Origin of the sequence: Finegoldia sp. BIOML-A4 (assembly GCF_009679635.1) — a bacterium.
In the GTDB taxonomy this organism is placed as follows: Bacteria; Bacillota; Clostridia; order Tissierellales; family Peptoniphilaceae; genus Finegoldia; species Finegoldia magna.
In genome coordinates, this window is record NZ_WKZC01000009.1 from 1 (window position 1) to 57,671 (window position 57,671).

General features: G+C 32.1%; 54 protein-coding genes, 2 tRNA genes and 1 other RNA gene. 47 read left to right on the forward strand and 10 right to left on the reverse strand.

Features of this window, described 5'->3' with window-relative positions; translation table 11 throughout:
* Positions 1-144 precede the first annotated feature (144 nt).
* Together grdA and trxB are read right to left on the reverse strand one after the other, a co-directional pair.
* Positions 145-621, reverse strand: coding sequence for a glycine/sarcosine/betaine reductase complex selenoprotein A (gene grdA / locus GKG01_RS07065; protein WP_080545250.1), 477 nt, complete (start codon positions 619-621; stop codon positions 145-147).
* 172 nt (positions 622-793) lie between these two features.
* Entirely contained in the window at positions 794-1,726 is a 933-nt protein-coding gene (gene trxB, locus GKG01_RS07070) for a thioredoxin-disulfide reductase (RefSeq protein ID WP_094206891.1), read from the reverse strand.
* Between the two features lie 438 nt (positions 1,727-2,164).
* Here trxB and GKG01_RS07075 point away from each other — a divergent pair, with 438 nt between their 5' ends.
* A complete protein-coding gene (locus tag GKG01_RS07075) occupies positions 2,165-3,565 on the forward strand; it encodes a sodium:alanine symporter family protein (protein WP_154271934.1) in 1,401 nt (466 codons plus the stop codon).
* Between the two features lie 254 nt (positions 3,566-3,819).
* Here the strand turns inward: GKG01_RS07075 and ffs are convergent.
* The 3 genes from ffs to GKG01_RS07090 all read right to left on the reverse strand — a co-directional run bounded on the left by ffs (position 3,820) and on the right by GKG01_RS07090 (position 4,599).
* Positions 3,820-4,083: signal recognition particle sRNA large type (ffs, locus tag GKG01_RS07080), an RNA gene on the reverse strand.
* A tRNA-Ser gene (locus tag GKG01_RS07085) sits at positions 4,083-4,173 on the reverse strand. The genes ffs and GKG01_RS07085 overlap by 1 nt, the downstream gene beginning before the upstream one ends.
* Before the next feature lie 171 nt (positions 4,174-4,344).
* Positions 4,345-4,599, reverse strand: a complete 255-nt coding sequence (locus GKG01_RS07090) for a GlsB/YeaQ/YmgE family stress response membrane protein (RefSeq protein ID WP_094206893.1) — start codon at positions 4,597-4,599, stop codon at positions 4,345-4,347.
* A 189-nt stretch (positions 4,600-4,788) separates the two neighbouring features.
* On the opposite strand from GKG01_RS07090, the gene GKG01_RS07095 reads away from it, so the two are divergent.
* The 4 genes from GKG01_RS07095 to GKG01_RS07110 all read left to right on the forward strand — a co-directional run bounded on the left by GKG01_RS07095 (position 4,789) and on the right by GKG01_RS07110 (position 9,850).
* A complete protein-coding gene (locus GKG01_RS07095) occupies positions 4,789-5,688 on the forward strand; it encodes an ethanolamine ammonia-lyase reactivating factor EutA (RefSeq protein WP_154271935.1) in 900 nt (299 codons plus the stop codon).
* Between the two features lies 1 nt (position 5,689).
* Positions 5,690-7,879, forward strand: a complete 2,190-nt coding sequence (locus GKG01_RS07100; RefSeq protein ID WP_154271936.1) for an RNA degradosome polyphosphate kinase — start codon at positions 5,690-5,692, stop codon at positions 7,877-7,879.
* A 47-nt stretch (positions 7,880-7,926) separates the two neighbouring features.
* Positions 7,927-8,709 (forward strand): Mrp/NBP35 family ATP-binding protein, encoded by a 783-nt coding sequence (locus tag GKG01_RS07105; RefSeq protein WP_154271937.1) that lies wholly within the window; start codon positions 7,927-7,929, stop codon positions 8,707-8,709.
* A gap of 157 nt (positions 8,710-8,866) precedes the next feature.
* Complete coding sequence (locus GKG01_RS07110; RefSeq protein ID WP_154271938.1) at positions 8,867-9,850, forward strand: helix-turn-helix transcriptional regulator; 984 nt, start codon at positions 8,867-8,869, stop codon at positions 9,848-9,850.
* Positions 9,851-9,910: 60 nt separating this feature from the next.
* Here GKG01_RS07110 and ftsH read toward each other — a convergent pair whose 3' ends face one another.
* Positions 9,911-11,797: an ATP-dependent zinc metalloprotease FtsH gene (gene ftsH, locus GKG01_RS07115; protein WP_154271939.1), complete on the reverse strand. Its 1,887-nt coding sequence runs from the start codon at positions 11,795-11,797 to the stop codon at positions 9,911-9,913.
* Between the two features lie 9 nt (positions 11,798-11,806).
* Entirely contained in the window at positions 11,807-12,244 is a 438-nt protein-coding gene (locus GKG01_RS07120) for a MarR family transcriptional regulator (RefSeq protein ID WP_035109253.1), read from the reverse strand.
* Positions 12,245-12,368: 124 nt separating this feature from the next.
* On the opposite strand from GKG01_RS07120, the gene GKG01_RS07125 reads away from it, so the two are divergent.
* The 9 genes from GKG01_RS07125 to GKG01_RS07165 all read left to right on the forward strand — a co-directional run bounded on the left by GKG01_RS07125 (position 12,369) and on the right by GKG01_RS07165 (position 19,037).
* Positions 12,369-13,043 carry a hypothetical protein gene (locus GKG01_RS07125; protein ID WP_154271940.1) on the forward strand — a complete coding sequence of 225 codons (675 nt, stop codon included), beginning with the start codon at positions 12,369-12,371 and terminating at the stop codon, positions 13,041-13,043.
* On the forward strand, positions 13,043-14,581 hold the full coding sequence (locus GKG01_RS07130) for a chloride channel protein (protein ID WP_241684759.1): 1,539 nt from the start codon (positions 13,043-13,045) through the stop codon (positions 14,579-14,581). Before GKG01_RS07125 ends, GKG01_RS07130 begins: the two co-directional genes overlap by 1 nt.
* Positions 14,574-15,536: a hypothetical protein gene (locus GKG01_RS07135; RefSeq protein WP_154271941.1), complete on the forward strand. Its 963-nt coding sequence runs from the start codon at positions 14,574-14,576 to the stop codon at positions 15,534-15,536. Before GKG01_RS07130 ends, GKG01_RS07135 begins: the two co-directional genes overlap by 8 nt.
* A 2-nt stretch (positions 15,537-15,538) precedes the next feature.
* Entirely contained in the window at positions 15,539-16,120 is a 582-nt protein-coding gene (gene yedF, locus GKG01_RS07140; RefSeq protein ID WP_094205400.1) for a sulfurtransferase-like selenium metabolism protein YedF, read from the forward strand.
* A complete protein-coding gene (locus GKG01_RS07145) occupies positions 16,120-16,374 on the forward strand; it encodes a DUF3343 domain-containing protein (RefSeq protein WP_154271942.1) in 255 nt (84 codons plus the stop codon). Before yedF ends, GKG01_RS07145 begins: the two co-directional genes overlap by 1 nt.
* A gap of 3 nt (positions 16,375-16,377) precedes the next feature.
* Positions 16,378-17,217, forward strand: coding sequence for a mechanosensitive ion channel domain-containing protein (locus GKG01_RS07150; protein WP_154271943.1), 840 nt, complete (start codon positions 16,378-16,380; stop codon positions 17,215-17,217).
* Positions 17,201-17,434 (forward strand): DUF951 domain-containing protein, encoded by a 234-nt coding sequence (locus tag GKG01_RS07155; protein WP_154271944.1) that lies wholly within the window; start codon positions 17,201-17,203, stop codon positions 17,432-17,434. Before GKG01_RS07150 ends, GKG01_RS07155 begins: the two co-directional genes overlap by 17 nt.
* A gap of 17 nt (positions 17,435-17,451) precedes the next feature.
* On the forward strand, positions 17,452-18,441 hold the full coding sequence (locus GKG01_RS07160; RefSeq protein ID WP_154271945.1) for a bifunctional glycosyltransferase family 2/GtrA family protein: 990 nt from the start codon (positions 17,452-17,454) through the stop codon (positions 18,439-18,441).
* A 122-nt stretch (positions 18,442-18,563) separates the two neighbouring features.
* The gene (locus GKG01_RS07165) at positions 18,564-19,037 is read left to right on the forward strand and encodes a hypothetical protein (RefSeq protein ID WP_154271946.1); all 474 of its coding nucleotides are present in this window, start codon (positions 18,564-18,566) and stop codon (positions 19,035-19,037) included.
* A gap of 73 nt (positions 19,038-19,110) precedes the next feature.
* Here the strand turns inward: GKG01_RS07165 and GKG01_RS07170 are convergent, their stop codons facing one another.
* Positions 19,111-19,614, reverse strand: coding sequence for a GNAT family N-acetyltransferase (locus tag GKG01_RS07170; RefSeq protein WP_154271947.1), 504 nt, complete (start codon positions 19,612-19,614; stop codon positions 19,111-19,113).
* A 138-nt stretch (positions 19,615-19,752) separates the two neighbouring features.
* Between GKG01_RS07170 and GKG01_RS07175 the strand changes: the two genes are divergently transcribed.
* The 19 genes from GKG01_RS07175 (at position 19,753) to sufU (ending at position 40,865) form a co-directional block, all read left to right on the forward strand.
* On the forward strand, positions 19,753-20,934 hold the full coding sequence (locus GKG01_RS07175; RefSeq protein WP_094203393.1) for an arginine deiminase: 1,182 nt from the start codon (positions 19,753-19,755) through the stop codon (positions 20,932-20,934).
* A gap of 2 nt (positions 20,935-20,936) precedes the next feature.
* Complete coding sequence (gene argF, locus GKG01_RS07180) at positions 20,937-21,926, forward strand: ornithine carbamoyltransferase (protein ID WP_154271948.1); 990 nt, start codon at positions 20,937-20,939, stop codon at positions 21,924-21,926.
* 182 nt (positions 21,927-22,108) lie between these two features.
* Positions 22,109-23,335: an O-antigen ligase family protein gene (locus GKG01_RS07185; protein ID WP_154271949.1), complete on the forward strand. Its 1,227-nt coding sequence runs from the start codon at positions 22,109-22,111 to the stop codon at positions 23,333-23,335.
* Positions 23,336-23,434: 99 nt separating this feature from the next.
* On the forward strand, positions 23,435-24,268 hold the full coding sequence (locus GKG01_RS07190; RefSeq protein ID WP_154271950.1) for an MBL fold metallo-hydrolase: 834 nt from the start codon (positions 23,435-23,437) through the stop codon (positions 24,266-24,268).
* Positions 24,243-25,070, forward strand: a complete 828-nt coding sequence (locus GKG01_RS07195) for an ATP-binding protein (RefSeq protein ID WP_094203397.1) — start codon at positions 24,243-24,245, stop codon at positions 25,068-25,070. The genes GKG01_RS07190 and GKG01_RS07195 overlap by 26 nt, the downstream gene beginning before the upstream one ends.
* Before the next feature lie 22 nt (positions 25,071-25,092).
* On the forward strand, positions 25,093-26,286 hold the full coding sequence (locus tag GKG01_RS07200) for an FprA family A-type flavoprotein (protein ID WP_154271951.1): 1,194 nt from the start codon (positions 25,093-25,095) through the stop codon (positions 26,284-26,286).
* A gap of 182 nt (positions 26,287-26,468) precedes the next feature.
* Entirely contained in the window at positions 26,469-28,133 is a 1,665-nt protein-coding gene (locus GKG01_RS07205; RefSeq protein WP_256369395.1) for a formate--tetrahydrofolate ligase, read from the forward strand.
* A gap of 158 nt (positions 28,134-28,291) precedes the next feature.
* Positions 28,292-29,392 (forward strand): glycine cleavage system aminomethyltransferase GcvT, encoded by a 1,101-nt coding sequence (gene gcvT / locus GKG01_RS07210; protein ID WP_094224482.1) that lies wholly within the window; start codon positions 28,292-28,294, stop codon positions 29,390-29,392.
* Between the two features lie 12 nt (positions 29,393-29,404).
* A complete protein-coding gene (gene gcvH, locus GKG01_RS07215) occupies positions 29,405-29,785 on the forward strand; it encodes a glycine cleavage system protein GcvH (RefSeq protein ID WP_002835405.1) in 381 nt (126 codons plus the stop codon).
* A complete protein-coding gene (gcvPA, locus tag GKG01_RS07220) occupies positions 29,785-31,131 on the forward strand; it encodes an aminomethyl-transferring glycine dehydrogenase subunit GcvPA (RefSeq protein WP_110058517.1) in 1,347 nt (448 codons plus the stop codon). The genes gcvH and gcvPA overlap by 1 nt, the downstream gene beginning before the upstream one ends.
* 1 nt (position 31,132) lies before the next feature.
* On the forward strand, positions 31,133-32,587 hold the full coding sequence (gene gcvPB / locus GKG01_RS07225; protein WP_154271953.1) for an aminomethyl-transferring glycine dehydrogenase subunit GcvPB: 1,455 nt from the start codon (positions 31,133-31,135) through the stop codon (positions 32,585-32,587).
* On the forward strand, positions 32,587-33,996 hold the full coding sequence (lpdA, locus tag GKG01_RS07230) for a dihydrolipoyl dehydrogenase (RefSeq protein WP_094205417.1): 1,410 nt from the start codon (positions 32,587-32,589) through the stop codon (positions 33,994-33,996). Before gcvPB ends, lpdA begins: the two co-directional genes overlap by 1 nt.
* Before the next feature lie 169 nt (positions 33,997-34,165).
* Positions 34,166-35,368: a trypsin-like peptidase domain-containing protein gene (locus tag GKG01_RS07235; RefSeq protein ID WP_154271954.1), complete on the forward strand. Its 1,203-nt coding sequence runs from the start codon at positions 34,166-34,168 to the stop codon at positions 35,366-35,368.
* A 202-nt stretch (positions 35,369-35,570) separates the two neighbouring features.
* Positions 35,571-35,846 (forward strand): hypothetical protein, encoded by a 276-nt coding sequence (locus GKG01_RS07240; RefSeq protein ID WP_102164369.1) that lies wholly within the window; start codon positions 35,571-35,573, stop codon positions 35,844-35,846.
* A 116-nt stretch (positions 35,847-35,962) separates the two neighbouring features.
* The gene (gene sufC, locus GKG01_RS07245; protein ID WP_094205420.1) at positions 35,963-36,712 is read left to right on the forward strand and encodes a Fe-S cluster assembly ATPase SufC; all 750 of its coding nucleotides are present in this window, start codon (positions 35,963-35,965) and stop codon (positions 36,710-36,712) included.
* Positions 36,712-38,124: a Fe-S cluster assembly protein SufB gene (gene sufB, locus GKG01_RS07250; protein ID WP_002835398.1), complete on the forward strand. Its 1,413-nt coding sequence runs from the start codon at positions 36,712-36,714 to the stop codon at positions 38,122-38,124. Before sufC ends, sufB begins: the two co-directional genes overlap by 1 nt.
* A 9-nt stretch (positions 38,125-38,133) precedes the next feature.
* Positions 38,134-39,183: a SufD family Fe-S cluster assembly protein gene (locus GKG01_RS07255; protein WP_154271955.1), complete on the forward strand. Its 1,050-nt coding sequence runs from the start codon at positions 38,134-38,136 to the stop codon at positions 39,181-39,183.
* Positions 39,173-40,423 carry a SufS family cysteine desulfurase gene (locus GKG01_RS07260; RefSeq protein ID WP_154271956.1) on the forward strand — a complete coding sequence of 417 codons (1,251 nt, stop codon included), beginning with the start codon at positions 39,173-39,175 and terminating at the stop codon, positions 40,421-40,423. Before GKG01_RS07255 ends, GKG01_RS07260 begins: the two co-directional genes overlap by 11 nt.
* Positions 40,410-40,865 (forward strand): Fe-S cluster assembly sulfur transfer protein SufU, encoded by a 456-nt coding sequence (sufU, locus tag GKG01_RS07265; protein WP_012290426.1) that lies wholly within the window; start codon positions 40,410-40,412, stop codon positions 40,863-40,865. The genes GKG01_RS07260 and sufU overlap by 14 nt, the downstream gene beginning before the upstream one ends.
* Positions 40,866-40,982: 117 nt before the next feature.
* Here the strand turns inward: sufU and GKG01_RS07270 are convergent, their stop codons facing one another.
* A complete protein-coding gene (locus GKG01_RS07270) occupies positions 40,983-41,483 on the reverse strand; it encodes a hypothetical protein (protein WP_227905520.1) in 501 nt (166 codons plus the stop codon).
* 89 nt (positions 41,484-41,572) lie between these two features.
* Complete coding sequence (locus GKG01_RS07275; protein WP_154271957.1) at positions 41,573-42,694, reverse strand: FAD:protein FMN transferase; 1,122 nt, start codon at positions 42,692-42,694, stop codon at positions 41,573-41,575.
* A 130-nt stretch (positions 42,695-42,824) separates the two neighbouring features.
* Between GKG01_RS07275 and glmU the strand changes: the two genes are divergently transcribed.
* From glmU to rpsL, 14 genes are all read left to right on the forward strand, one after another.
* Positions 42,825-44,189: a bifunctional UDP-N-acetylglucosamine diphosphorylase/glucosamine-1-phosphate N-acetyltransferase GlmU gene (glmU, locus tag GKG01_RS07280; protein WP_094206923.1), complete on the forward strand. Its 1,365-nt coding sequence runs from the start codon at positions 42,825-42,827 to the stop codon at positions 44,187-44,189.
* 15 nt (positions 44,190-44,204) lie between these two features.
* Positions 44,205-44,777 (forward strand): aminoacyl-tRNA hydrolase, encoded by a 573-nt coding sequence (pth, locus tag GKG01_RS07285; protein WP_154271958.1) that lies wholly within the window; start codon positions 44,205-44,207, stop codon positions 44,775-44,777.
* On the forward strand, positions 44,774-48,280 hold the full coding sequence (gene mfd, locus GKG01_RS07290; protein WP_154271959.1) for a transcription-repair coupling factor: 3,507 nt from the start codon (positions 44,774-44,776) through the stop codon (positions 48,278-48,280). Before pth ends, mfd begins: the two co-directional genes overlap by 4 nt.
* An 11-nt stretch (positions 48,281-48,291) precedes the next feature.
* A complete protein-coding gene (locus GKG01_RS07295; RefSeq protein WP_094206926.1) occupies positions 48,292-49,257 on the forward strand; it encodes a peptidylprolyl isomerase in 966 nt (321 codons plus the stop codon).
* A gap of 114 nt (positions 49,258-49,371) precedes the next feature.
* Positions 49,372-49,662: an HU family DNA-binding protein gene (locus tag GKG01_RS07300; RefSeq protein WP_002835383.1), complete on the forward strand. Its 291-nt coding sequence runs from the start codon at positions 49,372-49,374 to the stop codon at positions 49,660-49,662.
* A gap of 67 nt (positions 49,663-49,729) precedes the next feature.
* Positions 49,730-50,224: a hypothetical protein gene (locus tag GKG01_RS07305; protein ID WP_094206927.1), complete on the forward strand. Its 495-nt coding sequence runs from the start codon at positions 49,730-49,732 to the stop codon at positions 50,222-50,224.
* The gene (locus tag GKG01_RS07310; RefSeq protein WP_094206928.1) at positions 50,224-51,105 is read left to right on the forward strand and encodes a YitT family protein; all 882 of its coding nucleotides are present in this window, start codon (positions 50,224-50,226) and stop codon (positions 51,103-51,105) included. Before GKG01_RS07305 ends, GKG01_RS07310 begins: the two co-directional genes overlap by 1 nt.
* A gap of 26 nt (positions 51,106-51,131) precedes the next feature.
* Positions 51,132-52,331 (forward strand): diphosphate--fructose-6-phosphate 1-phosphotransferase, encoded by a 1,200-nt coding sequence (locus tag GKG01_RS07315; RefSeq protein WP_110058751.1) that lies wholly within the window; start codon positions 51,132-51,134, stop codon positions 52,329-52,331.
* A 100-nt stretch (positions 52,332-52,431) separates the two neighbouring features.
* Positions 52,432-52,507, forward strand: a tRNA-Lys gene (locus GKG01_RS07320).
* Between the two features lie 45 nt (positions 52,508-52,552).
* Positions 52,553-53,356, forward strand: coding sequence for a metallophosphoesterase (locus GKG01_RS07325; protein WP_154271961.1), 804 nt, complete (start codon positions 52,553-52,555; stop codon positions 53,354-53,356).
* 102 nt (positions 53,357-53,458) lie between these two features.
* Positions 53,459-53,743, forward strand: a complete 285-nt coding sequence (locus GKG01_RS07330; RefSeq protein WP_154271962.1) for an isoleucyl-tRNA synthetase — start codon at positions 53,459-53,461, stop codon at positions 53,741-53,743.
* A 10-nt stretch (positions 53,744-53,753) separates the two neighbouring features.
* Positions 53,754-56,198 (forward strand): hypothetical protein, encoded by a 2,445-nt coding sequence (locus GKG01_RS07335; RefSeq protein ID WP_154271963.1) that lies wholly within the window; start codon positions 53,754-53,756, stop codon positions 56,196-56,198.
* Entirely contained in the window at positions 56,198-57,046 is an 849-nt protein-coding gene (locus GKG01_RS07340) for an ABC transporter ATP-binding protein (protein WP_002835375.1), read from the forward strand. Before GKG01_RS07335 ends, GKG01_RS07340 begins: the two co-directional genes overlap by 1 nt.
* 131 nt (positions 57,047-57,177) lie before the next feature.
* Positions 57,178-57,591, forward strand: coding sequence for a 30S ribosomal protein S12 (rpsL, locus tag GKG01_RS07345; RefSeq protein ID WP_002835374.1), 414 nt, complete (start codon positions 57,178-57,180; stop codon positions 57,589-57,591).
* Positions 57,592-57,671 lie beyond the last annotated feature (80 nt).

The following is a 57,671-nucleotide window of genomic DNA, read 5'->3' on the forward strand; positions in this document are numbered from 1 at the left end:
CCACCTACAAAGTATAGGTTAGCATCCACTACAACTAATTAATTAAATATTGTGTCCAGTTTTATGGGTACACATCAAATTAAAGGCTGTTTTCTTTTTAAATAATAATAAGAAGAATATTCACTTTAAGTGAAATGTTAGATTTTATAAAAATTTACAATAATCGCTTCTGATATCGTTCATTTCTTCAGCGATTTCATCAACGTCAAGAACCATTTCCATCATACCAACTTGTTCATCATAAACGTCAGCATCGAATTGTTCTTTACATTCTTCTTCAACAACATGGTAAACTAACAATCCAAGTTCAACGCCTGCTAATGGGCCTGCGAATGTTGGGTCACCTGCTGTTACTGTTTCAGCTGCAAGACCTGCAGCTTCAGCTTCTGCGGCACCTAGAAGAACCACTACGTTTTCAGCTCCGTATTGTTCAGCGAAGTCTTTAACTCTCTTTTGGTTTTCTAAGTCCATAGCTCCTGCGCTAGTTCAGACAAAGCATTCAGTACTTGAGAAAATTACTTCTGTATTTTCTACTGTGTTTACACATGTTTCAATTGCAAGACCTGGAATTCCATCACGGTCTCCAATGATTATAACTTTTTTATTTTCTAAAAAACCCATAATACATCCTTTCTGTATTTTAAAATATATTTTTCATTCTAATAAGAATGAAATTACCACAATCGAACGCCTATCGTTCGTTGACATCATTATAATATCATAATAAAAAAAAATTGCAAATTTCACAGCGGAAATCTGCAATTCTTTTATAGAAAATCTCAATAAATGAAATTTAGAATTTATCTACATATTTTTCAGCTTGAGTAGCAGCGATAGCGCCGTCTGCAGCAGCTGTAACTACTTGACGTAGAGTTTTTTGTCTAACATCACCAGCTACATAAACGCCTTCAACGTTAGTGTGCATTTCTTCGTCAGCTAAAACATATCCGTAATCATCTAATTCGATTTTACCTTTGAATACATCAGAGTAAGGGATTGTACCTACGAATACGAAAACACCCATAGTTCCGTCATCTTCGTCACAGTGGTATTCTTCTTCGTTACCTGATTCTTTGTCAACCATAACGATTGATTCCAAGATTCCTTCACCTTTGATTTCTTTAATAGAAGTGTTAAATCTCATAGATAAGTTATCACAAGCTTTTGCTTCGTCTTCAGCAGTTTTATCACATTTCAAGTGATCGCCTCTAACTAATAAAGTAACTTTTCTAGCAAATTTTGTTAAGTAAGTAGCTTCTTCAACTGCAGAGTTACCACTACCAACAACGAATACTTCTAGGTCGGTAAAGAAATCTGCATCACAAGTTGCACAGTAAGATACACCTTTACCAGTGAATTCTTTTTCACCAGGGCATCCTAATTTTCTTGGAGCAGCACCAGTAGCTATAATAACTGATTTAGCTTCTAATACATCTCCATTTTTTAATGTAAGTTTTTTTACTTTGTCAGAAAAATCAACGTCAACAACATCTGCTCTTCTAATTTCAAGACCGAAGTTGTCGATTTGGTCAGCCATTTTTTTGATTAAGCTTGGGCCAGATTCTCCAACAATTCCACCTGGATAGTTTTCAATAGAATCAGTAGTAGTGATTTGACCACCAGTTTTTTCTTTTTCAACTATCAATGTGTTCATTTTAGCACGTGCAGCGTATAAACCAGCTGATAAACCAGCAGGGCCAGCACCAATAATAATTAAATCATACATGTAAATTCACTCCTTAAATTTCTTTTGAGTAAGAACTCTATAAATAATAATATCATAAAAGGTCAAAAAAATCACTATTAAGCGTTTAGTTAATGTTAAAAAATAATTATAACAAAAATGTAACAATTAAGTCGTTAGCATAATATAGCAGTTAGTTTACAATAAAACAATAAATGTCTGTAAAATAATAAAAATTTTAGTAAAGTTATTGCATTTTACTAAAAACATAGTATAATAATAGTAAGAGATATGAAAAGATTTTCATAAGTGATTTGGTTAGATTTACTTAGTCAAGCATTAGCATTAATTTATTGAATAATCCAGGATATAAGATTTTAAATGCTTGACAGAGGCAAATTTGAGAGAAGATTTGTTGTATCATAGTATAATCACAATAAAGGTTTTCAAGTATCTCAAAAAATTTAAGGAGGAAATTTTATGGATCAAAAAGCATTAAACGATACCATAGTGGCCATCAACAGTTTTCTAAGTAACAACATTTTATTGATTGCACTTTTAGGTTGCGGTATATTCTACACAATCTATTCAAAAGGCGTTCAATTTAGAAAATTAGGCGCAGCATTTAAACAAACTTTTGGAGGAGTTTTCTCAAAAGAAAAGAAATCTGAAGATGAAGGAGTATCTTCTTTCCAAGCTTTAGCAGTAGCTATAGCAGCACAAGTAGGTACTGGAAACGTTGCAGGGGTTGCAACAGCAATCATGGCAGGTGGTCCAGGTGCAATATTCTGGATGTGGCTTGCAGCAATATTAGGTATGGCTACAATCTATGCCGAAGCAGTTTTAGCACAAAAATTTAGAGAAAAGGACGATGAAGGTAACTTCGTCGGAGGTCCTGCTTACTACATTAAAAATGGTATTGGACCAACTCATCCTGGATTAGCAAAAGTAATGTCAGTAGCATTTGCAATTTTAATAGTAATTGCATTAGGATTTGTAGGAAATATAGTTCAATCAAACTCAATTGCAACAAGTGTTGTAGCAGCAGTAGAAGGAGCAGGCGGACACCTTAACCCAATAATTGTTGGTATAGTAGTTGCAGTTTTAGCAGGTGGAGTATTCATTGGTGGTATTAAGAGAATTGCAAACTTTGCTCAATTAGTAGTTCCTATCATGGCATTGATTTATATCGTTGCAGCAATAATAATGATGGTTAAGTTCCATGATCAAATTGGACCTGCATTTAAACTTATATTCCAAGCAGCTTTCAATCCAGAAGCAGCTCTTGGTGGTGCATTAGGTATCACAATTAAGGCAGCAGCAGCAAAAGGTGTTGGTAGAGGATTGTTCTCTAACGAAGCTGGTATGGGTTCTACACCACATGCTCACGCTACAGCTCATGTAGCTCACCCTGTATTACAAGGTTACACAGCTATGGTTGGTGTATTCATCGATACAATTGTTATTTGTACAGTAACAGCTTTAATGATTTTAGTAACAGGTGCATGGACAGATACAAGCTTGAACGGAGCATTGGTTACTCAAGAAGCTTTCACAAGAGCATTTGGTACAGGTGGTACAGTTCTACTTGCAGTTGCATTAGGATTCTTCGCATTTACAACAATAGTTGGTTGGTACTACTTTGGTGAAACAAACATCAGATTCTTATTCGGTCATAAAGGTTTGTGGCCATACAGAATTTTAGTATTGTTATGTATCATTGCAGGTTCTTTACAAGAAGTAGACTTAGTATGGAACACAGCAGACTTAACAAACTCATTAATGGTTATACCAAACATTATTGCTATCATTATGCTTCATAAACACGTAAAAAATATGAGCTTGCATTATGAAACAAATGGTAAAGAAGGTTCATTATAAAATAAGTCAAGATTTATTTATAAGAGATAAAAAGCATCACGAAAGTGGTGTTTTTTATTTTCCTAAAATTCTATTGAAGAATAAATGTAGTTTGTTTTGTGTAAAATGATAAGAATTTGATCTGGAATATGAGAAAATAGATGGAAATTAAAAAAAGTAAATATTTAAAATTTTAAAATTAAACAAGAAAATTAAAAAGTGAATTGTATTTAAAAAAATGCAAAAAAATTACCAGATAAATCTGGTAAATATGTAAGCACACCCGAGTCTGTTAGAAAAAGCGGAGGCGATTCTTAATAGTTAGCTCAAAATAGGCACCCTCACATCACACAGAAATAACTGCTTATGGCTGCTACCTTCCGATCCTGACCAGGTTCACAGGTTCCTGTTGCGTGAGACCCACTTCTCAACACCACTTTTTAAGTTCATACCAACACTTTTAATCCCGCGCTCGGGAATTCGATCCTGCTGTAGCGATTGCAGGTTACAGGGCATCGCTAATTCCCCATCTAGTGCATGGCGGAGAGTAAGGGATTTGAACCCTTGAAACACGTTAATGTTTACATGATTTCCAATCATGCTCCTTCGGCCAACTCGGACAACTCTCCAGATATCGTATTGTTAAATTATAATATGATAATTAACATTTGTCAAATTTTTACATAGTTAACAATAATACAAGAATTTTAAAATATCAAGCAGATAATTATAATAATTACCGTATTAGAGGAAACAAAAAAAGTAGTATGCCTTAGTTGACATACTACATAAAATTCAATTTATTTTCTCTTTTTAATAGCATTAATAATAGATAATAATATTACTGAACCTAAAATTGCAACTAGGATGCTGTAAATATTAAATCCATTTACTCCGCTTTTTCCGATAATACTCATTATCCAGCCACCGATTGTAGCTCCGACAATACCGCAAAGAATGTTAGCACCTGCTCCCATGCTTGCATCATTACCAGTTATTTTAGATCCTATCCATCCTGCTAATGCTCCTACTATAATCCATGATAAAATTCCCATATATAATACCTCCTTATTGGTCATAATCTCTTACAGTTTAATTTATACCCTCGGTTTTGCAATTCTAAACATAGATTGTAAAAATAATTGGGAAAATTGTAAAATTAACGTAAACAATTTGATAATTTATTGTAAAACACTTAGAAAAACAGATAATATATAGTAAAATTAAATAAAGAGGTGTTATTAATGATTTATGCAGTCATAGATATAGGTTCAAATACAATAAGATTATCAGTATATAAGGTGATTAAAGATTCTGTCAAAAATCTTTTTAATGAAAAGTCCACAGCATCTTTAGCATCGTTCATTGAAAAAGGAGTCATGAATGAGCACGGCATTCAAAAACTAATCAATACATTAAATGAATTCAAGAATTTAATATCAAATTTCGAAGATATTTCAAAAACCTTTGCAATTGCTACGGCGTCAATTAGAAATTCTTCTAACAGACGTGAAATAATTGAAAGGGTAAGGACAGAGGTTGGAATTGATATTGAGTTGATTAGCGGAGAAGAAGAAGCAAAGTTGTCTTTTTTAGGTGCGGGAATTTATTCAAAAAGTGGAATTCTTACTGATATAGGAGGAGGAAGTAGCGAAATAGTAGTTTTCGAACAAGGAAAAGTTGTTAGAACTTCAAGTTTAAATATCGGATCGCTTGTAGCTTTCGATAATTTTTCAAAAAATTTGTTCATGACAAATGATGAGAAGAAACTGTTAGAAGATGATATCAAATTAATGCTTGCTTCTAATAATCTCAACAGAGTACAACACGATATCTTGTGTGCGGTCGGAGGAACTGCTCGTGCTTGTCTCAAATTATACAATGAAATTTATGACAAAGAGTCTGGTAATGTGATTATTACTATGGATGGACTAAAAAAATTGATTAATACACTCATGAGTATGCCTGATAGAGAAAAAATGAAACTTATTTTAAAGGTAAAGGCGGATAGGGTTCACACATTAATTCCAGGAATGATTATTTTGTATAGAATTTCTAAATATTTTTATGCCGATATTATTAGAATTAGCATGACTGGAGTTAGGGAAGGTTTTGTTTATAATAAAATTTTAGGAAGGGGATAAAATGTACGATATTTCGTTTACGCAAAATAGGGAACTATCGTGGTTGAAATTTAACGAAAGAGTTCTTGAAGAAGCATCAGAAAAGAACGTGGAATTATTTGAAAGATTGAAGTTTTTCTCAATATTTGATACTAACTTTGAAGAGTTTTTCATGGTTAGAGTGGGTAGTCTTACTGATATCAATGATATGAAAAAGAAGGTTATAGACAATAAATCATTGATGAATGCACAAGAGCAATTAGATTGTATTATGGATGAATCTAAAAAGTTATATGAGAAAAAAGATTCTGTTTATGAAGATTTAAAACAAGATTTACAAAAAGAAAATGTAAATATTTGTAAAATAGATGAACTCAATGATAGAGAAAAAAGGATATTGTATTATTATTTCAATTCTACGATTGCCCCTATTCTTAGCTTTCAAATAGTAGACAGGGTTCATCCATTCCCTCAAATTCCTAATTTGGCAATTGTAGTATTGTTTCAATTGACTTCTCAGTCTAAGAGTAAGAAACAATTTATGGGATTGATTCAAGTTCCAGATAAAATTAAAAGATATGTAAAATTATCTGACACAAGAGTTGTACTTATTGAAGATGTTATCAGAGAGTTTGGTCAAGAAATATTTGATAATTACGAATGTGAGTCAAAATACATTTTGTCTGTAACTAGAAATGCAGACATCGAATACGATGACGAGGATTTGGAATTTGATGATGATTACAGATCATATATGAAAAAGATGATAAAACTCAGAAAAAGATTGAGACCTGTAAGACTTGAAATTAACGAATTTCCAAATGATGAAACTAAAGAATTTTTGTTGAAAAACTTAAATTTGACAGAACATCGTATGTTTGTGACAAAAAGTCCGATGAGATGTGGATTTTTGTTTGATTTGGTATACGATATGCCAAAGGATGTAATTCAAAAATATACGTATGAAGAATTTTCTCCACAAGATTCTTCGATGATATCAAAAGAAAAATCGGTTATCGAGCAAGTTTACGATAAAGATTTGTTCCTTTCGTTTCCTTATGAATCCATCGATCCATTTATAAGACTTTTGAATGAGGCTGCTGAAGATGAGTCAGTAGTTTCAATTAAGATAACAATTTACAGATTGGCAAAAAATTCTGAAATCACTAAAGCTCTTATAAAAGCTGCCGAAAATGGCAAGGAAGTTGTGGTTCTTATGGAATTGAGAGCGAGATTTGATGAAGAAAATAATATTTTGTGGTCATCTAGATTAGAAAATGCTGGTTGTAGAATTATTTACGGATTTGACCATTACAAGTGTCATTCTAAGGTTTGTTTGATTACTAAAATTAAAGATGACAAGATTTCGTATATCACACAAATTGGTACAGGAAATTATAACGAAAAAACAGCGAAACTATACACGGATTTTTCGTATATGACAACTAGACATGAAATTGGTGCAGATGCTAAGGCGCTTTTCGATAATTTTTTGTTAGGGAATTTGAATGGTGAGTACAAACATTTGATGGTTAGCCCTCATTCTATGCAGGTTGGACTTGATAAATTAATCGATGAACAAATTGAAAAGGCTAAGTTTTCAGATGATGGTTATATTAGAATCAAAATGAATTCAATTTCAGACAGAAAATTAATAGACAAACTTTCCAAGGCTTCTTGCAAAGGAGTAAAGATTGATTTGATGGTGAGAGGAATTTGTTGTTTGGTTCCAGGTATAAAAGATAAAACTGAGAACATCAATGTTTATCAAGTAGTAGGAAGATTTTTGGAACATCATAGAATTTATCAATTTGGTAAGGCTGAAAATTGCAAAGTATACATTTCATCAGCAGATTTTATGACTAGAAATATTAGAAAAAGAGTGGAAGTTGCAGTTCCAATTTACGATGATTTTATTAAGAGCAGAATATTGAATTTCATGGATATTATGTTTGCTGATGATACTAAAATCAGAAAATTAAATCCTGATAAATCATACTCAAAAGTTGAAAATACTGATAATAAAAATGCTCAAGAAGTATTGATAGAAATTGCAAAAGAGAATGCTGAAAAACAAAAATCAGAATTTAACAATGAGAGTAGAGTTATTAATTCAAAATCTAGTAATTCTATAACTCAAGATAATAATGATAATAAAAGAATGAATTTATTCGATAAAATTAAGAATTTCTTCAAAAACTTGACACATTAATAAATTATGTGAGAATATTTAGGTATAATTTTTAATGGGGTGAAATTATGACAGAAAGAAAAGTTCCTAATTTTTTGATCGAATCAAATACAGGAAGTAATATAAAAAACATCGTTGGAATAGTAAGTGGTAAAGGTGGAGTAGGAAAAAGCCTTGTCACTTGTCTATTGGCAAACGAAATGGCAAAAAAAGGATATAAAGTTGGTATCATGGATGGTGATATTACAGGACCATCTATTCCGAAATATTTTGGATTAACTGAAAAGGCAACAGCTGACTCAGAAGGTCACATCAACCCAGTTACAACATCTAATGGAATCAAAGTTATCTCAATGAATTTGATGCTTCCAAAAGACGATGATGCAGTAATTTGGAGAGGACCTGTAATCGCAGGCGTTGTTAAACAATTTTATCAAGATGTAAATTGGGGAGATTTAGATTATTTGTTTGTGGATATGCCACCAGGAACTGGTGATGTTCCATTGACAGTATTTCAATCAATTCCAATTAAAGGAATTGTTGTGGCGATGTCTCCATCAGGACTTGTTGAAATAATTGTAAAAAAAGCATTGCACATGGCGAAAATGATGGGTAAGAAGGTCATAGGATTGGTTGAAAATATGAGCTACTTGGAATGCCCTGATTGCGGAAAACACATCGAAGTTTTCGGAACAAGCACTGTTGATAAAATTGCCGAAGAAGAAAATATCGATACAGTTTGCAAACTTCCAATTAATCCAGAAATTTCAAAATTAACTGAGATTGGAAAAATAAGTGAAGTCGAAACAAATTATTTGGAAAATATTACAGAAAAAATAGAAACTTTATAAAACTTATTAAACTAGCTCCAAACGAGCTAGTTTTTTTCATAAATGACCGAAATATCAATAATGCAACCGGTGGTTGCGTAATTTCAAATCAAAGTTTGTAGCAATCAACTGCAAGATTTTATAAAATTAAATTAACAAAAATTCAAGGAGGTTTGAAATGATATTAAGTGACAAGATAGTTCTTCTTAGAAAAAAGAATAATCTAACTCAAGAAGAATTGGCAGAAAAATTAGGCGTTAGCAGACAATCTGTATCGAAATGGGAAATGGGAAACTCAATTCCAGATATCAATAAGATTATTCAATTGAGTGATGTTTTTGGAGTAAAAACAGACTACTTATTAAAGGATGAAATTGATGATATTGAATATTCGGATGATACTGTCGAAGAGTTGGAGGCTAAGAAGATAATTAGCGCAGAAGATGCTAATGATTTTATGAGTGCATACGAAGAATATTCAAATAACGTTGCTGAGAGCATAAGCTTATTCATAATATCTCCTGTTGCAGTTTTGGTATCTCAAATCATAGCGTTAACAACAAATGTTAAGAGCGAAGATTTTTTCGCCATAGGAGGAATTGTTGTATTATTTCTTATAATTGCTTTTGGTGTATATAAATTGATAGTGAAGGCGAATTTAATTGAAAAATATGACTTTATTTCAAAAGAATCATTTAATTTATCATATGGCGTAAAAGGATTAGTTGAAAAGAAAAAGGAAGAAAGAGAACAAAAAGATAATAAAGCAATAGCCGCTGCGATAATAATGTATATATTATGTGTGATTCCTGTCATACTCGTATCTATATCAGAAAGCGAAGTATTGCAATTATCGTCTGTAATATTGTTGTTAATTATTGTATCAGTAGCTACTAATATTTTAATCAAAAAGCTTTCTGTGATATCAAGTTATAACATGTTACTTCAAGTAGAAGATTACACTATGAAAAATAAAAAATTGAGAGAAAAGATGAGCGGATATATTACAGCCTTCTGGCTAATAATCACAGCAGTATATCTTGCGGTTAGTTTGTATACGAACAGATGGGAAATCACTTGGGTGATTTTTGCGGCTGGAGCGGTTTTATTTGCGGCATTTTATTTCATCTTAAAATCTCATTTCAACAATAAAATGAAATAATAAATCAAAAAAACATTCTCTAATATTGAGCAAAACTCAAAATAGAGAATGTTTTTGTTTTTATAAATCGCTAACTGTAGTATCATCGACTTCTTCTTTTTTCACTGTGTTTTCATCTATTTCAGATTTCTTTTCATCTTCAAGATTAAGAATTTCCATGAATTCTTCTCCAGTGATAGTTTCTTTTTCTAGTAAGAATTTTGAAATTTCGTGAAGTTTATCGATGTTTTCAGTTAAAATATTTCTAGCTTTTTCGTGAGCAGCTTTTATTATAGATTCTACTTTATTATCTATTTGTCCTGCTTTATGATCGCTTGCAGCTAAAGTATTGCCACCGCCAAGATATTTTGAGTTTGTAGTTTCCAAACTCATCATGTCGAATTCGTCAGTCATACCGTACTGAGTGACCATCGCACGAGCGATTTTTGTAGCTTTTTCTATATCGTTTGAAGCACCAGTAGTTCTTGTGTTAAATACAACTTCTTCTGCACTTCTTCCTCCTGTTAATGTAACTATCATGTTAAATAGTTCTTCTTTGTTCATGAGGAATTTTTCTTCTTGATCTACTTGCATTGTGTAGCCCAACGCACCGCTTGTTCTAGGAATAATTGTAATCTTAGTAACTGGAGCGGAATGTGATTGCATTGCAGCAACTAATGCGTGTCCAACTTCGTGATAAGCTATAAGTTCTTTTTCTTTTGGAGTTATAACTGTGCCTTTTCTTTGTTGACCGGCTATTACAACTTCAACAGATTCTATCAAATCTTCTTGCGTTACGATATTTCTTCCCAGTCTAACAGCTCTTAGTGCAGCTTCATTTACTATATTTGCCAATTGAGCACCACTTGTACCTGCTGTCATCAAAGCGACTGCCTTGTAATCCAAATCTTTTTCGATTTTGATTTTACGTGCGTGAACTTTAAGAATATCGATACGTCCTTGTAAATCTGGAAGTTCAACAGGAATTTGTCTGTCAAATCTACCAGGTCTAGTAAGTGCTGGGTCTAAAATTTCAGGTCTATTAGTAGCAGCTAGTATAACAACTCCTGAATTTCCGCTGAAACCGTCCATTTCATTTAATAATTGGTTAAGAGTTTGTTCTCTTTCGTCGTTACCAGAAATTCCAGCAGTATCACGTCTCTTACCGATAGCATCGATTTCGTCGATGAATACGATACAAGGTGCCTTTTCTGCTGCTTGTTTGAACAAATCACGAACTTTACTAGCTCCTAATCCGACAAACATTTCAACGAATTCTGAACCACTCATTGAAAAGAATGGAACTTTTGCCTCACCAGCAACAGCTTGTGCAAGCAAAGTCTTACCAGTTCCAGGAGGGCCCACTAATAAAACTCCCTTTGGCAAAACTGCACCAATTTCGTTGTATCTTTTTGGATCGTGCAAGAAGTCAACAACTTCCAACAAAGCATCCTTAGCTTCTTCTTGACCAGCAACATCTGTAAATTTCTTGCCAGTTTGACTTTCAACGTAAATTTTTGCATTGCTCTTACCAAATTGTAATGCATTGCCTCCCATTTTTTTAGTAGCTTGGCTCATTGCTAATTGCAAGAAACCAAATATTATTATAAATGGCAAGACAAATTGTAAGAAAATTGATAAAAGTGGTGCATATTTACTAGGAATGTCGCTTGAAAATTGGACTTTGCTTTCCAATAAACGATCGACTAATTTTTCGTCTCTAATCAAACCCGCTTTGTAAATGACGTTGTTTTTATCTTTTGCTTTGAAATTGATATGAGTGTCTAATATTTTTACCTCTTTAACTTCTCCTTTATCGAGCATTTCGATAAATTTATTGTAAGGTACTTCTTCTTCTTTTGTTTTTGAAAAAGTAGGGAAAAGCAAGCCGGCAACCACAGCATAAAGAACTATAGCTATAAGATAATAAATTATTATCTTCTTCTTATTTTGCTTGTTTTCTTTCATATTGTGCCACTACATTAATTCAACATTTAATTTTTCGTTTAATAAATTCAAACTTTTGATAATACTATTGTATTCTTCGTTAGTTAATTTAATTTGTTTTTTGTATTTTTCAGAAATTTCTTCAACGATATTGTTGATGATTTTCTTACCTTTTTCTGTCAAGCGAACAGTAACAATTCTTTCATCTTTTTCAGATCTTTTTCTTGAAACATATCCTTCTTTTTCTAATGCTTTACACAAGTTAGAGATGTTTCCACCAGCCATACCAACTAAAACTCCGATATCACCGATAGTCAAATCATCATTTTTGCCTAATTCAAATAAAGTTTTAACTTTCATAATAGTTAATCCGTATTTATCTGAAATTGGTGCCAATAAAGCGTCTGTTTTACGATAAGTTTCTCTCAACAATTGAGACAATTCTGTGTTAATTAAATTGTAATCCATATTTTCCTCCATTTAATTTTTAAAATATTATGTGTTTTGATATAATAAAATACACATAAGTGGTTATCCACTAATTACAGTATATATGTTAATTATATAGAAATTATGGAGATAAATGTAAAATATGGAAAATTTTAATAAAAAAGACTATAAAAAATTGTGGGTGAATTTTGAATCTAGTACACAAGCTATGGATTTACTCGTAATTTTATATAATATAGAAATTTTTGAAATATCTTTAATTACAATAGAATCTGATGTAAATAATAACGTTCTAGATTTGATGGATAATTTGGATTGGGATGTAGAAGTTGTATTTTTGAAAGATTTTATGAGTGAAAATGATGTCGTATTATCAAGATTTTTAGGTGATTTTAAAAATATTGATTTGCTTAATTTCTCTAACATGAAATATTTGTCAGAATTTTTTACGGAAAACACTGAGACTCTTGAATCATTAGATGATATTTTCATGTACGATAAATACGTAAAATCAGACAACAGCGATTTGAATGTATTAAATGGTAAAAGTGTGTTTATGATTACAAATGACACATTTAACAAGAATGATTATACTGATATTTTGAATGAAATGTTTGATGAATCATCAGAAAAACTAATTGAAGATTTGTTCTTGTTGTACGCATACTCCAAAAAAGATCATTTTATTTATGCACAAACAAATTTAAAAATTGATGAAGAAAATAATTTGATTGAAGGAGAGGGAATTGAAACGTATATTTCCGTTACATATAATATCGATAGATTTAGAGAATTTTTAGAAAGCGTGATTATTTAATGAAAAAAAAGTTTAAAATAGGCTCTTCTATGTCGCTTTTCTTAGCAAGTTTATCCATCGGAGTATTTTCAGGTGGACTGGCTGTCTTTTACAGATATTTGTTAAGTAAATTAGAAGTGGTTAGAAATGCCGTTTATTCTAACAACAGTTTTTCAAGAGTTATTTTAATTATCGCAGTATCATTTGTCCTAGGAATTGTGGTTAGCAAATTACTTAAATGGGCTCCACTTTCTGGTGGTAGTGGTATTCCTCAAGTTCAAGGAGAACTTATCGGAGCTTTTAATCAAAATAGTTTTAGAGTTACTGTTTCCAAAATTGTAGGAGGAGCAATTGCCTCATTAGTGGGACTTTCTTTGGGAAGAGAAGGCCCTTCAATTCAATTGGGAGCTAGTAGTGCTAAGTGGCTATCAGAAAAATTTGGAAAAAGCAAAACGGATGAGAAATTGTATTTAACTGCAGGAGCTGCTGCGGGTCTTTCAGCTGCTTTTTCAGCACCGATTTCAGGTCTTGTTTTCATATTGGAAGAACTTCATAAATCTTTTTCAAAAAAAGTAGTTGCAATAAGTTTTGCAGCAGCGGTGGTTGCTGATGTCATAGCTGTTGGAATATTCAAAATCAAACCAGTGTTTTCTTTTGGAATGACTCATGTACTGCCAACAAAATATTATTTGTTGATTTTTCCAATGATTATACTTTGCTGTGCCGTTGGGAAATTATTTAATTATTCAATCACGTTTTTCCAAGATGTATTTGCGAAAATTAAGCTTGAACAAGATTTGAAAATAGCGATATTTTTTGCGTTTGTATCTGTAGTTGGATTATTCTACAAAGATATTTTAGGTGGCGGACATTCATTTATAGAAAACATGGCAGCACACAATTACAATTCATTTTTATTGCTGATAATACTTTTGTTATTTAAAATGTTTATGACATCAACATCTTATGCAACTGGAACTCAAGGTGGTATTTTCTTGCCGGTTTTGGTTCTAGGTGGAATTACAGGATTATTTTATTTTAATTTAATGAGTGCTTTCGGAGTTGTGCAAGATGTTTATTTGTCAAATTTTGTTGTGCTTTCTATGGTTTGCGTTCTAACAGCTGTTGTTAGAAGTCCTCTTTTGAGTGTTGTGTTGGTACTGGAATTAAATGGAAATATGACACATCTATTGGGGTTGGCATTTTGTTCAATCATGGCATATTTTATATGCATGGCTTTAAATTTCGAACCAATTTACGATATTTTATTAAAGAGAATGTTGAACAAAAGAGTTGTTGGAAAAGGTGTTAATGATAAATTCACAATGTTTGATATAAAACTTGGATATGAAAATTGTGTTTCCAATAAAAAAATCAAAGATATTGAATTTCCAAAAGATGCTTTAATTGCAGAAGTGGATTCAAATGGCGAAAAATACGTTCCAAATGGAGATAGTGTACTGAAAACAGGAGATATCGTCACTGTTTTAGTAAAAGATGAACAACTTTATGATACTAGAATGAAAGTTCTTGAAGTTTTTGGAGAAAATAATGGATAAAATAAAAGAAAACTTGAACTATATATTACTTGCAGTTGTCGCTATTCTTGTATGTGTCTTGGCAGTGATGATGTTTTCTAAAAAAAATGTATACAATATTAACACTGGAAATAGCACCGTATTGAAGAAAAATTACGTAGTAACTCACTACGATAACAAGATTTTGATGTACCAAAATGAAAACTTAATTCTAAAACAAGATTACGACGACAAAAAGCCTTATTATTTTGATGGCAAATTTCTTTATTTGATTGATAAAAAGGATTTGTTGCAATATAATACAAAAGGAAAGGTGAATTCGAAGCTATCTTTTAAGTCTGATATTTCTTATATTTTTGCAAACAAAGACCATATTATTGTCGATACACAAAATGAATTTTCAATTGTTAATAATATGAAAATTTTGGAAAGTTTTGAGATGAAAGACGAAGTATCTAGCTTGATAGTATCGGATAAATCAAATTATGCTTTTAGCACGATAGGAAAGCGTGATGGAAGAATTTTTTCTAAGATTTACATGTACGATGACAAGGGACTCGTTTACAAAAATATTTTCATCGATAAGCCGATTTTTAGAATGAAATATGTCGATGGCAAATTAATCGTAGTATTTGATGGGTACATCAAAGTTTTTGACAAAGCTAAAATTACAAAATCGAAATCATTCGACGGTACAAAAGATGTTGGGGTTTCAGATAAAAATGTATATGTAATTACAAAAAATGGGGAACTTTTAATTTACGATAAGGATTTGAAATTGGTGAGCCAATCTAAGATAGATGATTCACTTAAAATATATTCTAATGACAAAAACTGCATATTATATAACCAAAATGGGTATTTTATGTTTGAGGATTCCAAACTAGTGGAATATAAAGCATCGGATCTTAAATCAATTACAGGAGAAGATGATTTTTATTTAGTATTTAATAACAGAATAGAAAGGATTAGGTAATTATGGAAATTGTAGATGCAAGAGGACAAGTTTGTCCAAGACCAATTATTATGACAAAAAATGTATTTGATGAATTAGAAGAAGGTACAGTTAAGACACAAGTTGACGACATGTACTGTGTTGAAAATTTACAAAAATACGCAAATGGTCAAGGTTTCGAATTCAGTTATGTAGAAACTGATTATGGCTTTGAAACTACTATTGTAAAAGAAAAAGGAGCAGAAAAGAAGGTTGAAGAAACTAACGGTAATTTAGTTTTAGCATTCTCAAGCGATAAAATGGGTGATGGAGATGAAAAATTAGGCAAATCACTTATTAAATCATACATTTATTCTGTAGCAGAAGCTGACGAAGTACCAAGTACATTATTATTCTTCAACTACGGAATACATTTGACAACTGAAGGCTCAGAAGTTATCGACGATTTAAAGAGAATCGAAGAAAAGGGTGCAAAGATTATGACTTGTGGCGCTTGTTTGGACTTCTACGACAGAAAAGAAAAACTTTTGATAGGCGAAGTTACTAACATGTATGTAATTTACGATACTTTATCAAAAGCAGACAGAAATGTAATTATAAGATAATGGAAAAAATATTACTAACTTTTACATCAGTTAATTTTACAATGATGACAGAAAGTAAACTTGTGAGTATGGGATACGATATTAAAACTATCCCTACTCCAAGGGAAATTTCTGAAAGCTGTGGATTGGCTATTATGTTGGATCCAGATAAAAAAGATGAGATGGTTGCATTGAAAAAAGAACTTCCAATCGCTAAGATATGGTCGTATCTTAAAGTAGATGGAGTAATTTTTGTAAATGAGGTAAAAGAATAATTCATGTTATTTCATATTGAAAAGTTCAATCAAATATTTTATAATTCTGCTGGTCAACTAAATTTGTTGGCCAAGATTTTATTATCCCTGCTAATTATCGTGCTTACGCAAATCGTCGTAAGCATTTTAACTAAAAGCTTCGATAAGTTATTAATGAAAAAGGGAAAATCTATTGAAGGCAGACAAATCACAGTTACCAAACTGTTGAACAATACCATCAAATATATAATTTATTTTTTCTGTGTAGTCCATGTACTAGATTTGTTTGGAGTAAAAACAGATAAGATATTGGCTACTGCTGGTATTGGTGGGGTTGCCATTGGTTTTGGTGCACAATTTATAATAAGAGATGTAATCAGTGGACTTGCGTTGATTCTTGAAAATCAATTCAAAGTCACGGACCATGTGATTATAAATGGAATTGAAGGTAACGTTCAAGAATTGGGACTTAGAGTTACAAAAATAAGAGGATTTGACGGAGCTATTCATTTGATTAGTAACGGTCAAATCAACACTGTGACTAATTTATCCAAAGAAAATCAAAGAATTGAAGTTAAAATGGAAGTTCCAATCAAGTACAGTTTGGATCAATATACTGAAATCATAGATGAAATTTCTAATGAATTGGTAGATGAGTATTCAGATATTGTAAAAAAACCAGAGCTAATAGGCGTTACAAAAATGGACAAAAACTCCATGACTATTACGATTTGGGGTAGTTGTAAACCAGAATCTCAATACTTGTATCAAAGAGAAATTATCAAAAAATTCATAGAAAAAGCAAAATCAAAATCAATGGATTTGAATTGTTATTTTGTAGCAGGTGATGAAGATGAAATATAAAGTAGATGATATTATAACATTAAAAAAAGGCCATCCTTGTGGAGAAAATAAATGGAAAATTCTGAGAACTGGAGCTGATATTAAATTAAAATGCTTGGGTTGCGATAAAATAGTGTGGCTTACCAGATTGGAATTCAACAAGAGAATCAGAAAAATTCAAGATAAAAATGGCAAATTTGTATCCATAGTTCATTATGAACCAGAAGATGGCGAATAAAAAACGATAGGAGAATTATGAATTACGTTGTAATACCAGCGTACAAACCAGATGAAAAACTAACAAAATTGGTGGAAAATTTAAACAAAAACCACCTCAATATAATTGTGGTTAAAGACGGTCCGTGCGAATATGATTTTTCAAAACTTAATAATATAGTTCTTCTTGAGCATCAAACAAATATGGGAAAAGGGGCTGCACTTAAAACTGCATTCAAATATTTGAAAGCACAACAAGCGTCAGGGACTGTGGTTACAAGTGATGCAGATGGACAACATTTGGTTAAAGATATTCTGAAATTAATAGATTACTCTGAGAAAAACAAGGATAAGTTGATACTGGGAGTTAGAGATTTGAAAAGAGGAATCCCTCTTAAATCTCTGTTAGGCAATACAATCACAAGATTTGTATTTTATTCTAGTTCATCGAAATACATCAAGGACACGCAAACGGGACTCAGAGCTTTTAATACATCTCAACTTGATAAAATGATAAGAATCGAAGGAGAAAGATACGAATACGAAATGAATATGCTTTACGAATTCGATTCTGAAAGCATAATGCAAGTTCCTATCGAAACTATTTATATAGAAAATAATGAAACAAGTCATTTTAATGCACTAAAAGATTCAGTCAAAATCTACAAAAGCATATTGAAATTTTCGGCGTCAAGTTATTTGAGTTTTTTGGTGGATTATTTTACTTTTTTATTGTTAGTTTACAAATTAGACGTACAAAGTTTGGTGTTGTCCAATATAATAGCAAGGGCAGTGTCAAGCACGTTTAACTTTTATGTGAATAACAAATACGTGTTCAAAAATAAAGATAAAATCCTAAAAAAATACATCAAATACGTGACATTAGTAGTGTTCATACTTGCTTTGAATACTATTGTGTTGAAAATTTTGTCAGGTTTAGGAATTAAAGTTTTTGTGGCAAAAATCATAACTGAAGCTTTGATGTTCATAGTAAGCTACAACATTCAAAAAAGAATAATATTCAAATAGCACTTTTAATAGAAAAAATTATAGAATTTTTAATAGAAGTGCTTTTTTAGTGCAAATCTTTAAAATTTTGTAGATTTTTTTGTATTAGGTTTGTTGTATAATAATCTTGAAAGGAGATTATTATGAAAAAAATTGGATATTTGTTATTTGCGATTATCATTTCATTATTAATGGTAAGTTGTGCGCAAAGTGACAAATCAAGAGTGTCTGATGAACTTAACTTAAAATTAGTTAAAGCAAATCAAATCATGAAATACGATGATCATGGAGCAATGGGAGATGGGACAAGATTTATAACATTTGAATTTGATAGCAACGATACATTGAATCGGATAAAACCGGATAGTAACTGGAAGAAATTTCCATTGGATAAAACAACGAAAACTTTGATGTATGGAGATGAAAAAACATCATCTTATGTGACGGATCATAATTCCAGATCGCTTTTTCCAGAAATTTCGGAAGGTTATTATATGTTAATTGACAGACAAGAAGACAAGAGTCAAAATATTTTAAAACGTTCATCTTTAAATTTTACACTTGCGGTCTACGATACAAAAACTAATACTTTGTATTTTGCAGAAATTGATACTTAAAATTGAACATATAATAAAAAATAGCAAACCATCTTAGGGACAATCCTCATACCAATGGTTTGCTATTTTTATTTTATTTCAGTAGTTTTTCGAATGCTATTCTCTCGTCTGTTTTTCTTATATAAACTATCCCACATTTCTGAAATCCGTTTTTCTCAATAAATCTTAGCATGGATTTGTTGTCTTTGTGAGTGTCCACTCTTATTGAATCGTAGTTTAGTTCTTTTAATTTATCTTCAAAGAAATCCAATAAATTTTTGGCTACATTTTGTGATTTGTAATCTGGATTTACTGCTATTCTATGAATTACTCCGTATTTTCCATCAACTAGCCATTTTCCATCGATGTTTTTGTAATCAGCATCTCCATCCAAAACCAACACAGCCATTCCTAAAACTTTTTTATCTATTTCTGCTACATATAATCTATTTTCTTTCAAATCAGTTAAGAAGACATCTTCATTAGGATAATTTTCGCTCCATTGATTTATTTTGTTTTCTTTCATATATATTTTGGCATTTTCTATTATTACCATTATATCAATCAAATCAGTTTTATTTGCGTGTCTAATAATCATTTGTCACCTCATTTTATATAAAATTTTATCATATTTCAAAAAGTATTTTAATATTAAAAAAATTTCGATATTTTTGTGTTAATTTTTATTGTAAATGTGTTATAATTTTATGTGGAAATCAGTTAAGGAGGCAACATATTGAAACCAAATATTTACTCTGAGATTGATAAGTTAAAATCTGTAATAGTTCACAGACCGGGAGAAGAATTAAACAATTTGACTCCTGATTTTATGGAAGAGCTATTGTTCGATGAACTTCCTTACTTGGAAAATGCTATCAGAGAACATGATTTTTTCTGTGAAACTATGCGTAATGAAGGTATTGAAGTATTATACCTAGAAGATTTGGCTGCAGAATCCATTAAACAAGATGACGTTAGAAAACAATTTATCGAAGATTTCCTTGAAGAATCGGGAAATAAATCCGCAGATGAAATCAATTTACTAAGAGATTTACTTACAAATATTTCAGATGAGAAAGAATTGATACTTAAAACTATGGCAGGAGTTAGATTAGATGAAATCGGTATTAACGACGAAAGCGGAAGACTTTTAGCTGTTAATCCAATGCCTAACTTGTATTTCACAAGAGACCCATTTTCTTTTGTGGGAAATTGTGTAAGTATCAACAGAATGTGGTCAGAAACTAGAAATAGGGAAACGCTTTATGCAAAATACATTTTCACTTATAATTCTAGATTCAACGATATTGAAAAGATCTACGATAGAACAGAAGACACTTCTATCGAAGGTGGAGATATTTTAATTTTAAACAGCGAATGTGTAGCTGTTGGTATTTCTCAAAGAACACAAAAAGAAAGTGTGGACAAATTCGCTAAGAATTTATTAGAAAAATCAGATTTTAAATTTGTTTTGTCTTTCAAAATTCCTAATAAAAGAGAATTTATGCACTTGGACACTGTGTTTACAATGATTGATAAGGGAATTTTTACGGTTCACCCACTAATCGAAGGACCTTTGTATGTTGAAAAGTTGTATCTTGAAGATAATACTTTACAAAGAGAAGTTCAAAAAGGTTCATTAGAAGAAATTTTATCTACAAATTTACACGTTGATAATGTAAAAATTATAAGATGTGGTGGAACTAATCCAATAGATCAAATGCGTGAACAATGGAATGACGGTTCAAATACTTTGGCGATTGCACCAAATACTGTTATTGTTTACGACAGAAACAATGTTACAAACAGCTTGCTACAAGAAGCTGATGTAAATATAAGAACTATTAAATCAGGCGAATTATCTAGAGGACGTGGGGGTCCAAGATGTATGAGTATGCCATTTGAAAGGGAGATGTAATTATGTTAAAAGGAAGAGATTTTTTAACTTTAAAAGATTTCACTAAAGAAGAAATCGAACATTTACTAAATGTAAGTGCTGCATTAAAAGAAAAGAAAAGAATGGGTATTGTAGGAGAAACTTTAAAGGGCAAAAACATTGTTTTGTTATTTGAAAAAACTTCTACTAGAACAAGATGTTCATTTGAAACAGCTTGCCACGATGAAGGTGGTAATGTAACATTCTTAGGTATGAATGATAGCCAATTTGGTAAGAAAGAATCTGTAAGAGACTCTGCTTTAGTATTATCAAGATTCTACGATGGTATCGAATTTAGAGGATTTGACCATGCAACTGTAGAAGAATTAGCAAAATATTCTTCAGTTCCAGTTTGGAATGGTTTAACTGATATTTATCATCCAACACAAATCTTAGCAGACTTTTTAACTGTAAAAGAAAACATCCACAAAAACTTAGACCAAGTTAAATTCGTTTATGTTGGTGATGGTAGAAATAACATGGCAAACTCTTTAATGATTGGAGCTGCTAAATTAGGTATGGAATTTGTAAATCTTGCACCAAAAGAATTACATCCATCAAACGAAATGATGAACTCTATTCAAGAAATTGCCAAAGAATCTGGTGCTAAAATCACAGTTACAGATGATTTCAATAGCCTAAAAGGTGCAGATGTAATCTACACTGACGTTTGGGTATCAATGGGTGAAGAAGCTCAATTCGAAGAAAGAATCAACTTGCTTAAAGATTACCAAGTAGATATGAAGAAAATCGAAATGACTGAAAATCCTAACGTAATTTTCTTACACTGCTTACCATCTTTCCACAACTTAGAAACTAAAGTTGGTCGTGAAATCCACGAAAAATTTGGCTTGTCAGAAATGGAAGTAACTGATGAAGTATTCTACAGCAAATATTCAAAAGTATTTGATGAAGCTGAAAACAGAATGCACACTATCAAAGCAGTTATGGTAGAAACAATCGGCAATAAATAAATTTTAGATTTTTGAGAGATAGCTTTTGGGTTATCTCTCATTTTTTATTGCAAAATATTGCAAAATTCTAAAATCTTTGATAAAATATCTTGTCATCGTCAATAGTTACGATTTGTCAAAAAACGTATATTATAACGAATTTTTGATATTATATAAGTAATGATACGAATGAGAGGTGAAATATGAAAAGTTTTTACAATAGAATATTGGATTACACTACAGATCAAAAATTTATTCTGTTGACCGCTATTGCAATGTTTATGCCGTTTTATATCGGAATCGGCGTTTTGATAGTGGATATGTTTTATTTTGTGTATCAAAATAAATTCAAGGAAATTTTTGACAAGACTAATCTGTCTGTGTTTGGATTGATCTTCGCTGTTTATTCATTAGTAGTTAGCATTGTGTTCAACAATACTTATGGAATACTTGCGACAGTCGGAATGTTTGTGCTTTTCGTATTTGTGCTCTTTATCAGGAAAAATATGACAGAACAATTTATGGAAGACTGTATGATAATTATAATGTTGTTTGCATCGTTTTGTTTTTTGATAACATTGACTCAGTATTCGATAATTTTGAAGAACAATTCATTCAACTACGCTCAATTTATGAAATACATCAGTGAGAATAGAACTACTGTTGGAACATTCTTTTTCAATGCAAATTATTATGCTATGGTTTGTTCTTTGGTTGGGATAATCAGTGCGTACAAATATTTTTCGACAGAATCATTTGAAAGATTATTTTCTCTTGTGGTTGGGGTTTTAAGCGTTTTAACTTTATTAATCACAGATTCAAGAGGAGCGATGTTTGCTAGTTTCATATCGGTGTTTGCTCTTACGATTATGATGAAAAAAAGAAAGTATACTATTGCGATTATTTCTTTATTTGTACTTGCTTTTGTTGGAATTGTTGCCGCTGGAAGAATGGATTTGATTCCAAGAATAGACAAAATTGGTTTTGATATGGGACTTAGAAAATCTATTTGGATTAGTGCTATTGAAGCTTTCAAGAAGAATTTTGTAATAGGAGTTGGGCCACTAGGAATACACAATATTTACGCTACAATAAGAAATCGTGCAATTCTTCATTCGCACAATTTGTATTTGGATATTTTGGTTAATTTTGGATTGATAGGAGCAGGATTGTTGGTTCCAATTATCTGTCAATTGTTCAAAGAAATCAAAAGCTTGTATTCAAAAAAATACACTAAAATGATTGTTTCAATGATAATTATGGTTATGATTCACAGTATGGTGGATGTTACAATATTTTGGACACAAACTTCGTTCATATTTTTAACATTTGTGGTAGGAGTTGGTGAATTATCAACTGTTCCAGTTACAGAATTAAGTTTGTTTAAGAATAAGAAATCTTTTAATACAAAAAATATTTACGAAAAATAAAACAAAAACTTCAAGATAGTTGGTAAAATTTGCCGACTATCTTTTTTACTTTAAAAAAAACCCAATATCAATTATAATAGTAAATAAGGAGGATTTTGAATGAGTTTTAAATTCTGTTCGTTATCTAGCGGTTCAAGTGGAAATAGCGAATATATAGAGACAGAACACTCCAAAATATTAATCGATGCAGGTTTTAGTGGTAAAACTATTGAAAACCTACTTAAATATATAAATGTAGACCCAAGTAAATTAGATGCAATCTTTGTGACTCATGAACATGCAGACCACATTAAAGGAATTGGCGTGTTGAGTAGAAGATACGATTTGCCAATTATCGCAAATACTGAAACTTGGTATGCAATGGATAACAAAATTGGAAAAATAAATGATAAAAATATTTATATCTTCGAAAATAATAGACACATTAATTTCAAAGATTTGGATATTTTACCAATTAAAACTAGTCACGATAGCGCAAATAGTTGTGGTTATGTGATTAGCAAGGACGACAAGAAAATTTCTTTAGTTACTGATACTGGAATTATCGAAGATAGCGTGTATGAAGAAATTAAAGATTCGAATCTTTTTTTTATTGAAGCAAATCACGATGTCGATATGCTAAAGTACGGAAGCTATCCTCCGGCGTTAAAACAAAGAATATTGTCAGATTACGGACATTTGTCCAATGATTCGTGTGCGTACTTATTGGGAGATATTCTAAGAGGAAATCACGAAGTTATTCAATTAGCGCATTTGAGTAAGGAGAATAATACTCCAAGAAAAGCACTAAGTACTGTTGAAGATTATTTGAGGAGTTTGGGACTTGATGTTGGAGAAGCTGTGAGTTTAGAAGTAGCTGAAAGATATAGCCCTAGTAACATAGTAGATTTAGAAAAAATGGAGATATATGCAAAGAACTGTACAAGAAGTTGAAAGAGCAATTATAAAAAAATATAGAAAACACATTTGGTCGAAGTTTATAAAGGCCATAAAAGAATATGATTTGATTCAAGATGGAGACAAAATAGCCGTGTGTATGAGTGGTGGCAAGGATAGTCTGCTTCTTGCAAAATTATTTCAAGAACTTCAAAAGCATGGAATGAATAATTTTGACCTTGAATTTATAGCGATGAATCCAGGATATAGCGAAGAAAACACTAGACTTGAAAAAGAAAATTTTGAGAAACTTAACATTCCTTATCACATGTATGATACCGATGTATTTAGTGTTAGTGAGAAAATTTCATCTAACAATCCATGCTATATGTGTGCGAGAATGAGAAGAGGTGCGCTTTACTCCAAAGCAAAAGAGCTTGGTTGCAATAAAATGGCGTTGGGACATCACTTTGATGATGTGATTGAAACTATTTTATTGAATGTTTTGTGTTCTGGAAATTATAAAACTATGATGCCAAAGCTTCACTCTAATAACTTTGAAGGGATTGAACTTATCAGACCAATGTATTTAATTAGAGAAGAATCTGTAAAAAGTTGGTTAAATTATTCGGGATTAAAAGCTTTAGACTGCGCTTGTTCTGTAACTAAGAAAACAGAAGGATCAATGAGGAAACAAATCAAACTTTTGATTGCAGAATTGTCGGATAGAGGATTTACAAATGTAGAAAATTCTATATTTAAATCCAGTGAAAATGTTGATGTATCCAGAATTCTTGGGTATGAATATAATGGAGAAAAGTATAACTTTTTGGATACTTACGGTGAAAATGATTTATAATTGTTAATTTATAGGAGGAAATATGGGAACAGAACCAATTAAAATCCAAGAAAATTTATATTACTTGGGTGTAAATGACAGACAAACAGAATATTTTGAAAACATGTGGCCATTGCCTTATGGAGTAGCTTACAATTCTTACTTACTTACAGGCGAAAAAACTTGCTTGATGGATACTGTAAAAGTCAGCAAAAGTGATGAATTTGTCGATAGCGTTAAAGCTATTTTAAAAGATAGAAAATTAGATTATTTGGTAATTCATCACATAGAACCAGATCATTCAGGTTCAATTCCACAAATTTTAGACCTTTATCCAGATTTAAAAATCGTAGGAAACAAGAAAACAAGATCAATGTTAAATGATTATTTTGAAATTGATTCTGACCATTTTATCGAAGTTGGAGAAGGCGACGAATTAGATTTAGGAGATAGAAAACTAACATTCTATTTAACAGCAATGGTTCACTGGCCAGAATCAATGGTTAGTTACGATGCTGAAAATAAGATTTTATTCTCACAAGATATTTTCGGTGGATTTGGAACTAATGACGGAGCAATATTTGATGACGAATTAGATTACGAAGTTAGAAGAACAGAATTCAGAAGATATTACACAAATATCGTTGGAAAGTATTCACAAATGGCTGTACGTGCTATTAATAAATTATCTTCACTTGAAATCAAAACAATTTGTCCTGTTCATGGTTGTATTTGGAGAAAACAACCTTCAAAAATCGTTGAAGATTATACAAAATGGGCAACTTATGAAGTAAATGAAGGAGTTGTAATAGCTTATGCATCAATGTATGGAAATACTGAATTGATGGCAGACCAATTGGCTAGATACTTAGCAGCTGAAGGTGTTAGAAACATTGAAGTATTTGATGTAAGTAAAACTCATGAATCGTATATACTTTCTAATTGCTGGGAAAAGAAATCATTAGTATTAGGTTCTTGCACATATAACAACACTGTATATCCTGTGATGAGCAATTTATTGAACGTATTGAAAATGCAAAAATTAAAAAATCATGTAGTTTCTGTATTTGGATCTTACGGATGGAGCGGTGGCGCTGTCAAAAATCTAAAACAATTTGTTGAAGAAGGAAACTTTGAAACAACAGAAACTGTTGTAGAAGCTAAAGGTCGTATGAAAGATGAAGACGATCAAGGTCTAAAACAAATGGCAAAAGAAATTGCAGCGAAAATTAAATAATAAACTTCAGAGCCAGTCATTAATTTGATTGGTTCTATTTTTTTAGCTTATAAAATGTGTTAAATTAATAATAATTATCAAAAAAACCAAAAAAATGATTTTTGGTGTTATTATTGAACAAATATGGGTATAAATAGCTTAGTGGTTATTAGGATAATAGCTAATAAATAAATTTGGAGGTAATGATTATGGCTACAGATGTAGAAATTGCTCAAAAAGCGAAATTAGAAAAAATCAGTGTTATCGCTGAAAAAATGGGATTAACAGAAGAAGATTACGAACAATATGGTAGATATAAGGCAAAATTAGATTTAAATCTTTTTGAAAAAAACAAAGACAAAAAAGATGGTAAATTAATTTTGATGACAAGTATTAACCCAACTCCAACAGGAGAAGGTAAAACAACTATGAATGTTGGTTTGGCAATGGGACTTAATAAAATTGGCAAAAATGCTATCTCAGTTTTAAGAGAACCATCATTAGGACCAAACTTTGGTATGAAAGGTGGAGCAGCTGGTGGTGGATATGCACAAGTAGTTCCAATGGATGAAATCAACATGCACTTCACAGGTGACTTCCACGCAATCACTACTGCAAACAACTTAATTTGCGCAATGATGGATAACCACATTCACCAAGGTAATGCGTTAAACATCGATCCAAAACAAATCTTAATTAAAAGATGTATGGACATGAATGAACGTGAATTAAGAGATATAATCATTGGCGTTGGCTCAAAAGGTAACGGAGTTATGCGTCAAGATGGTTTCGAAATAACTGTTGCAAGTGAAATCATGGCTATTTTATGTCTTGCAAAAGATTTGAAAGACTTAAAAGAAAGAGTTGGAAACATTCTTATAGCTTTTGATAAAGAAGGTAAACCAGTTTACGCAAAAGACGTTAAAGCTGATGGTGCTGTAGCATTAATCATGAAAGAAGCTATCAAGCCAAACTTAGTTCAAACATTAGAACATACTCCAGCAATTATTCATGGTGGACCATTTGCCAACATTGCACACGGATGTAACTCTGTAATAGCTACAAAATTAGGATTAAAGCTTGGAGATTATGTTGTTACAGAAGCAGGTTTCGGTGCTGACTTAGGAGCCGAAAAATTCTTCGATATCAAATGTAGAAACGACTTACATCCAAATATGGTATGTATCGTAGCTACAATCAAAGCATTAAAACATCACGGGGAAGCAGAAGATTACAAAGTTGAAAATGTAGAAGCTTTAGAAAAAGGATATGCTAACCTTAAACGTCATATCGAAAACATGAAGAAATACAAAGTTCCAGTAGTAGTAGCAATCAATAGATTCGCAAATGATACTGATGCTGAAATTAAGAAATTAACTGAATTGGTTGAAGCAGACGGAACAAGAGCTATTTTCTGTGATGTATGGGCTAAAGGTGGCGAAGGTGCAAAAGAATTAGCAGAATACGTTGTTGAAAATACAAAAGAAGAAAACGAATTTGAATTCTTATATGACCTTGAATTACCAATCAAAGAAAAAATCGAAAAGATTGCAAAAGAAATCTACAGAGCTGACGGCGTAGAATTTAGTGCAAAAGCTAAGAAGAAATTAAAACAAATCAAAGAATTAGGATTAGACAATTATCCAGTATGTATGGCTAAGACTCAATACTCATTCTCTGATAATAAAAAATTAATCGGAGCTCCAACTGGATTTACAATCACAGTAAGTGATTTCAAAATCTCAAGAGGCGCTGGATTTGTTGTTGCACTATTAGGTTCTGTAATGACAATGCCAGGTTTACCAAAAGTACCTTCAGCAGAAAACTGTGATGTTTTAGATGATGGTACAGTTGTAGGATTATTCTAGAAGAAAATTTAAAGCCTGAATTTGTGTAAATTTATTATGATTTATAAAAATTTTCTATAAATTCAGGCTTATTTATTATCAGAATTAATAAATTTTGTTACAAATACTAATAACTTTTATGGTACAATAGTTATGAAAAGGATTATAAGTAAAAGGAGATGCTTATGAGTACAAAAAAAACTCCTCTATATGAGGAACACAAAAAATTAGGTGGAAAAGTTGTTGACTTCGCTGGTTTTTATTTACCAGTTGATTATGAAGGATTACAACAAGAACACGAAGCAGTAAGAAACAACGTTGGTTTATTTGATGTAAGCCATATGGGTGAATTTACTGTAAAAGGCAAAGACGCTTTAAAATTTATAAACTATGTTTGCACTAATGATTACACTAAATGTGCAGATGGTCAAATCCAATATTCTTTATTATTACATGAAGATGGTGGAATGGTTGATGACTTATTAGTTTACAAAAATAACGATGAAGACTTTTTAATGGTTCCTAACGCAGCCAACACTGAAAAGGACTTCAAACATATCTCTAAATATGTAGATAAGTTCGATGTTGAACTTAAAAACATCAGCGACTCTGTTGCAGAAATCGCTATTCAAGGTCCTAAGGCTGAAGAATTATTACAAAGATTAGTTGAATTTGATCTTTCAAAAATTGAATACTATCATTTTGTAAAAGACATTAAATACAAAGAATATGATGTATTAATTTCTAGAACTGGTTATACTGGTGAAGATGGATTCGAAGTTTATGCAACTGCAGAAGCAATTGTAGACTTATGGAATGAATTATTAGAAAAAGGAAAAGACTTAGGTGTTAAACCATGTGGTCTTGGATGTAGAGATACATTGAGATTTGAAGCAGCAATGCCTTTATATGGAAATGAACTTGCAGATGAAGTATCTCCATTAGAAGTTGGCTTGAAATTTGCAGTTAAAATGGACAAAGACGACTTCGTTGGTAAAGCTAAAACTCAAGAAAAAGTTGATGCTGGAATCGACAAGAAACTTATTGGTATCGAAATGCAAAGCAAACGTATTGCAAGACAAGGTGCTGAAGTTCAAAAAGATGGCAAAACTATCGGTAAAGTAACTACAGGATACCTTTCACCAACATTGGGCGTATGTTTAGCAAATGCATTTGTAGATAAATCAGCTGTAGCATTAGGTGATGAAGTTGATGTTGTTATCAGAAATAAACCAGCTAAAGCAACAGTTGTTAAAAGAAAATTTTTGGATAGAAAATAGGGGGAAAAGAAAATGGCAGAAGTAGCAAAAGATTTATTGTACACAAAAGATCATGAATGGATTAAAGTAGACGGAGACGTTTATGAAATTGGTCTTGCAGATTATGCACAAGACAGTTTAGGAGACATCGTATACGTTGAATTACCAGATGTTGATGATGAAATTGATGCAGAAGAATCTGTAGCAAGTGTTGAATCTGTAAAAGCAGCATCAGAAGTTTACACTCCATTTGCTTGTACAATTGTAGAAGCTAATGAAGAATTAGATGATGAACCAGGTAACATCAATAAAGCTCCATACGAAAGCTGGATTGCTAAGGTTAAATTCGAAGACTTCGATGAATCTAAATTAATGACTGCTGATGAATACGAAAAATTCTTAGGAGAATTATAATGTATCCATACATCTCAATTACTGATCAAGAAATTGAGGAAATGCTAAAAACAATTGGCATTTCCTCTACTGATGAACTATATTCAGATATTCCTGAAAATGTTCAATTCAAAGGAGAACTTAACATACCAAAAGCAAAAAGTGAAGTTGAAGTTAGAAGATATTTCGACGAAATTTTTGCTAAGAACACATCTACTGATGATAAGGTTTGTTTCCTAGGTGGTGGAGCTTATGATAGATATGTTCCTTCTGTTATTCCAGCAATGGCAAGCAGAAGTGAATTCTACACTTCATATACACCATACCAACCAGAAATAAGCCAAGGTACTCTTTCCTATATTTTTGAATATCAAACAATGATGGCAAACCTTACTGGTATGCCAATATCAAACGCTTCTTTATACGATGGAGGAACAGCTATCACAGAAGCAGCTTTGATGACTATCCAAAAGTCCAAAAAATCAAAAATTCTATGCGCTAATACAGTTAGTCCTTCAGCAAAAGAAATATTGTTGACTTATTGTCACGATAGAAAAGTTGAAGTAGAATTTATCCCAATGAAAGATTTACTAACAGATATGGACGAATTGGAAAAAATGATGACTGACGAAGTAGGTACAGTTATCGTTCAATCTCCAAACTATTACGGATATATCGAAGATGTTAAAAAATATGAAGAGTTAACTCACTCTATCAAGAAAAACTACTTGATAATGTCAGCAGATCCTATGAGTTTAGGTTTGTTAAAAAAACCAGCTGAATATAATGTTGACGTTGTTGTAGGTGAAGCTCAACAATTCGGAGTAAACTTACAATATGGTGGACCTTATTTAGGATATATGTGTTTTACTGATGAATTTGTTAGAAAATTCCCTGGCCGTGTAGTAGGACAAACTACTGACGAAGACGGTAAGAGATCATTTGTTTTAACACTTTCAGCAAGAGAACAACACATTAAACGTGATAGAGCAACTTCAAATATCTGTTCAAACCAAGGTGTTAACTTACTTGCAGCAAGTATTTATTTATCACTTTTAGGTAAAGCTGGTATTAAAGAAGTAGCAACTCAATCATTACAAAAAGCTCACTATCTATTTGAAGAATTGAAGAAAATAGACAAAGTTAAAGTTCTTAGTGAAAAACCATTCTTTGATGAATTCACTATCGGTTTTGACAAAGACACTGAAGAAGTTAAGAAAGCATTATTTGATAAAGGATTCTTAGCTGGAATTAGCATTAAAGAAGCTACAGATGGATGTGGCAATGGTTTAATTATTGCTGTAACAGAAAAGAGAACAAAAGAAGAAATGGACAATTTTGTAGCAGCAGTTAAGGAGGTATTATAATATGGCTTATAACAAGTTAATATTTGAATTATCACAACCAGGTAGAACTGGATATAAACTTCCTGAATTAGACGTAGAAGAAAAAGATAACTTAATTCCTGAAGAATTTTTATCAAATGAAGAATTAGATTTACCAGAAGTTAGTGAAGTTGACGTAGTTCGTCACTATACTAATCTTTCAACTCTAAACTTCGGCGTAGATACAGGTATGTATCCATTAGGATCTTGTACAATGAAGTACAACCCTAAAATAAATGAAGAAATCATAGCAAACCCAAAACTTGCTCGTCTTCACCCAAAACAAGATGACTACCAAGTTCAAGGTGCATTGGAAGCAATGTATACTTTACAAAAATCACTATGCGAAATCTCTGCAATGGATTATATGACATTACAACCAGCAGCAGGTGCTCATGGTGAAATAACTGCTATTACAATCTTCAAGAAATACCACGAAGTTAATGGTAATTCTGAAAAGAATGAAATCATAGTTCCAGACTCAGCTCACGGTACTAACCCAGCAACAGCTGCAATGGCAGGCTACAAAGTTGTAGAAGTTAAATCAAACGAAAATGGTGTAGTTGACGTTGAAGACTTAAGAAAAGTTGTAAATGAAAAAACTGCTGGTTTGATGTTAACTAACCCTAATACTTTAGGTTTATTTGAAACTAAAATCAAAGAAATCGCTGAAATAGTTCACGAAGCTGGCGGATTACTATACTATGATGGAGCAAATGCTAACGCTATTTTAGGACATGCTAGACCAGGGGACATGGGATTCGATGCAATCCACTTCAATGTTCACAAAACATTCTCTACACCACATGGTGGTGGAGGTCCAGGTGCAGGTCCTGTAGGTGTTAAGAAATTCTTAAGAGATTATTTACCAAAACCAATTGTTGAAAAAGATGGAGATAAATATTTCTTAGATTATAGCATGGAACATTCTATTGGTAGAATGAAAGACTTCCAAGGTCACTTCGGAATTTTAATGAGAGCATTGACTTATATCCTAACTATGGGTAGTGACGGATTGAAATGTGCATCTACTACAGCAGTATTAAATGCAAACTATCTACAAGCTCAATTAAAAGACGATTACAACTTACCACATGACTTCATCTGTAAACACGAATTCGTATTAGGCGGATTAAAGGATGATTGTGATGGTCAAGTTAAGACATTGGATGTAGCTAAGAGACTGTTAGATATGGGATTCCATCCACCAACAGTATACTTCCCATTAATCGTTCATGAAGCATTAATGGTAGAACCTACTGAAACTGAACCAAAACAAACTCTTGACGAATTCGTAGCTGCAATGAAACAAATTGCACAAGAAGCAAGAGAAAACAAAGATATATTATTAGAAGCACCTATTTCAACTGTTGTTAGAAGACCAGATGAAACAGAAGCTGCTAAGAAGTTAATATTGACTTACAAAAAAGGAGAATAATGACTAAAGATATCATTATTATCGGCGCTGGACCTGGTGGCTATGAAACAGCCATCAGGGCATGCCAGCTCGGTTTAAATGTAACTTTAATCGAAAAAGCTGAAGTAGGTGGTACATGCTTGAACAGAGGATGTATACCTACTAAAACTTTATGGAAAATTGCTGATTTGTACAAAGAAATTAAAGAATCAGAAACTTTTGGAATTGAAGTTAATGACCATAAATTATTAGCCGATAAAATTAAACAAAGGAAAACGGAAATTATCGAAAGACTTAGAAGTGGTGTTGAATACCTTTTCAAAACTTACGATAATTTAACTTTTATTAGAGGAGAAGCTAGCTTTAAAGATAATAAAACAGTTGTTGTGAAGACTTTGGAAGGAGAAACGAAAGAACTTACAGCTGATAAAATTATCATAGCTACTGGATCCAAAGACTATAAGCCAACAAATATTGAAGGTATTGACCATCCTAAAGTTTTGACATCAACTGGACTTTTGGAATTAGAAGAAATTCCAAAATCAATGGTTGTTATTGGAACTGGCGTAATAGGAATGGAATTTGCATCAATCTATTCACAATTTGGAACAGAAGTTACTGTAGTTGGTAACAAATTGTTGAAAACTGAAGATGGCGAAATCCAAAAACGTCTAAAATCAATTTTGAAAAGCGATACTTTGAAGTTTGTAACAGGAGTATATGCTAAGAAAATAGTTGAAGAAGACGGAAGACTTAAAATCATTAGTCAAAAAGTTGGCAAAGATAAATTCCAAGAAACTTATGCAGATTACGTTCTTGTAGCAAGTGGAAGAAGCAGCAATATAGATAATCTAGGAATTGAAAACACAGATATTAAAACTGAAAAAAATGCTATTGTTGTCGATGAAAATCTTCAAACAAATGTCGAAGGTATTTATTCCATTGGCGATTGTGTGTATAAGAACACTCAATTAGCTCACGTTGCAAGTAATCAAGGTAAAAATCTTGTAAGAGAATTTTCGGGTAAGGAAAAAAACATCAACATGGATATAGTTCCAGCAGTTGTATTTACTGTTCCTGAAATTGCATCTGTAGGTTTAACTGAAGAAAAAGCAAAAGAACAAAACATCGATTATGTAACAAGCAAATTTATGTATCAAGCTAACGGTAAGGCATTGAGTTTGAATGCTACAGAAGGCTTTGTAAAGATAGTTGCTACAAAAGACTTATCTAAGATTTTAGGTTGCCACATAATTGGCCACGATGCATCCACATTAATTCACTTCGCAGCAATTGCTATGAATAATAACGTTGGAGTTGAAGGTTTATCAGCAATGATTTACGCTCACCCAACTATTAGTGAAGTGTTTATGGATTCTGTCGAACAATTAGAAGGTTTATCTATCAATACGCCGAACCCTAACAAATAAATTGAATCCTCGTATTTAATTTCTGAGAGAAATTAATACGGGGATTTTTTTAATGGTTACAGAAAGTCAAATATAAAGTTTGATTTTTCGTAAACTTTTACGCTGTTTTACTCACAGTTAAAACACATTTGCTTGATAAAGTATAAGTATCAAATATGGAGGTGTAGATATGGACAGAGACCCATACTCTGAATACAACGATTACATTAAAAAAAGAAGGGACGGCTTGAGCGAAAGAAAAGTCGAAAATATGATAAAAGAAGAAATAGCTAAGAATAAACCTAAAATCGGTTGGTTAAAAGCTCTCACAATATTTTTACTAATATATTCTTTGGTTATGAGCTATTTCGTAGCAAAAAATATGACTGGTATTACTGAGACTATTAACAAAAATGGTCAAGTTGAAAGTAGTACTATTTCTATAAAAAACAATAGTGTGTCTACCGAAAATGCCGTAGCGAAGAAATCTTTGGATTCTGTAGTTGGTATAACAACTGTAGGTGTTCAAGAAAATATGTTTTTCCAAGGCAGAGTTGTAGAAGGTGTTGGAAGCGGTGTTGTTGTTAGCAAAGATGGATACATTTTAACTAACGCACATGTTGTACAAGATGGTAAAGCAGAAAAAATCGAAGTCTTGCTTACAAATGGCAAGAAATCATCTGCAAAATTATTGTGGTATGACACAACTTTGGACCTTGCAGTAATAAAGACTGACTTAACAGGGTTAAAACCAGTTGAAATGGGAGATAGTGACAAGGTTCAAATTGGAGACAAGGCGATTGCTATTGGTAATCCGTTGGGATTGGATTTGCAATCAACATTGACTAGTGGATATATTTCAGGAAAAGATAGAACAATCACTTTGCAAAATGGCCTACAAATGGATGGTTTGATGCAAACAGACGCTGCTATAAACTCAGGAAATAGTGGTGGTGGACTTTTCGACCAAGAAGGAAAACTAATTGGTATAAATACTGCAAAAGCTTCTGCAGAAGGAATCGGATTTACTATTCCTATTAACGTAGCCAAAACTATAGTAGACAATATAGTTTCTGGGGGTTCTTTTGAAGGAGTTAAGTTGGGAATTAGTGGAGTTGATGTAAAAACATTTCAACAAGCTACTGGTCAAAAATTATCTATAGACAAGGGAATTTATGTAGTGGAAGTTGTCAGAGGATCTTCTGCACAAAAAGCTGGAGTAACTAGAGGAGATATAATTACAAAAGTTAACGGTAAAGAAATCAATACGATGAGTTCTTTGAAGAAAGCATTGCTTGAAGTTAGACCACAACAAAAAGGCAAGATAACTGTCTATAGAGATGGCAATACGAAAGATTTGGATATTGAGTTTAGTACTTTACAACAAAAATAAGGTATCACGTTTTTTCCTTCCTTAATTTGCGTGAGATTTGAAATATATAAATTTGAAAGCGGTAGTGAGAACTATCGCTTTTAAATTAGTAAAAACAAATAAATTCTTAAAAAACGCCTAAAAAATCTAAATTTTTCGGTTTTGCTATTTACACAATGAATTAATTAGTATAAAATATGGGAGTGTTGAGGAGGAGAAAGATTTGAAGCAAATTTATTCTGTAAAAATGATTTTGAAATACAAGACAGATGTGTCTATATATGAAGAAGATATTGTTCTTATAGAAATGGAAAGCATTGATGAATTAAAAGACAAATGTTTGGAATATGTAGATTTAATTCAAGATGATTTGAACGATCATGAATTCGTAGAATTACATGAGATTGTGAATTGGAATTTGACCAACGAAAAATTCGACAGTTCGATGAATTTCAAGGAAGTTTATTCCGAATTTATAGACGAAGACGAAATTGCGTAGTAAAATAGTAGGTTTTTGTTTAAAGGCTTAACTATTTTGCTTTTTTCGTGTATAATATAGTAGGACATAAGGATCTCTTATATATATATTTATTACATAACTGTAAGGAGGTTATTATGTCAAAAAATTTATTAACTATTAAAGACTTATCCGCAAGGGTAGGAGATAAAGAAATATTAAAAAACATAAATTTAAATATAAACTATGGTGAAGTTCACGTTATTATGGGACCAAATGGTTCTGGTAAATCAACTTTAGCCAATGTTATTTTGAACAATCCACAATATGAAACTACTTCAGGTGATATTTTACTTGATGGAGAAAGTATTATGGATTTATCAACAGATAAAAGAGCCAAAAAAGGTATTTTTATGTCTTTCCAAAATCCAATGGAAGTTTCAGGCATTAGTGTAGAAAACTTCATCAGATCTGCGAAAATAGCAACAACTGATGAAAATATAGGATTCTTAGAATTCAGAGAAGAACTGGAAGATAATATGGATATACTTGAGTTTGATCATGGATATTCTTCCAGATATTTGAATGTCGGTTTTTCCGGTGGTGAAAAAAAGAAGAACGAAATTCTACAAATGTTAATGTTACAACCAAAACTAGCAATCCTTGATGAAACAGATTCTGGTCTTGATGTTGATGCTGTTAGAACTGTATCAAAAGGTGTAAAGGAATTCTTACATGACAATAATTCAGTTATTGTAATCACACATCACAAGGAAATCTTAAAAGAAATTAAGCCAGATTTCGTTCATGTAATCATGGATGGCACTATTGTAAAAGAAGGTTCTAGCGAACTTTTGGATCAAATTGAAGAAAAAGGATTCAATTGGATTAGAGAAGAGGTGAAATAATGGCACCTAAAAAGAAGACTCAAGTCGATGAAATGGATAGAGGTATCTATGACATCAAGAATAAATTTACTTTTAGAAGAAAAACTGAAGAGGGCTTGACTCCTGAAATTGTAAGACAAATTTCAGAAGAAAAAAATGAACCTCAATGGATGCTCGAAAAAAGATTGGAAGCTCTTGAAATATTTTACAATTCAGAAGATCCTGAATGGGGACCGGATTTAAGTGTAGTTGATATGAATAAGGTCACAACATACATTAGACCTGATGCAGATAGATCAAGCGACTGGAATGAAGTTCCTGATGAAATCAGAGATACTTTTGATAAGTTAGGTATCCAAGAAGCTGAAAAAGAAATGATGCTTAGCGGTGTTGGTGCACAATACGATAGTGAGGTTGTGTATCACAACATTCAACAATCTTTGGTAGACCAAGGGGTTATTTATACAGATTTTGATACGGCTCTTAGAGAACATGAAGATATTGTTAAACAATATTTTGCAAAATCAATCACACCAAGATTGCACAAATACGCAGCACTTCACTATGCAGTGTGGTCAGGTGGATCATTTGTATATGTTCCAAAGGGAGTAGATGTTAAAATCCCACTTCAAAGTTATTTTAGATTGAATGCTCCAGGAGCAGGTCAATTCGAACATACAATGATTATCGTAGAAGATGACAGTTATTGTCACTTCATTGAAGGTTGCTCAGCTCCAAAATATAACGCACTAAATGTACACGCTGGTGCAGTTGAAATCTTTGTTGGAGAAAATGCTACTCTTAGATTTTCAACAATCGAAAACTGGTCACGAAATATGTACAACTTAAACTCAAAAAGAGCAATCATTGAAAAAAATGGTAAAGTTGAATGGGTTTCTGGTTCATTTGGATCAGCGGTATCCATGCTTTATCCATCAAGTGTCTTAAAGGGAGAAGGCGCAAGCAGTGAGTACACTGGTATTTCATTTGCAGGACGTGACCAAAACTTAGACACAGGTGCTGTTATGATTCACGCAGCCCCTCACACTACAAGCTATGTAAACAGCAAGTCTATCTCTAAATCAGGTGGAATCAGTGTTTACAGAGGTTTAGTAGATATAAAAGAAAATGCTTACGATTCAAAATCATCAGTAAGTTGTGAATCGTTAATGTTAGATAATGAAAGTAGATCAGATACAATTCCAGTTGTTAAAATAGGAAACAAACATGTCGATTTGGGACATGAAGCATCTATCGGTAGGATAGATGATCAAGTTATTTTCTATTTGATGACAAGAGGTATTCCAGAAGAAGAAGCAAAATCAATGGTAGTTCGTGGATTTGCTGAACCAATAGCTAAGGAATTACCTATGGAATATGCGGTTGAGATGAATAATTTAATTAATCTTGAATTAGAAGGAAGCATAGGATAGGAGTTGTATATGGAACAAATTAAAGGCAATAAACTGGGATTTAAAACTTTCAAATATTTGAAAGTTAACGATACAGAAATCAATCTTCCAGATATAGATATAAAAGAATACAGAATAGACTCAGATCCAATAGAATCATTAGACAACAAAGATTTTGGTGTATGCCAAGAAGCTTTGGATATGAACGAAAAATCGGGAAATCTATTCAAAAAATATAGAACAGAAGAAAATCAAGTAAAAGATTTCGGAGTTATCGATTTGGTAACTGACAGAGAATATGATATTTTGTTGGATACTCACAAAATTGTAGCCGAAAAGAACTCAAGCTTAAGAGTTGTACTTGATTATAGAGACAATGACGACAATAAGAAATTCAGAAGTTCAGTAATAGAAATCAATGCTAAAGAAAACAGCAATGTGGAAGTTTTTGTTATTCAAACAGAAAAGAACACTACAGCATTGGAGTCAGTTATATTAAACTTAGATGAAGAAAGTAACGTCATCCTAAGCCAATACGAATTAGGAAGCAAGGACAATTATGTCAATACTAAAGCTAATTTGAATGGCAAACATTCTAACTTGGATATCAACAGTATTTACTTCACACATGGAGATAATTCATTGAATATGCTTTATGAAATCAATCATTTCGGCAAAGAATCCAAATCTTCATGTATCGTAAATGGTGCATTAAAAGAAACATCTTATAAAAACTTCAAGTCAACTCTTGATTTCAAAAAAGGATCCATGGGATCTACAGGAACAGAAGAAGAATACGCAGTATTGTTATCAGATGATGCAAAAAGCTTGTCAGTCCCAATACTTTTAGCAGGAGAAGACGACGTTATAGGTAATCACGCAGCAAGTGCAGGTAAGATAGATGCTGATATGCTATTTTATATAATGAACCGTGCTATATCCAGAGATGTAGCAGAAAGTATGATAGTTGAATCCAAATTTAGCGAATCATTATCTAGATTAGATGACGAAAACTTGGAAGGCAAACTACTTTCATTCATCAGAGAAAAAATGGCAAAGAGGGAATTGGATGTTAGATAAAAAGCAAGTAGAAGATATAAGAAAGGACTTTTTGTATTTGAATAAGGAATACAAAAATCCGATAGTTTATTTGGACAATGCAGCTACCAGCCAAAAACCGATTCAAGTCATAGATAGCGTAAGTGAATTTTACAAATATGAAAATGCAAATCCTCACAGAGGAGCACACACATTGAGCGTTTTATCTACAGATGTTTACGAATCTGGAAGAGAAAAAATCGCCAAATTCATCAACGCAGCAGATTCTTCAGAAGTAGTGTTCACAAGAAACACCACAGAATCTTTAAATTTATTAGCTTATTCGTACGGCTATAATAATTTAAAAGAAGACGATGAAATAGTCATATCAATAATGGAACACCACAGTAATTTAGTAACTTGGCAGGAAGTGTGCAAGAAAACTAAGGCTAAACTAAAATACTTGTATGTTGACAAAGAAAATATGCAATTGGATTTTGAAGAATTCAAGAAAACAATCACTGAAAAAACGAAAATTTTCTCAATAACACAAGCATCAAACGTAGTGGGAACTATGCCTGAAGTTGAAAAAATGATAAAATACGTCAAATCAGTTAACAAAGATTGTATATGCATAGTGGATTCTGCACAATATATTCCACACAATAAAGTTGACGTGCAACAATTAGGTTGTGATTTCCTAGTATTTTCAGGTCACAAAATGCTTAGCATAATGGGAGTTGGAATACTCTACGGAAAGAAAGAATTATTGAACAACTTAAAGCCGTTCTTGTACGGTGGAGATATGATTGAATATGTGTTTGAAGATAAATCATCTTACTTGGATGCGCCAGGAAGATTTGAAGCAGGAACACAAGATGTAGGAGCGGTAAAATCATTAATAACAGCGATAGATTACATCGAAAAAATTGGAATAGAAAATATTAGAGATTATGAAAAAGCATTAATGGATTATGCTTATGACAAAATCAAACAAAAATCCGACATCATCGATGTATACACAACAAGTGACACTCATAGATCACCAGTTTTAGATTTTAACTTCAAAGAAGCTCACCCACATGATGTTGCAAGTATTATGGATAGTTACGGAATTGCAATTAGAAGTGGACACCATTGTGCACAACCACTTCATAGATATTTGAAGACAAATTTCTCATGCAGAGCAAGCTTTGCATTCTATAATACATTTGAAGAAGTTGACTTTTTCATTGAACATCTTGAAGACGTAAGGAGATTGATGAGAATTGGAACTAGGTAGTTTATATACAGAATTAATATTGGAAAAAAGCAGGGATAAATCAAACAGACGTGAATTGGAACATCCAACTCATTGTGAGTTGGGACACAATCCAAGCTGTGGAGATGAAATCACATTGCAACTAAAAGTTCAAGATGATACAATCGAAGACATTGCATACACTGGAATGGGATGTGCTATATCACAAGCATCCACATCCATAATGTGCGATGTAATCAAAGGTAAATCTGTAAATGAAGCAATAGATTTGTGCAACAAATTCATCTCAATGATAAAAGGAGAAATCACTGACAGAAAAGAACTAAAAGTTCTGAAAGATGCAGTGTGCTTCCAAAGCATATCCACATTACCAGCAAGAGTAAAATGTGCCGTTCTTTCATGGTACACATTAAAAGATATGCTTGAAAACGACAAATCAGAAGGCTCATTTATTCCTGATTAATAGACAATAAAATAGATAATAAATTTTTAACTGGTGAAACGTGTGTTTCATCAGTTTTTTTATTAAAAAAAAGAGATAGCTCAAAATGAGTTATCTCTTAATTTAAATAATCAATTATTAGAAAGCTTTGAATCTTTCAACTTTATCTTTGTCGATTCCATGTTTTTCATTATAAGTCATTTTTGTTGTACTAATCATGAATGGAACGCCATCGATTTTACGAGCTTCTAGGAAGTTTACAACTTTTGTGTAATCTCCTGAATTTTTTCCACCTTTTTTCATTATTTTCATAATTGAGTATGGGTGTTCTGGTTCTTTGATTGTGATTAGTGAAGAATTTGGTTTATCGAATGCTTTTTGAACGATATCTTCGAATTCTTCTGTGTCGATACCAGGAATTAAATAGTATTCAGCATCTTCGTCCATGCTTTCTAATCCTTTAACTTGTACTGATTTGAATTGTTTCTTAGCAATTCCCATCATAATAGCTAATAATTGTCTGATTCCTGTTGATCTATGTCCTGAAATAATAATATTTTCGTGGTTTTCAATTGCTTTTTCGATGAATTCTGCTTGTTGTTCATCTAAAAACTCTGAATCCACAAATCTTTTTATCATTGGGTGCATAAAAATCCTCCTTATGTTTGATTTAATAACAATAATATTCTATCACATATTCAACAAAATATCATACTATTTTAATAATTCTACTGTTCTAGTTCCATAATGTCTTTTAAGCCGTCAGTGTATTTGATGTCGTTGTTTTCTAATACCCAAAATGCTTCAACTCCATCGATAGAGTCTACCAATTTTCTACCTTCTTCGTAATTCATAACGAAAACTGTTGTAGATAGAAAATCTGCAAGTCCAGAATCTTTTGTGACGATTGTCACTGATTTGAAATGACTTGCTGGATTTAGTGTATCCGGATCAATTATGTGGTGGTATTTTTTGTTGTTATAAACGTAAAATCTTTGATAATCACCACTTGTAACCATAGATGTTGTTTCCGGTATTTTCAAGATTGCGACGTATTGTTTGTCTGGTTCTTCGTTTAAATTAGGATTTTGGATTGCGACTACCCAGCTGTCTTTTCCTTTTATGATTGGTTTTCCAATTGTTCTAACATTTCCACCTGCGGAAATAATTCCCGATTTTAGTCCACGTTTTTCTACCTCTTGGGCTATTTTTTCTGTGGCGTATCCTTTTGCAGTGGCACCCAAATCTAGTCTTGAATCTTTATCTTTCAAGAAAACTGTGCTGTTTTGTTCATCCAAAACTATGTTGTCGATACTTGTGTGAAGATTTTTTTCTTTCAAAACATCTGCTGAAGGAATTTCGATTTTTTTCTTTTCCAGAGCGTTGTCTCTGTATTCTTTCCACAAATCAGTTACAGAACCAAATGCAATGTTTGTTTTTTTATTGTATTTGGAATAATCTTCTACTGACCATTTGATTAAATCAAACAAATCTTTGTCGACTTTTACAGGTTTAACTCCTGCGTTATCGTTGATTGTCTTTGCGTTATCTACGCCATCAAAATTTTCGTAAGTGCTGTATAGTTTGTGAAGTCTGTCAAATTCATCGTTGATAAACTTGGAATACTCATTGAATTCTTTTTCAGATTTTGTATACAAACTATATCTTATTACTGTGTCAAATTTGTCATAAAGTGTGGCTTCGTGTTTCTCAAAATCTTTAGACGAAGATTCAGCCTTTTCATTTACTTGTGGTGCTGGATCTTTTGGAACTGGTTTATTTTCACCTTTTTCTTGAGAACAGCCAACTAACATTGTTAATGTTAAAAATACTAATATAAATTTTTTCATATAATCACCACATACATTATATCAAATTTTGGGAAATAATTTGACATCTTTGACTTATTTTAACATTATATGCTTCAAAAATTCCTGTTTTATAGTATAATGGTAGTGATAATTTTTTAGGAGATGAATAATGAAGAAAGCTATTATACTTTCTGCCGGAGAAGGCACTAGAATGAAATCTCACAACTCAAAAGTTTTACACAAACTTTTGAACAAGACTATGATTGATTATGTCATGGATGCTTGTGATTTTGTGGATCAGAAAATAGTAGTCGGCGGAAATAATTACGATATTTTAAGAGAAAACTTAGATGAAAGTATTCATCTAGTAAAACAAAATATAGGAGAACAATATCCATATGGAACAGGGTATGCCGTTAAATTATGTTTAGATGAAATAAATGACGGCGATAAAGTTATTATTTTAACGGGGGATACTCCATTAATAAAGCAAGAAACGTTGAAGAAGTTTTTTGATTTCCATGAACAACAAAATTCCGTTGCAACAGTTCTTACAAGTGAAATCGACGATCCATTTGGATATGGAAGAATTGTAAAGGACGAAAAGGGTAATTTGCTCAAAATCGTTGAGCAAAAAGACTGCAATGATGAGCAATTATTAATAAAAGAATTCAACAGCGGCATGATGATTGTGAATGGCGATGTGTTGAAGATGTCGATTGAAAAAATCGGTACAGATAATTCAAAAGGCGAGATGTATTTGACAGATATTTTCGAAATCATCAGAAATGACGGCAAAATTATCAAAACTTTTAAACATTCTGATGTAAACGAAACTTATGGAATAAATACAAAAGCCCAATTGTATTTCTGTGAAGAAATTTTAAAACAAAGAGTTAATGAAAAATACATGGAAGATGGCGTTGTAATTTCAAATGCAGATTCTGTAATCATAGAACCATCCGTAAAAATAGGAAGGGACACTGTGATTATTGGACCTTGCAGGATTTATGGAAACACAGAAATAGGCAGTGATTGTTTGATTAAGGGCGATTGCGAAATTGTGAATTCTAAAATCGATGACAACGTGATTATTAAATCATCATACATCGAAAATTCTGTTGTTGGAAAGAACACAGACATCGGACCTTTTGCTCATTTGAGACCAAACAGCGTTTTGAAAGAAAATGTTCATATTGGAAACTTTGTTGAAATCAAAAACTCAACTGTTGGCAATAAAACAAAAGCAGGTCACTTGGCTTATGTTGGAGATAGTGATTTGAAGGAAAATATCAACATCGGTTGCGGAGTAATTTTCGTAAATTACGACGGCAAAAACAAGCATAGATCTGTGGTTGAAGACAATGTGTTTGTCGGTTCTAATTCAAATGTTATTGCTCCTGTGACTTTGAAAAAAGACAGCTTCATTGCTTGTGGTACTACAATTACTGAGGATGTTGAAGAAGGTGCACTTTCAATTGGAAGAAGCCGCCAAGAAAACAAAAAAGATTGGGTTTATAATAAAAAAAGATAGAAATGGAATGATTATATGTATTTAATCGCAGGACTGGGTAATCCAGGAAGTAAGTACGAATACACAAGACACAATGCCGGATTTATGGTTATAGATGATTTGGCAAAAAAATTGAATATTAAAGTGAACAAATTAAAATTCAAATCGTTGATTGGTGAGGGATTTATCGGAAATGAAAAAGTGATATTGATGAAGCCTTCAACTTACATGAATGATTCTGGAAAAGCTATCTTGGATTGTTTTAATTATTATAATTTATCAGCAGAAAATCTAATTGTTATTTGCGATGACATTGATATTCCTTTCGGAACTATTAGGATAAAAAAGAAAGGCTCTGCAGGAACTCACAATGGGTTAAAATCCATTATATATCTTATTCAATCTCAAGATTTTGCAAGAATAAAAGTATCTGTCGGTCAAAATGACAACAATTACGATTTGAAGGATTTTGTGTTGTCACAATTTAGCAAGAAGGAATTCGAAGTTTTAGAAAAAGAAATTGACATGTCAAGTGATGCGGCTATCAAAATAGTAGAAGAAAATGTCGATTATGCTATGAACAACTTCAATGGGAAAAGCTTGATATGAATTTTCTAACTAAAATTTACGAGGATAACACAGAATTTCAGGGATATTTAAATTCGCTATCATCTGATAATTCGTCTATTTACATTCACGGTGTCATTAAGGAAGCTTTTGCAAGTTTTGTGTATGCAACATCCAAAAACATAGACAAACCTCTTGTCGTAGTTGTAGAAGACAATATGAGAGCGAGAAATTTGACAGAATATCTGAATGATATTGAAGATAATATTTGTGAATTTTTTCCAAGCAGAGAACTTAACTTGTACAACGCAAGATCACTGGACGATAATGCAGAAGATCAAAGAGTAAATGTGTTGTTCAAATTATTAAACAACGAAAAATTCATCATAGTTACTACATTTGATGCTTTAACGAAGAAAATCACAAAAAAATCTGTAGCAAAAAAATACGCATTTACAATCAAAGATACTGATTTGATAAATTTGGAAGAACTTCAAGAAAAGTTGAAGGTGTTGAAGTACGAAAGAGTAGACACCATAGAATCCAAGGGACAATTTGCCATAAGAGGTGGAATTGTAGATATTTTTCCAGTACACAGCAGATTTCCTGTGAGAATTGAATTGTTCGATGACGAGATAGATTCTATGAGGTTTTTTGAAGTATCAACTCAAAGATCAATTGAAGATTGCAAGTTCGTCGACATCATTAGTTGCAGCGAATTAATTATTGAAGAATCAAAGAAAGAATCCATTATTAATTCTATTCAGAAAAATCTGGATAAAAGGGTTAATCATCCGATTTTTGGAGAAAATGTAGACAACGTCAAGGACAAATTCGAAAAGTTGATGGAATACATCAGGAGTGATTTGGAATACGAAATCGACTTGGTATCATGTTTTCTTACAAAAAAAGATTATGATACTGTGTTTGATTATTTTTTAGATGACAGCATAATGCTGATTGAAGATTTGTCCAGATGTTATGATATTTACAAGGAAAAAGAAAAGAGATTTTTGGAAGATTTCGTGTATTTGGTTGAAAAAGGAGAAGTTTTATCCAAGCACGAACAATCACTCATTCCAATTTCCGATATTTTGAAATTGATAAAAGCGAAAACTTCTGTCAACATTACAAGTTTGGTCAAAAGAACTAGACTTATCGAATCAAATGCGATGTATCAGTTTAAAACATTGGAAGCGCCAAACTTTAACAAGAATATCGACAGTTTGGTTGAAAATATCAAATCCAACAGTTTAAGGGGATTCAAGCAAATCGTGTTTGCGGCAAATGTCGAACGAAAAAATATGCTCAAGGATTTGTTCTTAACTAATGGAATTCCAACTCTTGAAGCTGAAGATTATAATGCAAATATCAAATCGTCGCAGGTTTTGATTACTCAGAAGAATTTGCCAAATGGTTTTGAAATAAAAGATCCTAAGTATTTGATAATTACTTATAAGGAAATTTTCGGACGCGAAAAACAAATTCGAAAACGTAAGAAGAAAAAAGGTACCGGTCAGGATATTGTAAATTATTCTGATTTGAATATCGATGATTACGTGGTACACGAAAATCACGGGATTGGTCAGTACAAGGGAATTGAAAAAATCGATGTAAATGGAATACAAAAAGATTACATTGTAATTCAATATAAAGCAAATGACAGGCTGATGATTCCAACGGATCAGATGAATTTGGTCCAAAAATACATCGGCGGTGGCAACATCAAAAAGCCTTCATTAAATAAATTAAGTGGAAATGATTGGGCAAAGGCAAAGCAAAAAGCTAAGAAATCAGTCGATGAAATGGCAGATGATTTGGTTGAATTATATTCAAAAAGAGCCAAATTAAAAGGATATCAGTTTTCTCAAGATACTGAATGGCAAAGGGAGTTTGAAGATTCATTTCCTTATGAAGAAACAGATTCTCAAGTAAGATCCATTGAAGAAATCAAAACCGATATGGAATCTGACAGACCAATGGATAGGTTATTGTGTGGTGATGTTGGTTACGGAAAAACAGAAGTTGCAATCAGAGCTTGTTTTAAAGCTATAATGGACGGTAAACAAGTTGCTTTCTTAGTTCCAACTACAATTCTCGCACAACAACATTTCAACACAATTAAAGAACGATTCAGAGATTATCCTATCAGAGTTGAAATGATGAGCAGATTCGTCTCTCCAGCACGTCAAAAACAAATAATGAAGGATGTGCAAAGAGGTCTTGTAGATTTATTGGTGGGGACTCATAGAATTTTGTCGAAAAATTTGAAGTTCAAAGATTTGGGATTATTAGTAATTGATGAAGAGCAAAGATTTGGTGTGAGACACAAAGAAAAATTAAAATCTATGAGAGAAAACGTAGATGTGCTTACACTGTCAGCAACTCCAATTCCTAGGACTTTACAAATGGGTTTGACGGGAATTAGGGATATGAGTTTATTGGAAGAACCACCAGAAGACAGAACTCCGATATCAACTTATGTTACAGAGTACAATCCTAGTTTGATAAGAGATGCAATAATCAGAGAACTAGACCGCGGTGGACAGATATATTTTGTGTATAATAGAATAGAAGATATTGATCAGATGGAATTTAAATTGAAAGAATTGGTTCCTGAATTAAACATAGCGATAGCTCATGGAAGAATGAATGAAAAAGAGCTAGAAAATGTAATGCTCGACTTCCAAGATGGAATTTATGATTTACTATTGTGCACAACTATTATAGAAACAGGTCTTGATATACAAAATGTCAACACAATGATAATTTATAATGCAGATAAGATGGGCTTGTCGCAATTGTATCAATTAAAGGGACGTATTGGACGATCTGATAGAACTTCGTTTGCTTATTTCACATATGAAGGGCAAAAATCATTGACCGAAATTTCCGAAAAACGACTTATGGCAATAAAAGACTTTACAGAATTTGGATCTGGTTTTAAAATCGCAATGAGGGATTTGGAACTCAGAGGAGCTGGAAATCTTTTGGGAGAAAGTCAACATGGTCACATCGCAAAAATCGGTTATGATTTGTATGTGAAGCTTTTGGAACAAGCAGTCAGAGAAGCCAAGGGAGAAACTATTTCTGAAAATAAGAATACAGTCACAATCGAAATCAAAGTCAACGGATACATTCCTGAAGATTATATTTCTGAGAATGAAACAAAGATTGATATCTACAAAAAAATCGCATCTATACAAGATGAAGATGATTATTCTGAAATAATTGATGAATTAATCGACAGGTTTGGAGATGTTCCTAAGCCTATCGTTAATATAATGGATGTATCTATAATCAAAGCGTTCTGCGCGAGATTGTCCATTGAAAGTATAAAAGAAATAAAGGGAGAACTTTTCTTGCAATTTTCTTCTCCTGACAAAATTTCATTAGAAACATTAAAATACTTGACAGAAAATTACAAAAAAGAAATGAGATTTGATTTGTCAGAAAAACCTAAAATCATTTTGGGATTTGAGGACAAAAATTTAAGAGATCCTATCGAAGTATTATCGATACTTTTGAAGGATAATGAGAAATAATTGGAGGAAAAATGAAGAAATTTTTAGCAATTGTATTAGCTGTGATGATGGTAATGGTAACAGGATGTTCTAAAAAACCAGACGGAGCAGTGGCAAAGATTGGCAAAGAATACATCTACCAAAAAGATGTTGACAAGGTAATGGAAGATTACAAACAATATTATGGACAAGATATTTTCAACCCTAACACTGAACAAGGTAAGGAAGCTTTGAAGCAAATCCAACCTAAAATCATTGATATGCTAATTAACGAAAAAATCGCAAACAAATTAATGAAAGATAAAAAAATTGAAGTGTCTGATAAGGAAGTTCAAGCAGAAGTTGACAAGCTTCAAAAACAATTAGGTGGAGCAGACAAATTCAAAGAACAACTTAAAAAAGAAAATATGACAGAACAAGCTTTGAAAGAACAAATCGAAAAACAATTGAAGAACAAAAAACTTTCTCAACAATTTGAAAAAGACTTCAAACCATCTGACAAAGAAATCAAAGACGAATTCGACAAAAATTTAGACACTTATACTCAATATAACGCAGATCACATTCTTTTCTCAGGTAAGGATGACAAGGGTAAAAACTTGGACGACACTAAGCTTAAAGCAAAATCAGAATTAGCAAACAAAACTTACGAAGAAGTAAAAGATGGTAAGAACTTCAATGAAGTTGCCAAAGCAAAATCAGAAGATCCATCAGCTAAGCAAAATTCTGGTAAATTAGGTGATTTCTTATCATCTACAATGGTAAAAGAATTTTCTGATGCATTGAAGAAAATGAAACCAGGTGAAGTTTCAAAACCTGTTAAGACAGAATTTGGATATCACATCATCAAACTTAACAGTAAAGTTACTGAATTAGATAAGATGACTGATGCAAATAAACAAAATGTTAAGACAGCAATTTCCAACAAAATTATCCAAGAAAAAGTTCAAAAAGAATTTGAAAAACAAAAAAAGGATATGGGCGTAAAAATTTACTAATTTTTAATAAAAAAACGCTGTTTTTTCAGTCAAAACACTTGAAATAAAAAAAATATTACTGTATACTGTATTTAAAATAGGTTTTAACTATTTTGAAAATTTAAGGAGGAAAAGATGAATAAATCTGAATTATTAACTAGTATAGCTAAAAAAAGTGAGCTATCAAAAGTAGAAAGCGAAAGAGCTTTAAACGCATTCATTAAAACTGTTGAAGAAACATTAGCAAAAGGTGAAAAAGTACAATTAGTAGGATTTGGTACATTTGAATCAAGAGAAAGAAAAGCTCGTGAAGGAAGAAACCCAAGAAATCCTGAAGAAAAAATTCAAATTCCTGCATCAAATGCGCCTGTATTTAAAGCTGGTAAATCTTTAAAAGAAGCAGTTAACAAGAAAAAGAGTAAATAGTTTATAAATCAGGCCTATGGCCTGATTTTTTATTATTAAACTTTTAATTATCAAAGAAAGATTGATTATGATTTACGATTTTTATATTAACAAAGACATAAAGGATAGATTTAGAATTTTATCGGATGATAAGCTTATTTATTCTGGATACAAGGAAGGAAATAGTACCTCGTTTTTTGATGCATTCATTGGGTCAAGCTTTGACAAGGGCTCAAACTTTGTGTTTTACGATGAAAACGAAGATGTCGTGATGAAGGTTGAGCGTATTTTTTATGATAATAACAAAAAATACGTAATAAATTCCAAGAATGTCAATTTTACATTAGAGTCTGACATGTCTAACACTATTAAATACGACAACGACAAAGTAATTGATATTTCTGATTTTAAACATATCAATGTACTAGATTTTGGCAATATAGAATTAAACAAGAAAGGTTTCAGCATCTACGAAAAGTTTACATTGGATATAAAGGATGAAAAATACACATTCGTTGTCATTGCTGTGGCTTTGTTTATATGGGATGTATATATTAAAGAAAGATTAGGATTTATAAAATAATGAGTAAAACGGATTTTTTTGTAAAAAATTTTGGTAATAGACATGAAGCCAAGAAGAAAATCATTTCAATTTTGTTGGCTAACTTATTGGCTGCCGTTGCGATTGACTTTTTCTTCAGTCAAAAGAACTTCTTGAGTGGTGGTTCTACTGGTATTGGATTGTTGGTTCAATATATGACTGGAATTCCTACAGGAGTTACAGTGTTCTTACTTAATATTCCAATTATGATTATTGGATACAAATACTTAACTAGACAATTTGTAAATTACGCAGCGATTTCTACCATTGTGTTGTCAATTTATTTGACATTGTTCCACTATCTTCCAAATCCATTTATCTTAAAAGATGATATGCTTGTAGCTGTGGTTGGTGGAGCGATAAATGGCACGTCGATGGGTACGCTTTTTAGATTTGGTACATGCAGTGGTGGCTTGGATATCATAGCTGCTATTATGAAAAACGAAAAAGATATTTCAATAGGAAATGTACTCATGGCTTGTAATGCAGTAATCATTGCGATAGGTAGTGCTTTGTATGGTATTGATAAAGGATTTTATACTATTATTTCGATGTTTGTAGCTTACAGAGTTTTGGATAAAATCGAATTGGGAATAGGTGAAACTAAACAAGTTTTCGTGATAACTTCTAAGAACGAAGAAGTTGCTTCAATTATTATGCAAGATATGAACCGCGGTGTTACTTTCTTACACGGAGAAGGTGCTTATTTGAATAACGAACAAGAAGTTATTTTCTGTGTATTAAAAAGAGCACAAGTTGCGTATTTGAAGAAGAAATTGAAAAAGATTGACCCTCGTGCATTTATTACAGTAAATGATGCCTACGAAGTATTGGGTAAAGGATTTGAAAGAGAAGAATATTAAGGAGTGGTATTATCAAAAACTTATTAATAGCACAATCAGGTGGACCAACTTGTGCCATCAATGCAACATTGGCTGGTTGTTATAAAAAAGCAATTGAGCTAGGATTTGACAATGTGTACGGAGCTTTATACGGCGTTCAAGGATTGTTGGATTCCAAAATCATAGATATGAAAGCACAAATCAAAACAGATGAAGATTTGAACAGATTAAAAATCACTCCAGCAAGTGCATTGGGATCTTGCAGATACAAAGTAGATAGCGAAGAAAAACTTGCAAAAATCGTGGAAATTTTGAAATCATTTAACATTAATTATTTTATCTACATTGGTGGTAATGACTCAATGGACACAGTGTATCAATTATCCAAATACATCGAAAAAATTGGAGAAGATATTCATGTAATGGGCTCTCCGAAAACAATCGACAATGATTTATTTGGAACTGATCATACACCAGGATTTGGTTCTGCAGCGAAGTTTGTAGCAAATTCTGTCTATGAAATAGCTAAAGATGTCGAAATCTACGACTACAGAACTATAACTATTGTTGAAATTATGGGACGATACGCTGGATGGTTAACAGCAGCAGGAGCAATCTCCAAAAAACTTTGTAACCTTGGAGCAGATCTTGTGTATATAAGTGAAGATACATTTGAATTTGATAACCTAGTCAAGGAAATCAATGAAAACTTCAAAAGAACAGATAATATTTTGATTTTAGTAAGTGAAGGTATTAAAGATTCTTCCAATAACTTCATATCCAAAACATCTGGCAAGAAAGACAAGTTCGGCCATGCACAATTGCAAGGACCATCTCACATAATCAGAGATAAATTAAAAGAAATTTACGATATGCCAATTAGAAGTATTGAACTGAACATACTTCAACGATGTGACATGTCATTTGCATCCAAGACAGACATTGAAGAATCATTTGAAGTTGGAGAATTTTCTGTAGAATGTGTAGAAAATCATTCAGGTAAAATGGTTGGAATCAAAAGAATTTCCAACAAACCTTACAAGACAGAATTCGAACTTGTCGATATAGAAAAAGTTGCCAACAAAACCAAAATGATAATTCCAAAATACACAGACAGCCATTTTCAAATCGACGACGAATTTATGGACTACATTCTTCCTTTAATCGAAGGAGAAATCGACGTAGAATACAAAAATGGAATTGCACAATACTTCGCATTCGACAAAGAAGATATTGTGAAATTGTAAAATCAAGAGCAGAGTTGGTAATAATTCTGCTCTTTTTTAAAAATTTGTAAAAAACACTTTACAAAACAATCTTATTGTGCTATCATAGAAAGGTAGTCGTGGTTCATTAGCTCAGATGGTAGAGCACCTGACTTTTAATCAGGGTGTCCCGGGTTCGAGTCCCGGATGAGCCACCAATAGCCGAGCTTTTGTAGCTCGGTTTTTTTAATTTGAGGTGAAAAATGTATTTAATTGTATCCGCATTGATATTATTATTTTTATTAATATCGATATCGTACAAAATCAACATAGTACAATACGAAATAAAATCTGAAAAGATTGACCGTGATATGGACATATTATTCTTATCGGATCTTCATTCATGCGATTATGGAATAAATCAAAAGAAATTAATGGATAAAATAAAATCGGTCGATTGTGATGTGATTTTGTTGGGTGGAGATATTGTAGATGACAAATTAAAACCCAAAAAAGCATTTGAATTGCTGGAACAATTACAACAACTGGGTAAGAAGGTTTATTACGTTCACGGAAATCACGAAAAAAGAATAGAAAATCTGGTAGAAATAGATGAGACAATCATAAATTATAATGTGCAAATTCTCGATAATGAAGAAGTGTTCTTATCAAACAACATTAAACTTATCGGAGTGGACGATTCATCTGGAGAAATATTGGATGATTATGAAAATAAATTAGATGATTTAGATGAAAAATTAGATTCAAAAAATTTTAATATATGTTTGATTCACAAACCAGATTATTATTTCAAGAAAAATCTGAAAAATTTTGATTTGATGATATCAGGTCACACTCACGGTGGACAATGGAGACTTCCTTATATCTTAAATGGAGTTATATCGCCGGGACAAGGTCTGTTTCCAAAATACGCAGGGGGAATGTATAGCGACGATTATACACTTATAGTATCACGTGGGCTTGCCAAGGAAAAGACGGTAGTTCCAAGGATATTTAATCGACCAGAAATTAATTTAATAAAATTAACAAAAATCAACAATAGTTAAGAAAAGTATACAATGCTTGGAAAACTATTGTTTTTTTATTTTAGTGTACTAAAATATAATTAAAGGTAAATAAATTATTACTTGACAACGAAAGGGGACAATATGAAATACACAATGAAAAAGCTAATTGCAACTATGGCTGTAGTATTTGTTGTAATAGCTGGACTTAATGCTAGTCTTGTAAATAAATCAGAAACGATTTCGAGTTCAGGGATAGAAGTCGATGATGATTTTAAGTACATTTCAGTATCACATGAAAATGTAGGCGGAGAAATAGAATATGAAAAATCTGGCTACAAGGGAGTACTGAAAAAATCAATACGTCCAGACTACGAAGAAGAGGGTACGTTGTATTACAGATACTCTGGGAATTTAAAGAAACAATAAGGAGACAAAAATGTTTACTTACAAACTAAAAAAATTATACAGATACAAGATGATTCCATTTTTGATTCTGTTTTCTATAACTATGGGAATTGTTGCTTTTTTCCTACATTATAATACAACCAACCATGCATTTGATTTTCTTACTTCAAGTGATATCTCCATTTCTAATGGCATTAGTTGGGATGAGTTAATCATCAAAAAAACTGACTGGAAGAAAATAACACCAGAAGAACCAGACAAGAAAAGCTACGAAGATCACAAAGCGTATCTAATTGAAGGGAAAAATGTATTACAAAACTTGATGAAAGCTCATGGTCTTGATGAAAACTACAAGTATAACAAGTCTAATTATAATGAAAAGGATATCATAAAGTATACTAATGAATTGGATGCTCTGAATAATAAGTACCATACAGACGAGAACATGGATAATCCTAAAGAACTCAGGACATCTGTACTGAGAGGAGAAGGCTACATAAATTTCTTCAAAGAGAGAAACTCCATAGAAGATAGATTGATTGACGAGAATGACAATCACAGTTTCAGCAAAGTGATATTTGATGAAGCTGGTGTGATTTTTGGAGCTGTGCCAATAATTCTATTAGGTTTCGTGATGATTTTCACAATGAGAGAAGATGATATAACCAGCGTAACATCGAATTCCAAAATAAAGGATGTAGCGAACGATTTTGGTATTATTATGTGTATGATTGTGATGTACATTTTCATTTCATTGTTGACAGTATTCGTAGCATCTTTAATAACTGGAAATGGTGTGGGCGATTTAACATATCACTACGATTCTACATTTGTTATTAGGACTGTTCAGGACAGGGGTGGTTCTATAAGAGAATACTCATATGTTATGAGAACGCCTTTGTCTACATTTTTTAAGAGTGTATTCCCTTTTGCGTTAATCACTATGGCGTTTGGATTTGCATTTTCTTTTGTTGATAAACTTATACAAAATACCAAAGCAAAATATTTTACTTTGGTTTTAATAATGAGTTTGCTATTGGTTGATTTTAATTTCTTCAATCATGCATACAATCCTCTAAGCTTGTTTAAGTCGTTTTCGTTAAAACCTGTGATTGCTACAGTGTTTATGCTTTTGATAACAGCTATAGGCACGATTTTTTTGAACAGAAGAAAAGAATTCACATCACATGATACATACAAAGACCGAAATGTATTCAACTTAAAAGGTTCCATTAAAAACCGTGTGCTATCATTTAATGGGTTTTTGATATTGTTTGTCGTGTGTGCTATTTTGGTTGGAAATATCTGCTTGCAAAACAATTGGCATAATTTTAATTCAATTCAAACTAAAAACTATAACCATCTTAATTCTGCCTTAGAAAATTTGGTTTATAGGGATATTGATGAGATTAAGGCAAAATACGGAAATAGCAAGAGAGCAAAAGAAATGATAAATTCTCATTCACATGCTTTGAAATTTTACGAAAATGAGAACAAATACTTCGACGCTTACGAAAATAGATACAAATCTCCCCAAAAGTTCAGCAATTTAAATAAGGTAAGGGTAACTGAATTTAATGGTTTTCATTTTCAAGCAACAGGAAGTGAAACAACTGGAATGGTGGACGTATTCAACGATTTTGCACTTGAAGGAGCATTCTTCAAACAAAAATACATGCTCATAAACAACATCACACCAACAGACAGATTCTATATTCCGCAATTAGGAATTGATTATAATCCTTTTGATGTGGATAGTTTCAAAGGAACTTTACCTAAAATCAATTACTACATTACTCATGGAATATCAGAAAGAACTAATGCTTTTGGGATGTTACACGATTACTTCTATCTTAAATTAAATGTATTGTTGATTGTGTTTGCACTATTGCTGTTCACATCTACTATTATCAAATCGAATAAGCAGCTCGAACTTAAATCGGTACTTCCTGTAAGTCGAACAAAATCGTACAAGTCAAAGATAATAGAAAGCGTAATATACGCGATTGGTATAAACATCGTTGCAGCTTTGGTATTATTCTTAGCTGGAGGTATGATGGGTGGATTTGCAGACAGTGATTTTCCAATTATCAACTATATTGTGGACAGTGGAATTATTTACTCAAATGTTGGTCCATTTCTGGTGTATATACTAGAATCTTTTACAATAACTGTGTTGTTTACTATATTTATCAGTATGTTTGTAAATTCTATGTACACTGCTACTAACAAACTATTTACGATATTAATATCCATAATTGCGTTTATTGTACCATTCACTGCATTAAAGTACATGGGAGTAATCGGATCTTTTGTTCCATTTAACTATGTGGATTCGGGATTTGTATCTACGGGATTTTTGTCGGCGTTGATAAGACAGAATTCTTACACGATGGTGATGGCTGTTGTAGTTCTTGTGATTAGTTCAATATTGTTTTATGTATTGGGCAGAGTTTCATTTGGCAGGAGGAAATAATGTTAGAAGTAGTAAATATTGAAAAAAGTTACGGAAAGAAAAAGATACTTCACGATATATCTTTTAGTATTGAAAAAGGACAAATCAAAGCTTTGGTAGGGCCGAATGGCTCTGGTAAGACTACTTTGATGAATACTATGACCAATCTTCTCAAAAGAGATGGCGGACAAGTTTTGGTAGACGGTAAAGAGTTTAAAGATGAGAAGATTTTTAATCATATTTCTTTTTTCAAAGATGAGAAAATCTTGGATGAAAACTTGTACGGCATGGATTATTTGAACTATATTAAAAATGTCTATAAAAGAACCAAGGATGATGTGGATAGGGTTATCAAAGAAATAGGAATTGAAAGTTTTGTAAAAAGCAAGACTGGTTCGTATTCATTAGGTATGAAAAAGAAGCTGATGCTTGCGATGGATTTCTTGCCACAAAGAGATATTATATTGCTTGATGAACCGCTTTCTGGTCTTGATCCAACTAGCGTTATAAAGATGATGGCTCTTATAAAGAAGAAAGCAAAAGATGGACAGGGAATTTTAATATCCAGTCACTCTTTAAACGATATCGATGAAATCACCAATAATATTTTGTTTTTAAAAGACGGGAAAATTTTGGAAGAAGTTTTGGAAAATGAAAAATTCATAGAGATTATTTCAAGCGATAATGAAAAATTATCATCTGTTTTGAAATCAAAGGGTTTTAATATGGACAAAAATATGATAAGCTTAAACAACAGTAGTATTAATGATATTTTGTCTGTTATTATAGAAAATAATATTGAAATTTTGGATATTAAAAGACGTTCGAAAACTTCTCAGGAACGATACAAAGAAATTTTTGGAATTTAAAATAAAAATATGCAAAAAACTAAGAATTTGTTTGACATATCATAATGTTAATGATAGAATATACAAGGATAAATAAGAATATCTTGTATATTCTTTTTTTATGCATAAAATAATTTCAGGAGGTGGAAAATTTGCCAACAATTAATCAATTAGTAAGACAAGGAAGAAAATCTAAAACTTACAAATCTGATTCACCAGCTTTGAGTCGTAACTTCAACAGCATCAAAAAAAGCTATACAGAAGCTAACTCACCTCAAAAAAGAGGCGTATGTACTTCAGTAAGAACTATGACTCCTAAAAAGCCTAACTCAGCACTTCGTAAGGTTGCCAGAGTTCGTTTAACTAATGGTATGGAAGTTTTATCTTACATTCCAGGTATCGGACACAACCTACAAGAACACAGTGTTGTATTAATCAGAGGTGGTAGAGTAAAGGACTTACCAGGGGTAAGATACCACATTGTCAGAGGTGCTTTGGATACTGCAGCTGTTCAAAACAGAATGCAAGGTCGTTCAAAGTACGGTGCTAAGAAACCAAAGAAATAAAACAAAAACAAAAGGTATTAGTGTGAATAAAAGATTTTAATATACATTTATAGCACAGCGATGTAATTCGAGTACCTGAG

Bases quoted from the DNA above. Each gene is read 5' to 3' on its own strand.
- trxB (WP_094206891.1), bottom strand. From the start codon at position 1,726: ATGTATGATTTAATTATTATTGGTGCTGGCCCTGCTGGTTTATCAGCT.
- GKG01_RS07075 (WP_154271934.1), top strand. From the start codon at position 2,165: ATGGATCAAAAAGCATTAAACGATACCATAGTGGCCATCAACAGTTTT.
- GKG01_RS07090 (WP_094206893.1), bottom strand. From the start codon at position 4,599: ATGGGAATTTTATCATGGATTATAGTAGGAGCATTAGCAGGATGGATA.
- GKG01_RS07095 (WP_154271935.1), top strand. From the start codon at position 4,789: ATGATTTATGCAGTCATAGATATAGGTTCAAATACAATAAGATTATCA.
- GKG01_RS07100 (WP_154271936.1), top strand. From the start codon at position 5,690: ATGTACGATATTTCGTTTACGCAAAATAGGGAACTATCGTGGTTGAAA.
- GKG01_RS07105 (WP_154271937.1), top strand. From the start codon at position 7,927: ATGACAGAAAGAAAAGTTCCTAATTTTTTGATCGAATCAAATACAGGA.
- GKG01_RS07110 (WP_154271938.1), top strand. From the start codon at position 8,867: ATGATATTAAGTGACAAGATAGTTCTTCTTAGAAAAAAGAATAATCTA.
- ftsH (WP_154271939.1), bottom strand. From the start codon at position 11,797: ATGAAAGAAAACAAGCAAAATAAGAAGAAGATAATAATTTATTATCTT.
- GKG01_RS07120 (WP_035109253.1), bottom strand. From the start codon at position 12,244: ATGGATTACAATTTAATTAACACAGAATTGTCTCAATTGTTGAGAGAA.
- GKG01_RS07125 (WP_154271940.1), top strand. From the start codon at position 12,369: ATGGAAAATTTTAATAAAAAAGACTATAAAAAATTGTGGGTGAATTTT.
- GKG01_RS07130 (WP_241684759.1), top strand. From the start codon at position 13,043: ATGAAAAAAAAGTTTAAAATAGGCTCTTCTATGTCGCTTTTCTTAGCA.
- GKG01_RS07135 (WP_154271941.1), top strand. From the start codon at position 14,574: ATGGATAAAATAAAAGAAAACTTGAACTATATATTACTTGCAGTTGTC.
- yedF (WP_094205400.1), top strand. From the start codon at position 15,539: ATGGAAATTGTAGATGCAAGAGGACAAGTTTGTCCAAGACCAATTATT.
- GKG01_RS07145 (WP_154271942.1), top strand. From the start codon at position 16,120: ATGGAAAAAATATTACTAACTTTTACATCAGTTAATTTTACAATGATG.
- GKG01_RS07150 (WP_154271943.1), top strand. From the start codon at position 16,378: ATGTTATTTCATATTGAAAAGTTCAATCAAATATTTTATAATTCTGCT.
- GKG01_RS07155 (WP_154271944.1), top strand. From the start codon at position 17,201: ATGAAGATGAAATATAAAGTAGATGATATTATAACATTAAAAAAAGGC.
- GKG01_RS07160 (WP_154271945.1), top strand. From the start codon at position 17,452: ATGAATTACGTTGTAATACCAGCGTACAAACCAGATGAAAAACTAACA.
- GKG01_RS07165 (WP_154271946.1), top strand. From the start codon at position 18,564: ATGAAAAAAATTGGATATTTGTTATTTGCGATTATCATTTCATTATTA.
- GKG01_RS07170 (WP_154271947.1), bottom strand. From the start codon at position 19,614: ATGATTATTAGACACGCAAATAAAACTGATTTGATTGATATAATGGTA.
- argF (WP_154271948.1), top strand. From the start codon at position 20,937: ATGTTAAAAGGAAGAGATTTTTTAACTTTAAAAGATTTCACTAAAGAA.
- GKG01_RS07185 (WP_154271949.1), top strand. From the start codon at position 22,109: ATGAAAAGTTTTTACAATAGAATATTGGATTACACTACAGATCAAAAA.
- GKG01_RS07190 (WP_154271950.1), top strand. From the start codon at position 23,435: ATGAGTTTTAAATTCTGTTCGTTATCTAGCGGTTCAAGTGGAAATAGC.
- GKG01_RS07195 (WP_094203397.1), top strand. From the start codon at position 24,243: ATGCAAAGAACTGTACAAGAAGTTGAAAGAGCAATTATAAAAAAATAT.
- GKG01_RS07200 (WP_154271951.1), top strand. From the start codon at position 25,093: ATGGGAACAGAACCAATTAAAATCCAAGAAAATTTATATTACTTGGGT.
- GKG01_RS07205 (WP_256369395.1), top strand. From the start codon at position 26,469: ATGATTATGGCTACAGATGTAGAAATTGCTCAAAAAGCGAAATTAGAA.
- gcvT (WP_094224482.1), top strand. From the start codon at position 28,292: ATGCTTATGAGTACAAAAAAAACTCCTCTATATGAGGAACACAAAAAA.
- gcvH (WP_002835405.1), top strand. From the start codon at position 29,405: ATGGCAGAAGTAGCAAAAGATTTATTGTACACAAAAGATCATGAATGG.
- gcvPA (WP_110058517.1), top strand. From the start codon at position 29,785: ATGTATCCATACATCTCAATTACTGATCAAGAAATTGAGGAAATGCTA.
- gcvPB (WP_154271953.1), top strand. From the start codon at position 31,133: ATGGCTTATAACAAGTTAATATTTGAATTATCACAACCAGGTAGAACT.
- lpdA (WP_094205417.1), top strand. From the start codon at position 32,587: ATGACTAAAGATATCATTATTATCGGCGCTGGACCTGGTGGCTATGAA.
- GKG01_RS07235 (WP_154271954.1), top strand. From the start codon at position 34,166: ATGGACAGAGACCCATACTCTGAATACAACGATTACATTAAAAAAAGA.
- sufC (WP_094205420.1), top strand. From the start codon at position 35,963: ATGTCAAAAAATTTATTAACTATTAAAGACTTATCCGCAAGGGTAGGA.
- sufB (WP_002835398.1), top strand. From the start codon at position 36,712: ATGGCACCTAAAAAGAAGACTCAAGTCGATGAAATGGATAGAGGTATC.
- GKG01_RS07255 (WP_154271955.1), top strand. From the start codon at position 38,134: ATGGAACAAATTAAAGGCAATAAACTGGGATTTAAAACTTTCAAATAT.
- GKG01_RS07260 (WP_154271956.1), top strand. From the start codon at position 39,173: ATGTTAGATAAAAAGCAAGTAGAAGATATAAGAAAGGACTTTTTGTAT.
- GKG01_RS07270 (WP_227905520.1), bottom strand. From the start codon at position 41,483: ATGATAAAAAGATTTGTGGATTCAGAGTTTTTAGATGAACAACAAGCA.
- GKG01_RS07275 (WP_154271957.1), bottom strand. From the start codon at position 42,694: ATGAAAAAATTTATATTAGTATTTTTAACATTAACAATGTTAGTTGGC.
- glmU (WP_094206923.1), top strand. From the start codon at position 42,825: ATGAAGAAAGCTATTATACTTTCTGCCGGAGAAGGCACTAGAATGAAA.
- pth (WP_154271958.1), top strand. From the start codon at position 44,205: ATGTATTTAATCGCAGGACTGGGTAATCCAGGAAGTAAGTACGAATAC.
- mfd (WP_154271959.1), top strand. From the start codon at position 44,774: ATGAATTTTCTAACTAAAATTTACGAGGATAACACAGAATTTCAGGGA.
- GKG01_RS07295 (WP_094206926.1), top strand. From the start codon at position 48,292: ATGAAGAAATTTTTAGCAATTGTATTAGCTGTGATGATGGTAATGGTA.
- GKG01_RS07300 (WP_002835383.1), top strand. From the start codon at position 49,372: ATGAATAAATCTGAATTATTAACTAGTATAGCTAAAAAAAGTGAGCTA.
- GKG01_RS07305 (WP_094206927.1), top strand. From the start codon at position 49,730: ATGATTTACGATTTTTATATTAACAAAGACATAAAGGATAGATTTAGA.
- GKG01_RS07310 (WP_094206928.1), top strand. From the start codon at position 50,224: ATGAGTAAAACGGATTTTTTTGTAAAAAATTTTGGTAATAGACATGAA.
- GKG01_RS07325 (WP_154271961.1), top strand. From the start codon at position 52,553: ATGTATTTAATTGTATCCGCATTGATATTATTATTTTTATTAATATCG.
- GKG01_RS07330 (WP_154271962.1), top strand. From the start codon at position 53,459: ATGAAATACACAATGAAAAAGCTAATTGCAACTATGGCTGTAGTATTT.
- GKG01_RS07335 (WP_154271963.1), top strand. From the start codon at position 53,754: ATGTTTACTTACAAACTAAAAAAATTATACAGATACAAGATGATTCCA.
- GKG01_RS07340 (WP_002835375.1), top strand. From the start codon at position 56,198: ATGTTAGAAGTAGTAAATATTGAAAAAAGTTACGGAAAGAAAAAGATA.